Below are 57,671 nucleotides of genomic sequence, written 5' to 3'. Positions count from 1 at the left end.
CGTCGGCGGGTTCGGCGGTGTTCGCCGGCCAGTAGCGCTGTCGCTGGAAAGGATAGGTGGGCAGGTCGACATGAGGCCTGGGGGTATCGCCGAACGCCCTGGTCCAGTCGATACGGACGCCGGCGACATGGGCGTCGGCCAGCGAGATGAGCAGACGCCGCAGCCCGCCCTCGTCCCGGCGCAGCGAGCCCACGGCGGCGATCTCCACGCCCAGCGCGTGGGCGGTGTCCTGCATTCCGACGGTCAGCACGGGGTGCGCGCTCGACTCGACGAAGGCGGTGAACCCGTCGCCGATCAGTGTTCGGACCGCGGGCTCGAAGCGGACGACGTGCCGCAGGTTGCGGTACCAGTACTCCGCATCCAGCGCGGTCGTGTCCAGCCGGGCACCGTCCACCGTGGAGTAGAACGGGATGTCGCTCTCGCGGGGCGTGATGCCCGTGAGGCCGGCCTCGATCTCGGCGCGGATGTCGTCGACGTGCGCGGAGTGCGCGGCGAAGTCGACTCCGGCCAGTCGCCGGCGCATGAGGCCCCGGCGGGACAGTTCGCGTTCGAACTCGTCGAGGGCGTCGGCGTCGCCGGCGACCGCCACCGCGGTGGGACCGTTCACCGCCGCGACCCACAGCCGACCGTCCCACGGTTGCAACATGGCCGTCACATCGGGGGCCGGTGCGACCACCGAGAGCATCCCGCCCCGGCCGCACAGCCGCCGCAGCGCCCTGCTGCGCACCACGACCACCCGTGCCGCGTCGCTCAGCGACAGTGCTCCCGCCACGCAGGCGGCCGCGATCTCGCCCTGGGAGTGCCCGACGACAGCCTCGGGCACCACGCCGTAGGAGCGCCATACGTCCGCGAGCGACACCATGATCGAGAACAGCACCGGCTGGACGACGTCCACCCGGTCCGCTCCCGGCGCGCCTTCGGTGCCCCGCACCACGTCGAGGACCGACCAGTCGGCGTACCCGCCGACCGCTTCGGCGCACTCCGCCATCCGGGCTGCGAACACCGGTTCCGTCTCCAGCAGTTCACGGGCCATCCCGGTCCACTGCGTGCCCTGGCCGGGGAAGACGAGGGCGACCCGGCCGGTCGTCGTCGCGGCACCGCGCACCACGTGGGCGGCGGGCGTGCCCGTGGCCAGCGCGTCGAGCCCGCGCAGCAGTTCCGCGGGATCGTTCCCGACCACCACGGCACGGTGTTCGAGTACGGCACGGGTCGTGGCCAGGTTGTACGCGACATCCGCGACCGGTACGTCCGGCGTGGCGCGCAGAGACCGGGCCATCCGGACCGCCTGGTCGCGCAGGGCGTCCTGTGTCCTGCCGGACAGCACCCACGGCACCAGGTCGGGGGCGGCGGGCCGTGCCCCTGCCACTTCTGGCCCGGCCTCTTCAAGGATCACGTGGGCGTTCGTACCGCTGACTCCGAAGGACGAGACCGCGGCCCGCCTCGGGCGTCCGTCGTCCCGCGCCCACGGCACGTGCTCGGTGAGCAGCGCGAGGTTCCCAGACCAGTCCACGTGCGGCGACGGGTCGTCCGCGTGCAGCGTCCTGGGCAGGATCCCGTGCTTGAGGGCCATCACCATTTTGATCACGCCCGCCGCGCCCGCGGCGGCCTGGGCGTGCCCGATGTTCGACTTGACCGACCCCAGCCACAGCGGTCGCTCCCGCCCCTGACCGTAGGTGGCGAGGAGTGCCTGTGCCTCGATGGGGTCGCCGAGATGGGTACCGATGCCATGCGCCTCCACCGCGTCCACGTCGGACGCGGCCAGCCGGGCGTCGGTCAGCGCCTGTCGGATGACCCGTTCCTGGGCGGGTCCGCTCGGGGCGGTGAGTCCGTTGGAGGCGCCGTTCTGGTTGACCGCGGAGCCGCGGACCAGCGCGAGGACGGGGTGTCCGTTGCGGCGGGCGTCGGAGAGGCGTTCCAGCAGGAGCAGGCCCACCCCTTCGGCGGAGCCGAAACCATCCGCGTCCGCGGCGAAGGAACGGCACCGGCCGTCCCGCGACAGTCCGCGTCGCCGGCCGAACTCGACGAACATCTCGGGCGAGGACATCACCACCACCCCGCCGGCCAGGGCCAGTGAGCACTCGCGGGAGCGCAGTGCGTGTGCCGCCCAGTGCAGCGCCACGAGGGACGACGAGCAGGCGGTGTCCAGCGTGACCGCGGGGCCTTCCAGGCCGAAGGTGTACGCCACGCGACCGGACGCGGCACTGGCGTTGTTCCCCGTCACCAGATGGCCCCGGATCTCGTCGGGCGCCTGTCGCAGGCGTGACCGGTAGTCCTGGTGGGTGACGCCGGTGAACACCGCGGTGTCGCTGCCGCGCAAGGAGCCCGGGTCGATCCCGGCGCGCTCGAACGCCTCCCACGAGGTCTCCAGGAGCAGCCTCTGCTGCGGGTCCATGGCCAGGGCCTCGCGCGGGGACATGTCGAAGAACGCGGCGTCGAATTCGACGGCGTCGTGCAGGAATCCGCCTTCTCGGACGTAGGTGGTGCCGGGGTGGTCGGGATCCGGGTGGTACAGGGCGGACAGGTCCCAGCCGCGGTCGGCGGGGAACGGCGAGATGCCCTCGCGGCCCGCGTGGACCAGTTCCCAGAGGTCCTCCGGGGAGCGCACACCACCCGGGTACCGGCAGCTCATCGCGACGATCGCGATCGGCTCCCGGTCCCCTGGCTCCGATTCGAGCAGCCGTCGGCGGGTCCTGTGGAGATCCGCCGTGACCCTGCGGAGGCAGTCGCGGAGCTTTTCCTCGTTGCTGGTGCTCATCACACTCCCAGGTCCTTGTCGATGAACGAGAAAGGCTCGTCGTCCTCGGTCGTCCGCAGGGACTCGGCCGGGTCCGTGCCGTTCTCCCCGGAGTCACCCCATTTCACGAGCAGGGACCGCAGCCGCATGGTGAGGTGGGCTCGCTCGGCCGTGCCCGCCGACGAGAGCCTCGTCGTCAGCCGGTCGAACTCGTCGTCCGGTGCCTCGGCGCCGTCGGCGAACCGGCTCGCGAGGTAGCCGGCCGGCACGGTGGGTGCCGGGTGGTCGAACACCGTGGTGGCCGGGAGGGTCAGACCGGTCGCGGCGCCGAGCCGGTCGCGGAGCTCGGCTCCGGTGACGGAGTCGAGGCCGAGCAACTGGACGGTGCGGTCCGTCGCCATGCCTCCTCGTGCGTGGCCCAGTGCGGACGCGAGGTGCGCACCGACCAGGTCCAGCAGCCGACGGGCGCGGTCCTCCTCGGACAGCGCGGTGAGCCGCTCGGCAAGGGGCCGTTCCCCGGAGGCAGGTTCCACCGCGACCGTCGCCCGCGCCGTGATCTCGCGGACCTCGGGTACTTCACGCAACAGCGGGCTCGGGCGTAACGCGGTGAAGGCGACGTGGAGGCGCCACCGGTCGACGTCGGCGGGGGCCACGTTCGTCTCGTCGTCGGGGGCCACGTTCGTCTCGTCGTCGGCGAGCAGCCGGCCCGGGGCGGTGTCTGGTGCCGGTACCGTGCCCCTCCATCGTGTCGACGTCGTCCATGGACCGTCCGGCTGCGGCCACCGCCGCCTCGATGACCTGTTGTTGCGCTGTCCCGTTCGGAGCGGTGAGGGCATCGGAGGCGCCGTCGGAGTTGACCGAGAAGCCGCGCAGAACGGCCAGTGCCCGTTGTCCGTTGCGCCGCGTGTCCGAGATCCGCTCCACGAACAGCGCGCCGGCGCCCTCGCTCCAGCCGGTTCCGTCGGCCGCGGCGGCGTAGGACTTGCAGCGCCCGTCCGGTGCGAGGCCGCCGTGCTGGGCGAACGCGGAGAAGAGGGTCGGGGCGGACATCACCGACACCCCGCCGACCGGTGCCGGCGCGCACTGGCCCGATCGCAGGGAGTGTGCCGCCAGGTGCAGAGCGACCAGCGAGGAGGAACGGGCGGTGTCCACGGTCGTCGAGGGGCCGCGCAGACCGAAGGTGGAGGAGACACGCCCCGAGACGACACTGGCCGACGCCCCGGTGATGAGGTGCCCGGTGGGGTCGGTCGGTACGGGGATCCCGGACAAGGCGTGGTCCGAGCCCATCATTCCGGCGAACGTCCCGGTGCGACTGCCTCGCAGCGTATCGGGGTCGATGCCCGCCCGTTCGAGGCTCTCCCAGGCGATCTCCAGCAGTGGCCGCTGCTGCGGATCGGTGGCAAGTGCCTCGCGCGGTGCGATGCCGAATGAAGCGGCGTCGGCCGCGGGTTCACCGGGTACGGCGACGTTCCACGACACGAGCGGCCAGCCACGGTCGGCCGGGAAGTCAGACACGACGTCCCGGCCCTCGGTCACCAGTCGCCACAGGCCTTCCGACGACTCCACACCGCCGGGGAAACGGCACCCCATCCCGGTAATGGCGATCTGCTCGGGCCGGCTTTCCTTGCTCTCCCTAAGGCGCTCGACAGTCAGGGCGATTCCCACGGTGACCCACTTGAGGTAATCGAGGATTTTGCCGTTGCCCACCATTCGAGCCCTCCGCACACGAACAACGATGCCTTCTTAAAACCAGACAAAGCACAGCACATATATCAGCGAAAGAAGCATTGCCCCAGCCGATCTTTGCCCAGCAGGACAGCCGGGGCAGTACCAAAGGTGCAGCCAGAAGCCCTGAGCCGTCCATGGGCCATCCCGGGCGAACGACACAACTCCTGCCAGATCCAGGACAGATGCCACCCGCGGCGAAAGGGCCGTCAGGCGATCCACCGACGTACCGATCGACGAATCCGAGCTGGGGTCAAGCTATCGCGAACGGTTCGGCGCGAGCCATCCCACTCACTTTGATCCGCCCTTTTCCTCCAGTGGTATCGATATGGTTCACCGTCAGCATCAGGGGGTAATCGAGCGGGTTTCACTGAGGGCATATGGCGGCTGATCACCGGCGGCGACCATGTTGGGCAGTGAGCCCTTTCCAACCTCAGTGGGGCTGCTGACGCGGGTCGCCCCTGGTCGAGCCGGGCGGAAGCTCTGGGGCAGGATGTCTTCGTGCCCACCCTGGTTGTTGAGATCCACGTGCCGTTGCTGCCGACGCCCGGTCTGCCGGACGGCTCCTACCCGTTTCCCTGGATCGAGGAGGTCGAGAACTTCCTGTCCGATCTCGAAGACCAGGGTGACGTGGAAGTCTTCGATGAGGGAGAGGAGGACGAGGACGTCTATGTCTTCTTCGTCACCGGAGCCGGTGACAGGGATCTTTTGGCGGTGGCGTCCCGTGTGGCCACGCTGCCTGGGGTTCCTGCGGGAGCCATTGCGGTCGTCAGCAATGACGAGGCCGAGGAGTTCGGTCTGGGACGACGGGTCGCGCTTCCACTGCCTGCGCTCTGAGTGCCGGTGCGGAGCCCTTCGTCCCTCCCCTCAGGACGGTTCAGGTCGCTCGGCAGCGGGGCACCGCAGCTTGTCCACTGGCAGCCTTGCGTCGTGGACGCGGAACGCGGTGGCGCCGGCTCGGAACGGCACGGCAGGCCTGCTGGTCCTGGCCCACCTGCGATGCGGGCACACCTACACCTACCTGGCCGCCGGTTTCGGCATCAGCCTCAGGACCGTCCACCGGTACGTGAGCGAAGCCGTCGAACTGTCGGCTCCCCCCTCGCTCCCGACCTCGCCGAAGCGGTACGCGCCGCCTCCCGCAAAGCCTTCGTGTTCCTGGACGGAACCCTCCTGCCGATCGACCGCATCACGGCTGACCAGCCCTTCTGTTCCGGCAAACACAAGAGGCACGGCATGAACGTGCAAGTCCTGGCCGACCCCGCCGGCAGACTGCGTGGGCCTCACCCGCGCAGACCTCGTCCGACAGTTCGTCAGAATGCTCAGCCCGGGGCGCCGGCCTGCACGCCTAGTGGGCCACCTCGGGCCAGTCGACGACAGGGCAATGCGAGGCTCCCCTCCCCCGGGTGCGGCGGTCGGCACACCATCTCCGCATCGGCGATCAACCAGTGGATTTTCGCACGCACCCAGCACCGCCCGTGGTCGTACCATGACCGAGAGCCAACCCGAAGGCGGTGAACACCACGGCATCCCGCCCAAGGACGGTCGGCGTGCGAACTCCGCGACGGCCGACACCACCAACGCAACCTGCGTGCACACGGATCGGCGAAGACCACACCCTCCGGCTCGACCGCATCGCGGACGCACGGACCCTGCCCTGCTCGATCGCAGCGCCGCCCGCTCCGCGCCCCGCGCCCCGCGCCCCGCGCCCGTCAAGCCTGACCGCGGGGAACCACTGTCACGAGATGGCGCCGCCCTCGGACGTCAGCGCGCCGGTCCGGTCGCGCCGCGCACGACAAGGTGGGGGGGGTGAAGCTGAACTCCCTTGTCTCAGCGCCCGGTTCGCCGTCCAGCCGTTCGACGGCGGCCCGGACGGCGAACCGGGCCAGTTGCTCGGCATCCTGTCGCACGGTGGTGAGGTCGATGTGGCGAGGCGTGCGAGACGACTGTCGTCGTACCCGACGATCGAGACCCGACCGGGCACGTCGACCCCGGCGTGCCGCAGCTCGACGAGGAGGCCGATGGCGCACTGGTCGTTGCCCGCGACCACGGCGGTGGGGAGCGCACCGGCGGCCAGCAGTGACCGTGCCGCCTCCGAGCCGGACCGTTCGGTGCAGTCGCCGGGGACCACCCGCGCCCGGCCGCCCAGTCCGTGACGGCGCATGGCGTCCAGATAGCCCGCCCGGCGCTCGGCGGCACCCGGCTGCTCGCCGCCGTCGACGTGGACGATGTCCTGGTGGCCGAGCGAGACGAGATGGTCCACGGCGAGGCGGGCGCCCACGTCGTCGGCGGTGTGCATCGCGTCGAACACCGTCTCGTGCGGCGGTCGGCCGATCTCCACCACCGGGACCCCGAGGCCGGTGCCGCACGCCTCGCGCACCCCCGAGGAGCAAGCCTGGACCTTCCGCACGGTCGGCCACGGCACCGGCACCGGCACCGGCTTCTGGGCGCCGTTCATCGGCGCGCCGGCCGAGGTCGGCTACGACGACGTCGTGAGCGTCGAGAACGAGGACCCCGTGCGGGACGCCGTCGAGGGCGTCGCCGACGCCGCCCGTTTCATCAAGCCGCTCCTTCACTGACGAACCGTCAAGGTTGGATTGCCTTCGGGTCCTCCGGAAGGCGGGGGTGTTTCGGCTCCCCCGCCGACGGCGCCGTGACCGTCGCGAGGTCACTTCCAGGTGGTCAGGTGTTCCCTGATCTTCTCGCGCATGAGGACGGAGGACTCCTTCGCCTTCTCCTCCCAGGCGAACACGCAGGCGGTGAGGGTGCCGTCGAAGCCGTTCGCCTTCAGCTCCCGGAACAGCTCGTCGAAGTCGACCTCGCCCTCCCCCATGTTGAGGTGCTGGTGGATGCGGGCCGGGGTGCCGGGCGGGTTGAGGATGTAGCGGTTGCCGGAGGACGCGGTGTGGTCGAAGGCGTCGGCGAGGTGGACGTGGGTGAGGAGGTCGCCCGCGTACTCGATGATGCCGGGGGCGTCGTTGCCGATGTGGAAGGTGTGCGGGGCGCAGTAGAGGAAGGTGACGTCGGGGTGGTTGATGCCGCGGATGAGGTTGACCGCGTCGTAGCCGTTCTCGACGAAGTCGTCGGGGTGCGGCTCCAGGGCGAGCTTGATGCCTTCCTGCTCGAAGAGCGGGAGCAGTTCGTCCATCGACCTCCAGAACTGCGCCTCGCTGCGGTCGGCGTCCTCGGGACGGCCGTTGAACTCGGAGATCATGCTGGTGACGCCGAGGTCGGCGGCGATCTGGATGGACCGCTTCCAGTAGCGCACCGCTGCCTGACGGGCGTCCTCGTCCGGGCCCGACCAGCGGAACAGCGGCAGCATGGAGGAGATGCCGACGCCGGCCGCGCCCAGCTCCTTGCGGAACTTGCGCACGGTGGCGTCGTCGACGCGCGGATGGCGGAAGAAGGGGATGAAGTCCTCGCGGGGGGAGAGTTCGATCCACTCGTAGCCCAGCTCGGCCACCACCGCGGGGAGTTCGAGCAGTGGAACGTCACGGATCATGTACGGGTCGAGGGCGATCTTCATGGCTGGGTACTCCTTGGTGTCATAGAGGTCGGGGCGTGCCGCAGGAGGCGCTGGTGCCGCCGTCGACCGGGAGCACGGCTCCCGTGATGCACCGGCGTCGGGGCCGGCGAGGAACAGCACGGCACACGCGATGCCCTCCGCCTCGGCGACCCGGCCGAGCGCGACCCTGCCGAGGAGCCGTGCCCTGAACTCCGGTGCGTCGAGGCGCTGTTGTATGAGCCGGGAGATCGTGAAGGCGGGCGCGACCGCGGCCACCGCACGCTCCGGCGCGCCGGCGTCCGTCACGTCGGCGCGAAGGACCTGCACGTGCTCGGTGTCGAAGCCGGTCACCGCATCCCGCAGCGGTTCCGGGCGGCGGCCGAGCACCGCCACGCTCGCCCCCTGTTCCGGGAAGGCGCGCGCGGTCGCCCGGCCGATCCCGGTCCCCGCCCCGGTGACGCGGACGACCCGCCCCTGGTACGGACACCGGGCCCAGGCGATCACGACCGCAGGGACTCCTGGAGTGCCGCGTCGGCCGCCTTGAGCACCCCGGCGGCGACCTCGACGCCCTCGACGCGGCCGAGTTCGGTGTCCTCGTGCTCGATGTTGACGAGCATGCCGGGGTCGACCTCGTGCAGGGCGCGCAGGAACTCGGTCCAGTAGGCGGTGTCGTGGCCCTTGCCGAGGGCGACGAAGTCCCAGGCGGAGTTCTTCGGCCACTCGTTGGCCCACTCGTCGCCGCCGAGGTTGGTGCGCGGCTCGTCGGGGGACAGGCGGCGGAAGCTGTTGTCGAGGACTCCGTTGAGGGCCGCGTGCCCGGGGTTGATCCGGACGTCCTTGGCGGCGGCGTGGAAGACCAGCTCGCCGAGGTGGCGGACGACGGCGACCGGGTCCATCTGCTGCCAGAACAGGTGGGAGGCGTCCAGTTCGACGCCGACGTGGGTGGCGCCGGTGAGGTCGAGGAGCTTGTGGACGTCGGCGGAGTTGAAGACGAGGTTCTGCGGGTGGAGTTCCAGGGCGACCTTGACGTCGTGGTCGCGGGCGAGGCGGTCGGTCTCGCGCCAGAAGTCGGCGGCGATCCTCCACTGGTGGTCGAGGACGTCGAGGGCGGCGGAGTTCCACGCGTTGACGACCCAGTTCGGGCGGGAGGCACCCGGCTCGCCGCCGGGCAGCCCGGACATCGTCACGAGCCGGTGCTGGCCGAGGCGTTCGGCCAGGCGGATCGAGCGACGGATGTCCTCGGCGTGCTTCTCCCCGATGACCGGGTTGGGATGCAGCGGGTTGCCGTTGGCGTTGAGGCCGGCGATCGAGACGCCGGTGCCCTCGAACAGGCCGAGGAAGTCGTCCCGGGCGGTGTCGCTGACGAGGATGTCGTCGAACGTCGGGACGTGCACCGGCGGGAGGAAGCCGCCGGTGTTGATCTCCAGGCCGGTCAGGCCCAGGTCGGCCACGACCTTGATCGCCTCGGGCAGCGGCCGGTCGTGCAGGATCGCGTTGTAGAGGCCCAGCTTCATCGTGTGTTTCCTCGGTCCTTCTCGGGAGTGGAGGTGGGGCGAAAGGCTCGGGTCACGGGACGGCGACCGCCGCACCGCCGGCCGCGGCGGAGGCGACGATCGCGTCGATGACGCGCAGGTTGTGCAGCCCGTCGGCGAGGTTCGGGCAGGACGGCAGCCGGTCCAGGCCGGCGATCTGCTCCAGGAAGGCGCGGGCCTGCCAGACGAAGAACTCGTGCTGGCCGTGGCCGACACTGGGGAAGTCCATGGGCAGGCCGCCCGCGACGTAGGGGTGGCCGGGGCCGACCACCACGCGCCGGTAGCCGTCCACCGGGTCGGTGGCCGCCGCGTCGGCGATGGTGAACTCCGCGGGGCGGGAGAGCTCGAAGGTCGCGGCGCCGCCCTTCGTGAACACCTCGAAACCGAGGGAGTTGGCCAGCCCGCGGGCGATGCGCGAGACGGAGAAGGTGCCGACGGCGCCGGAGGCGAAGGCCGCGGTGAAGGTGGCGATGTCGTCGTTCTCGACCCGCGCGCGCTCCTGGCCGACCGCCACCCCGGCCGAGTGCCCCACCGCCGTGCCCAGTGGCACGGGCCGGTCGGCGACCTGGGTGGACAGCACGGCGCCCTGCACGCTGTGCACCGGCCCGCAGAAGTACTCGCCGAGGTCGATGAGGTGGCTGCCGATGTCGGACAGCGCGCCCGAACCGGGGCGGCCGAGGTAGCGCCAGCTCATGGGCGCGTCCGGGTTGTGCCCGTAGTCGCACCAGTAGTGCCCGTTGAAGTGCTGGACCGGACCGAGCGAGCCCTCCAGGACCTGCTGCCGTACGGCGTTGATCGCGGGCGACCGGCGGAAGGTGAACCCGGTCGCCGCCACCAGGCCGGTGCCCTCGGCGGCCTTCACCATCGCCTCGGCGTCGGCCACGGACGGCGCGAGCGGCTTCTCGCACAGCACGTGCTTGCCGGCCGCGAGCAGCGCCTCGACGATCTCGCGGTGCAGGTGGTTGGCGACCACCACGCTCACCGCGTCGACGTCGTCGGCCTCGACGACCGCCCGCCAGTCGGTCTCGGCCCGCTCGTAGCCGTAGCGGCGGGCGGCGTCCAGGGCGAAGGGCTCGTGGGCGTCGGCCACGGCGACCAGCCGGACCTCGGGCAGGCCCTCGGCGTACAGGGTCGCCGCCTGCCGGTAGCCGTTGAGATGGGCCCGGCCCGCCATGCCGGCTCCGATGACCGCGACCCCGATCGGCCTTGTGCTCATCGTGGTTCCTCTCCGACGCGACGCCGCGCCGTGGCTAAGAGCGTGGAGACCGGCAGTCGTGGATCCCGGGTGCGTTCCGGACGAAGCGGCCTAGGGTTCATTTAAAGCGTTTTAAGTCCTGGTACTATCGGTGGCGTCACAGGCAGATGTCAAGGGTGTTGCCCCGAAGCCGCTGGAGGTCGCGTGGACGAGTTCGGCTCCGACGTCCCCGAGCGCGGCAACGGTGCGGCACAGCGCCCCCGTCTGGAGGACGTCGCCGCGCGCGTCGGCCTGTCCACGGCATCGGTGTCACTGGTGCTTCGCGGCGTACCGGGACCCAGCCGGAACACCCGGCAGCGGGTCCTGAAGGCGGCGGCCGAGCTCGGCTACCGCCCGAACCGCACCGCCAGCGCCCTGGCCAGCAAGCGCAGCCGGCTGCTCGGGGTCATGATCGACATCCACAGCGCCTTCCAGGCCGAGCTGGTCGAGCACCTGCACACGGCCGCCGAGGAGGTCGGCTACGACCTCGTCCTGAGCACCCAGACCAGGACCCGTGACGAGAACACGGCGATCGACACGCTCCTGGCCTACAGCTGCGAAGCACTGGTCCTCATCGGACCGGTGGCCCCTGTCGCCACCCTCGCCGAGCTCGACCACAAGGCCCCCGTCGTCTCGGTGGGACGTCGCGTCGTCGGGGCGGGTCTCGACGTCGTGCGCAGCGCCGACGACGACGGCGTCGGCCAGATCGTCGACCATCTGGTGGGCCTCGGGCACCGGTCGATCGCGTACGTCGACGGCGGCAAGGGCGCCATCGCCACGGACCGCCGCCGCGGATACCGCAACGCGATGCGCCATCACGGTCTCGACGCGCAGATCAGGGTCCTCCACGGAGACGTCACCGAGGAAGCGGGCAACAAGGCAGGCCGGCTCCTGCTGCACGGCGGTGACCTGCCGACCGCCGTGGTGACCTTCAACGACCGGAGCGCCATCGGCGTGCTCACCGCCCTCTGGCAGGCGGGAGTCTCCGTCCCCGGCGACGTCTCCGTCGTGGGTTACGACGACAGCCCGCTGTCCCGGCTGACCTGCTTCGATCTGACCACGGTCAGCCAGGAGGCCGAGGAACAGGCCCGCCACGCCGTCCGAGCCGCCGTCGAGCGCCTCGACCACGGACGCACCGAGCCGCGCGAGATCGTCCTCGCCCCCTCGCTCGTCGTCCGCGGGACGACGGCGCAGCCCCGCTGACCTCGCCGGACCGCTCCACCCAAAACGGCATGCGGCAGGCCTCGCAGTCGTGCGCCGCGAGTACCCGGGGCGGAAATATGTGGCAAATACAGCTTTTCCCGGCCGGATCACGGGACAGCGCGCATGTGTGAGCAGAGCCTTGACACGTGCCTGAAACACCAGCATGCTCTGGCCACCGCTTAAAGCGATTTAAAGCATCGCGGATCCGTCACCCGTCCCGCGACGAGCCGTTTGCACTGACTGCCGGCGTGTCCGGCCCGACCAGGCAAAACACCAGGTACCGCGAACGTGCCGGTCTTCCCCGGGTCCGCGTGCGAGCCGCTTCGCACACCGGGACCCCTCCGAGCCCTGCCTTGCCCGGCCCCGCTCTCGCACCGCCCGGCACCACACGAAGGAGCACCCCCGCACATGGAACTCACGCAGACCAGGCGGCCCTCCGGCCGTCGTCTCTCCAGAAGTGGTCTGACCGCAGTGAGCCTGCTCGCCCTGGCGGCCACCGCGCTGACCGGGTGCGCCAGCGGCAAGGCCACCGGGAGCGACGCCGCCCAGGCGACGGCGGCCTCGGGCGGCGGTACGACGTCCACCGCCAAGAGCGGCAAGGTCTCTCTCGTCGTGATCGGCGGCAAGTCGGACGACCCGTTCTGGTCGACGGTCAAGCGCGGTGTCGACGACGCCGCGAAGCTGGTCAAGGCCCGCGGCGGCAGCGTCACCTACCTCGGCCCGGCCACCTACGACAACCTCGGCCCGGACGTCGCGAAGCTGACGCTCACGGCCGTCTCGCAGAACCCGAGCGCGATCCTCGTACCGGACTGGGTGCCCGAGAACCAGGACTCCGCGATCAAGCAGGCCATCGCCAGGGGCATCACGGTGTTCACCTACAACTCCGGCGGCGTCGCCGCGGCGAACAAGGTCGGTGCCGTGAAGTACGTCGGCTCGGACGACTACGAGGCGGGCAAGGCCGGCGGTGTGAAGTTCGCCGAGGAGGGCGCCAAGAACATCCTCTGCGTCAACACCGTGCCCGGCTCCGCCAACCAGGAGGCCCGCTGCAAGGGCATCAAGGACGGCGCGACCAGCAAGGGCTCCTCGTCGAAGCAACTGCCCCTGCCCTCCTCCAACTTCGGCAACCCGTCCGCCGTCACCCAGGCCATCAAGGGCGCGCTGCTGAAGGACGGCAGCATCGACGCGGTGGTCACGATCGGCGTCGGCGACGCCGACAGCGCGGCGTCCGCGATCAAGCAGGCCAACGTCGGCAGCAAGGTGCAGCTGGGCACCTTCGACCTCTCGCAGAGCCAGCTCGACCGGATCAAGGCCGGCACCCAGCTGTTCGCCATCGACCAACAGCCCTATCTCCAGGGCTTCTACGTCGTGTCGATGGCCAGCCAGTACCTGTCCTACGGCGTCCTCCCGCCCCAGAACCCGATCCTGACCGGCCCGCTGCTGGTCACCAAGGACAACGTGGACAAGGCGATCGCAGGCGCCGAGGCGGGTGTCCGCTGACCCACCCACTGGTGCCGGGCCTCTCCCCGGGCCCGGCACCCCGCCCCTCCCCCGAACCTGCCTCGCAGCACAACCGGATTCCCGAAGGTGACTTCTTCCGATGACAACCTCACTTCCTGACACGACGGCCGCGAAAGAGCCCGCCGTCGCCCCACCGAAGCAGTCCGAGAGCGTGCTGGGGCAGTTGCGGCACCGTCCCGAGGCGGGCGCGCTCATCGGAACGATCACCGTCTTCGTCTTCTTCGCGGTCTTCGGCGGGGAGAAGTTCCTCGCCCCCGCGGGCGCGGCCAGCTGGCTGAACATCGCCGCCGAACTCGGCATCATCGCCATCCCGGTCGGACTGCTGATGATCGCCGGCGAACTCGACGTGTCCGTCGGCTCGGTGCTCGCCGGCAGCTCGATGACGCTGGCCATCGTCTCCGGCCACTGGGGCGCCCCGATGATCGTGGGCATCCTCCTCGCGCTCGGACTCGGCGTGCTGGTCGGTCTCCTCAACGGAATCCTGGTCACCCGCACCAACGTGCCCTCCCTCGTCATCACGCTGGCCACGCTCTCGGGCATGGCGGGCCTGACTCTGGGCCTGTCCCGGGTGACGACCGGTACCACCAGCGTTCCGATCAACCCCGACCCGCTGTCGAAGGCGCTGTTCGGCACGCTCGTCGCCGGGCAGTTCGAGGTCGCGATCTTCTGGTGGCTGGGCATCGCCGCCGTGGTCACGGTGCTGCTCCAGCTGATGAAGTACGGCAACTGGATCTTCGCCATCGGCGGCGACAAGGAGTCCGCCCGCGCCACCGGCATCCCCGTCGACCGCGTCAAGATCGCCCTGTACATGGCGTCCGGCTTCGGCGCCGCACTCGTCGGCGTGATCCAGACCATCCTCTACAACGGCGCTCAGGTCGCCAACGGCCAGTCCTTCGTCTTCAACTCCATCATCGCCGTGGTGGTCGGGGGTGTGCTGTTGACCGGTGGATACGGCTCGGTGTTCGGCGTCGCGCTCGGCACGCTGACGTTCGCGATCGTCAACCAGGGCATCTACTACACCGGTTGGAACTCCGACTGGGCCAGCCTCATCCTCGGCATCCTCATCCTCGCCGCCGTCCTGATGAACAACACGTTCCGCCGCCTCGCCCTGTCCTACAAGCCCCGCGCCGCGAAGAAGGCCCGATCATGACGACCCCGCTTCTGCGCCTGACCGACGTCGACAAGTCGTTCCTCGGCACGCACGCGTTGCAGGACATCTCCCTCGAAGTCGAGGCCGGCAAAGTGCTGTGCCTGCTCGGCGACAACGGCGCCGGCAAGTCGACCCTCATCAAGATCCTCTCCGGCTTCCACAAGCCGACCTCCGGGACCATCGAGGTCGACGGCAGGCCCGTCGAGTTCGACAGCCCGCGCGACGCGAGCGCCCAGGGCATCGCCACGGTGCACCAGTTCGGCGGCACCTTCCCGCTGATGGGCGTGGGCCGCTGCTTCTTCGTCGGTGCCGAACCCACCAAGGGATTCGGCCCGTTCAAGCTGTTCGACAAGAAGCGGGCGGGCGAGATCGCCGTCCGCGAGATGCAGTCGCTGGGCATCACGCGGGTCACCGACGGCAACCGCCTGGTCGGCAGCCTGTCCGGCGGTGAGCGGCAGGCCCTGGCCATCGCCCGCGCCGTGTACTTCGGCGCGAACGTGCTGATCCTCGACGAGCCGACGGCCGCGCTGGGCGTGAAGGAGGCCGCGCACGTCCTGCGGATCGTCATGCAGGCGCGTGCCAAGGGCGTCGCGGTCATCCTCGTCACCCACAACGTCCGCCACGCCATGATGGTCGGCGACCACTTCGCCGTCCTCATCCGCGGCCAGAAGGCCGACGACTTCCGCAAGGGCGAGCGCACCCGCGAACAGATCACCGACCTCATGGCCGGCGGCGAGGCCATGGCGGAGCTCGAAGCCGAACTGGAGCAACTCCAGGCCGACGCCGAGGTCTGAGGGTGTGAGGCACGGTTCGAGAGCCGTGCCTCACACCACGTCCGTCCGCACGCGGCGAGCAGGGGTCGGCCCCCGCTCGCCGCGTCTCTGCGTGTGAACCCGCAAAACAGCACAGGGCAGAGCAGCACAAAGGCCGGCCGCCCGCTCTCACGAACGGGCGGCCGACCAGGGGGGCCGACCAGGGCGGCCGACCGGAGGTGGCCGGCCGAGGACCGGCCTTACTCGGTGCCGCCGTAGAAAGCGGGCCGGGGCTTCATGTCCGTGGTGACGATGCCGCCCGACCGCCGTGCCTCGACCGTCGCGTTGGAGATGACGGTGGCGGCGTAGCCGTCCCAGGCCGAGGGGCCGGTGGGCTCCTGGCCGGTGGCGATGTTCGCGACCCACTCGCGGAACTCCGCGTCGAAGGCGTCCACGAAGCGGCCCACCCAGTCCGTCAGCACCTCGGTGCTGTGCCGACCGGCGGTGCGCACGCCGACCGCGGCCGGGTCGGGCAGCCGTACGAGCCCCTCCTCGCCCACCGCCTCGCACTGGATGTCGTACCCGTACTGGCAGTTGACGAAGACCTCGAGGTCGATACGGACGCCCTTGGCGGTCTCGAAGAGCATGATCTGCGGATCCTTCAGATGCCCGAACCGCTTGCTCGTGGAACGCGGCAGGACCACCTGGGCCGAGACGATCTCGTCGTCGAGAAGCCAGCGCAGGACGTCGATCTCGTGGACCGCCGAATCGAGCGCGGCCATGTCGGTGTGGTACGACTCGGGCACGGTGGGATTGCGGTGCGCGCAGTGCACGACCAGCGGCTCGCCGATCCTCCCCGACTCGATGACCTGCTTCATCTGGCGGTAGCCGGCGTCGTAGCGGCGCATGAAGCCGACCTGGACCAGGCGGCGGCCGTGCGCCGTCTCCGCCTCGACGATGCGCAGACAGTCCTCGGCGGTGGTGGCGAGGGGCTTCTCGCAGAACACCGGCTTCCCGGCGGCGATCGCGTTCAGCACGTGCTCGGCATGGGTGGGCCCCCAGGACGTGACGAGTACGGCGTCCACGTCGTCCGCCGCGATCAGCTCGGCGCCACTCGCGAACGCCTGGGCACCGACCCGCGCCGCCGCTTCCCCGGCCCGTGCCGCGTCGATGTCGGTGACGGCGGTGACCTGGGCGCCGGTCACGGACTCGGTGAGCCGGCGGATGTGCTCCCGGCCGATCCAGCCGGCCCCGATCACTCCTACGCGCACAGTCATGGGTGTTCCTCACTGGTGGGACGAGTGCTTGCCGAACGACGTGCCCCCGTCGCGCCGAAGCCCCCGCCGTGGAGGCCGTCGCAGATGGCGGCGGTTGGATTTAGAGCGCTTTAAAGGCGTCCCTAAGTCGAGAACCATGCCGTCAGGTAAATGTCATGTCAATAGGTTGCGGCTAAGGGTTCGCGATCCGGACCTGCCGCCACCGGAGTCGGACCGTCTCCAGGCGGTCCTGCGCGACAGGCTGCGGCGCTCCCACGCCCGGCCGCTCATCCTGCCCACCCCCCAGGACCCCAGGCTGGTACGGGCCTGCAGCCTGGCCGTCGAGGATCTCGCCGAGCCCCGCACCGTGACCTGGCCGGCCCGGCGGTCCGGTGTGGGCGAGCGCACCCTGACACGGCTGTTCCGGGCCGAATTCGGCATGACGTACCCGCAGTGGCGGACCACCACCCGGGTGTTCCACGCCATGATCCAGCTCGCTGAAGGCGCAACCGTCACCGAGACCGGCCGCCGCTGCGGATGGGCGACGACGAGCGCCTTCATCGATACCTTCACCCGCACGGTCGGCCGGACTCCCGGGAGCTACCGAGCCGCGGTCCGCGGGACCACCCCCCGCTCCCCGGCCCGTGTGGGGCCGGCACGGCTTCGGGAGACCGCCGAGAGCACGACCAGGGGTGCAGCCGTCGAGGACATGGTCGTCGGACCGCGCACCTGACCCTCGTCCTGTGCATGTGTCAGCGGTCGGGCGACGGGGCCGTCGCGCCCCGCCAGTGCATGATCTCCAGGGCCATGGCCACGTTGACGCAGTCTTCGTGCAACGGGCGCGGCAGGAGTTCGTCGGCGCGCGCGACACGTCGCAGGACGGTGTTGCGGTGCGTGAACAGGCGGACGGCCGCGCGTGAGGCGTTGCACTGCTCGTGCAGGTAGGCGCGGACCGCTTCCCGCAGGGCCGGTGCGGCGGTTTCGAGCCGCCCGAGGGTGCGGGCCACGAAGCGGTTGGCCCGGCCGGGATCCGTGGTCAGCAGCAGCACGCCTTCGACGTCGGCGAAGGTGGCGACGCGCTGCGGGGTGTCGAGGCGGCCCATCATCTGCTGGGTGCTGACGGCGTCGAGATGCGAGACGCGGAAACCGTCCAGATCGGAACCGGTCGAGCCGATGGCCACCTGCACCCCTGACGCGGGGTCGAGCGTGTGGTCGAAGTCGCCCAGCAGCATGCTGTCGGCGGCGCCGAGCCACACCCATACGGTGCCGGCGCTCGCGACGACGTGGAGGCGGCTCCGCGCTCGGGCGTGCCGCGCCAGTGCCTCGGCGATGCCCTCGAGTTCGGCGATCCGCGGGGCCCGTGCCGTGGTCCACACGACTGCCGCGGTGTGCGTCTGGGTCAGCGAATAGCCGAGGGTGCGCTCGGCCCGCTGCCGGCTGATCGGAGCGCCGTTCAGCAGCAGCGCCGCGACCTCGCGCCGTTCGGATTCGAGGCCGCGGGTGAGCTGCTCGCGCTCCTTCTGGATCTGGGTGATCGTCGCGGCGATGGTGGCGTCGACGAACTCGGCGATCGATCGCGCGGTGACTTCGAGCATCTCGCGCAGCTCGTCCGGGTCCGAGGTCAGTTCGAACGCGATCTGCATCCAGCGCCGCCAGGCGATGTTCTGTCCGAGCCGGTAGGCGTCGAGGCCCGCCTCGCTGTAGCCGCGGCGGACCAGGTTCCGGGCTGTTTCGATCGGCTCCTCGGTGTTGGCCGGTACGGGGAGGCCCGGGTTGCGGACGTTGGCGGACGCCCAGTGGTGCAGGTTGGCGCGGGTGCCGCGGCTCGCGATGGCGCGCAGCTCCGGGTCGTCGGCGACCGGGCCCATCGCGGCGAGGGCGACGCCGTCGATCTCGTCGAGCCATTCCGGCGGCGCGTTGAGCGCGATCTCCGCTCCGCGACGGATCAGCTCCCGCACTCGGGGGGACGGTGTGGGCCATGGCACGAGGCACACCTTAGGACCGTCTGGTGCACTGTGCACCGGCTCCCGCCGGATATGGGATGCAGGCACCTCCCATAAGTGACGCGCGTGCAGACCATTGATGGCAGCCCGACCAGCAACGAACCCTGGAGCCGCGACATGAGCACCGCCCCTCCCCCACTCCCCGACGCCGATGTGGACGTGCTGATCGTCGGCGCCGGCATCTCCGGCCTCGGCGCGGCATACCACCTGGAGCACGACCTGCCGGGCAAGACGTACGCCGTCGTGGAAGCACGTGACGCCATCGGCGGCACCTGGGACCTGCACCGCTACCCCGGCATCCGGTCCGACTCGGATCTGTTCACCTTCGGCTACGGGTTCAAGCCCTGGAAGGGCGACGCGATCGCCACCGGCGACGCCATCCTCGCCTACCTGCGTGAGGTCGCGACCGAGAACGGCATCCACCGCCGCATCCGCTTCCGCACCAAGGTCGTGGCCGCCTCCTGGAGCACTGCCGACGCTCGGTGGACGGTCGACGTCGAGCACACCGAAACCGGGGAACGGAAGCGGATCCGGTGCGGCTGGATCTTCTCCGCCACCGGCTACTACCGCTACGACCAGGGCTACTCCCCGGAGTTCCCCGGCCGCGAGCAGTTCGAACAGGCCGGCGGGACGGTGATCCATCCCCAGCACTGGCCGGAGGAGCTCGACCACACCGGCAAGCGTGTCGTCGTCATCGGCAGTGGCGCGACCGCCGTCACGATCGTGCCTTCCCTCGCGGGCCGGGCGGAGCACGTGACGATGCTGCAGCGCTCGCCCAGCTACATCGTGCCGCTTCCGGCGAAGGACAGGCTCGCCGACGTCCTGCGCGCGATCCTCCCGGAACAGCGGGCCCACGCGCTCATCCGGCGGAAGAACGTATCGGTGCAGCGGGCCGTCTGGCGTCTGTGCCAGCGCTTCCCGAAGGCCGCGCGGAAGGTGATCCGCCGCATGAACGCCAAGCAGCTGCCGGCCGGCTACCCGGTCGACGAGCACTTCAACCCCCGCTACAACCCGTGGGACCAGCGGCTGTGCATGGTCCCGGACGGCGACCTGTTCAAGGCCATTTCCGCGGGTACGGCTTCGGTGGTGACCGACACGATCAGGACCTTCACGCCGAACGGCATCCTGCTCACCAGCGGAAAACACCTGGACGCCGACATCATCGTGACCGCGACCGGCCTGAACCTGCAACCGTTCGGCGGCATCGGCCTGACCGTCGACGGCGCGCCGGTCCAGCTGCCCGAGAAGGTCGCGTTCAAGGGCATGATGCTCACCGAGGTGCCGAACTTCGCGTTCTCCATCGGCTACACCAACTCGTCCTGGACGCTGAAGGTCGGCCTGCTCTGCGAGCACTTCGCCCGCCTGCTCGCGCACATGGACGCCCACGGATACGACACGTGCCGCCCCGCGCTGCCGCCGGGCCTGGAGACCCGGCCGTTGCTGGACTTCGAAGCCGGCTACGTCCTGCGCGCCCTGTCACGGCTGCCCAAGCAGGGTCCCGGCTTCCCGTGGCTGATGTCGCGGGACTACCTGAGCGACGTCAAGTTGCTCCGGCACGGTCCGGTCGACGACCCCAACCTCCGCTTCGCGTCGAACGCGGTGCGACCGGAGCGGGTGCCCGCATGAACGACACCGACCAGTACTGCCTGTTGTCGAACGACATCCAGCTCTGCTACCGCGTCGACGGCGCCGCCGGCGAACCGCTGCTGCTGGTGGGGGGCCTGGGATGGGACCTCGTCGCATGGCCGGACGCGTTGGTGTCCGGCCTGGTCCAACAGGGCTTCCGGGTCGTCCGGTTCGACAACCGTGACTGCGGTCGCTCCTCCACGGTCGACGCCCCCGCGCCGCACACCCTCCGCCTGATGACCGGACGGCTGCGCGACGCTCCGTACGACCTCGGAGACATGGCGGCCGACGCCGTCGGCCTGCTCAACCACCTGCGGATCGATCGCGCGCACCTCGTCGGCATGTCGATGGGCGGCATGATCGCCCAGACGGTGGCGGCCCGGCACCCGGACCGGGTCACGTCACTGACGTCGATCTTCTCCACCACCGGACACCCCAGGGTCGGGCAGCCGGCGCTGTCGACCATGCTGATGCTCGGCCGCCCGCCGGCCCGCACGCCCGAGGCCGCGTTGGAACGTGAGGTCGCGCTGCGCCGGCACATCGCCGCGCGGGGCTTCCCGTTCGACGCCGAGGACACGCGCCGGAGCGTGGCCGCCTCCCTGGCCCGCGTCGACGACCCCGATCCCCGCGCCCGGGTGGCGCGTCAGGTCGCCGCCATCCGGGTCAGCGGCGACCGGACGGCGGAACTGCGCGACGTGATCGCCCCGACCCTGGTCATCCACGGCGCCCACGACCGCATGGTCAACCCCAGCGGCGGCACCGCCACCCTGCACGCGATCACCGGGGCCCGTCTGCACGTCATCAGGGGAATGGGGCACGACTTCGCCGCCCCGGTGGTCCCGCGGATCGTCGACCTCGTCGCAGAGCACGCCAAAGCCGCCACCGTGTCCGCACGCCGATGAAGAACGGCGACTGCCTGGAGGCCCCCCGGCCGGCGCCCGGCCGAGTCCGGCGGCGTCGCCGACGTCGGTGTTCATGCCGTGCCCGCGGGACGCGCGCCTGCGGGTCAGTCAGCCGCCGGCGGTGTCTTCGGCGCACGCAGCAGGGCGCCGACCGCCGCGGCGAGAACGACGACGCACACCGCGACCAGGGATGCGGACAGGCCCTCCATGAACGCGGACCTGACGCCGTCGGCGAGGGCGGCGCCCTGGGTGCCGAGGCGGTCGGCGACGTAGAGGCCGGCCGCCGCGGAGTGACGTACGGACTCGGCGGCGTCGGACGGGAGCGCGTCGACCGGGGCGGCGGGGAGGGCGGAGCGGTAGTGGCTGCCGTAGATCGAGCCCATGAGGGCGATGCCGACCGCGGAGCCGACCTCCCGGGTGGTGTCGTTCATGGCGGAGGCGACGCCCTGCTGTCCCCGGCCGAGGGAGCCGGTGATGGCCGAGGTGCCGACGGCGCCGCTCAGGCCGATGCCGACGCCCGCCAGGACGAGGCCGCCGAGGAAGGGCAGGTAGCCCGAGTCGACGTCGAGCAGGGAGATGACGAACAGTCCGGCGCCCAGGAGGAGCAGGCCGGCACTCATCGCCGCCTTCATGCCGAACCGGTGCACCAGGCGCGGAGTGAGCGCCGAGACCGGCATGACCACCAGGGCCACCGGAAGCAGCGCGAGCGCCGCCTTCAACGGGCTGTAGTCCAGGATGAGTTGCAGGTACTGCAGACCGACGAAGAAGAACCCGAAGACGGCCATGAACTGCACCAGGACCGTGACGGCACCGGCCCGGAAGCCGCGGATGCCGAACAACGCGGGGTCGAGCAGCGGGTGTTCGGTGCGCCGGCCGAGGCAGGCGTAGGCCGCGAAGCACACGACGGTGACGGCGAAGGCGCCGATCACCACCGGCTCCGTCCATCCCTTCTCGTTGCCCTCGATGATCCCGAACACGAGGGTGCCGATGGCCAGGGCGGTGCTGACGGCTCCGGCGACGTCGGGCCGGTGCGGGTGGGAGTCCTTGGTGTCGGGGGCCAGCAGTACGGCGGCCAGGGCCGCGGCCAGCGCGACGGCGGCGCTGGTGACGAAGATCGAGCGCCAGGTGAACTTCTCCAGCAGCGCGCCTGCCGCGAGCATGCCGATGATGGCGCCGGCGGCTGCGAAGCCCGACCAGGTGGCGACCCCCTTGGACCGCTGTTCCGGCGGGAAGGCCGCGGTGATCGTCGACAGCGTGCCGGGCATGATCATCGCGGCGCCCAGGCCCATGACTGCGCGCCAGACGACGAGGGTGCCGGTGGAGTCGGCGAAGGAGGCCGCGAGCGAGGCGGCGCCGAAGACGACCGTACCGGCGACGAGGACGTTGCGGCGTCCGAGGCGGTCGCCGATCGCACCGAGCGGCAGGACCAGGGCGGCCAGGGCGACCGTGTAGGCGTCGGCGATCCAGGTCAGGGCGCTGTTGGAGGCCGACAGGTCGATGGCGAGGTCGGGCAGGGCGAGGTTGAGGGCGGAGACGGACGCGACGACCAGGACGAGCGACAGGCACATCGCGAACAGGACGCCGCGTGTTCCGCCGCGGCCGGTGGCGACGGGGGGTGTCGTCGCCGTCGCCACGTGGGGGGTGGTGGTCATGGGGGCCTCAGTGAGTACGGGGGGGACGGCGAGCCCGCTCGGACACGCTGAGGAAATTATCAAGTTTGACGTAATACACGTCAAGGTGGATGGCCGTCTGCTCTGTGGATGGCCGTGTGCTCTTACGCGAAGGCGGCGACCGCGGTCTCCGTGGCGTCGGCGTCGCTCAGCTCCGCCCAGACCGTCTTGCCGTGCCGGGCATGGCGGGTACCCCAGTGCTCTGCCAGCTGCGCGACGAGCAGCAGACCACGCCCGCCCTCGTCGAAGATCCGGGCGCGGCGCAGGTGGGGGGTGGTGTTGCTGTCGTCGGACACCTCGCACAGCAGGGTGCGGTCGTGGATGAGGCGCAGCCGGATGGGCGGCCGGCCGTAGCGGATCGCGTTGGTGACCAGTTCGCTGACGACCAGCTCCGCGGTGAAGTCCAGCTCGTCCAGTCCCCAGGTGCTCAGCTGCCGGGAGACGTCGGCCCGGGCGCGGGACACCGCGGCGGCCTCCGCCTCCAGGTCCCAGGTGGCGACGTGGAGGTCTGCCAGGGGCCGGGTTCGGGCCAGGAGCAGCGCGGCGTCGTCGTCGGGGCGGTCCGGCAGCAGGGCACGCAGCACCCTGTCGCACGCGGTCTCCAGGGAAGGAGCGGGTCGGCCCAGGGCCCGGCGCAGCCTGCCCAGGCCCGTGTCGATGTCGTGGTCACGGGATTCCACCAGGCCGTCGGTGTACAGGGCGAGGACACTGCCCTCGGGCAGCTCGACCTCCCTCGCCTCGAAAGGCAGTCCGCCCAGCCCCAGGGGCGGGCCGGGCGGCAGGTCGAGGACGTTCACGGAGCCGTCCCGGGCAACCACGGTGGGCAGCACGTGCCCGGCACGAGCAAGCGTGCAGAGCCCGGAGACGGGGTCGTACACGGCGTAGAGGCAGGTGGCGCCGACGTCTCCGTCGGCGTCGCTGTCCGGATCGGTGGACAGTCTCAGGACCACGTCGTCGAGGTGGGTGAGAAGTTCGTCGGGGGGCAGGTCGATGTCGGCGAGGGTGCGCACCGCGGTGCGCAGCCGGCCCATGGTGGCGGCGGCCTGGATGCCGTGGCCGACCACGTCCCCGATCACCAGCGCGACCCTGGCCCCGGACAACGGGATCACGTCGTACCAGTCGCCGCCCACGTCGGGGCCCGCGGCCAGGTACCGGCACGCCACCTCCACGGCGGAGTGCTCCGGCGTGCTGCGCGGGAGCAGGCTGCGCTGCAGCGCCAGGGCGGTGGCGCGAGCGTGTGTGTAGCGCCGGGCGTTGTCCACGGCCAGCGCGGCCCTGGCGGCGATCTCCTGGGCCAGGAGGAGATCGTCGTCGTCGAACGCATCCGGGTTGCGGTGCCGGAAGAACTGCGCGACGCCCAGCGTCGTACCACGGGCGCGCAACGGCACGACCAGCCACGAGTGGCCCTGGGGCCCGGGCGCCGCGGAACCGGCCGCGCCGGTGTGGTGCCGGGACGGCTGCCCGGTCACCAGGGCGCGGTCCGCCGGGGACCCGGCCGGGAAGGTGTGGAGCTGCTGCGTCGCGATCGCGGGTTCTCCGCCCGGGTCGTCCGCCCGGCGCTCGGCGAGCCGGCGCAGCACGAGCGGACCGCCGGCCGGGGCGTCGACTCCGCGGAGTGCGGTGTCGAGCAGGTCCACGGTGACCAGGTCGGCAAAGGTCTCGGTGGCCAGCTCCACCAGTTCCTCGGTGGTGTCGGCGATGTCCAGGGTGGTTCCGACGCGCATGCCCGCCTCGTTCACCATCGACAGCCGCCACTGCACCCTGCGGTCCCGCTCCTCCTGGAACGCCAGCACGCCCTGCTCCGACGTACGGTCCACGTAGTCGGTGCCGACCGCGATCAGTTTGCGGGTGGCCGCACCGATCAGGCCGGCGTCGGCCGTCGACCGCTGCATCTCCTCGATCAGCCGGTCGAGGAGCATGCCCTGCCCGAGCCGGAAGGCCCGCAGGAGCGAGGTGACCGGTTTCCCGCGGCGGGCGAGCCGCCGGGCACGCTCCACATCCGCGGGCGGCGGTTCGACCTGGCTCGGCTGGATCCCGTACTCGAGTCCGACCAGTCCGGCGACGACGTGCTCGGCGACGTTCTCCGACGTCATCCGAGCGATGTCCGGGTCTTCCCAGAGCTCGGGAAGCTCCCGCCGTAGGCAGGTCTCGACGTCCTCGATCAGCCGGTCCGCTCGCCGACCGAGTTCGTGTGCGGCACGGGACACCAGTGAGTCCACGGTGAACTCCACACCAAGGACGTTACGCCGCTCCGCTCCCGCCTCGCAGCCGCTCGCCGCCCGGACCGGCGGCCCGGCAGGCTGCCCGCTGTCAGCCGCGCCGCTGCCGGCGACGGTCGGCACCCAGGCGGGCGTAGAGGCCGATCAGGTCGGGGTGGTCCACGGTGGCCGGGTCGACGACCTGCTCGACGGGGGCGCCCTGGAGCAGGCGCTTGACCGGAACCTCCAGCTTCTTGCCGGTGCGGGTGTGCGGGATCGCCGGCACTTCGATGATCTCGTCGGGGACATGGCGGGGTGAGGCGCCGGTGCGGATCGCCCCGCGGATGCGCTCGCGCAGGGCGTCGTCCAGTTCCGTACCTGCCGCGAGGACCACGAACAGGGGCATCCAGTAGCCGCCGTCGGGCTCCTCCGCGCCGATGACCAGCGCCTCCGTGATCTCCGGAAGCCGCTCGACGACGTCGTGGACGTCGGCGCTGCCCAGGCGTACGCCGTTGCGGTTGAGGGTGGAGTCGGAGCGGCCGTGGACGATCACCGAGCCGTGGGAGGTGAGGGTGATCCAGTCGCCGTGCCGCCATACGCCGTCGTAGGCGGAGAAGTAGGCGTCGCGGTAGCGGCTGCCGTCGGGGTCGTTCCAGAAGTGCAGCGGCATCGACGGCATGGGACGGGTGACCACCAGTTCGCCGACCTGGTCCACCACCGGCATGCCCTCCTCGTCGTAGGCGGCGAGCGCGACGCCCAGGCAGGGCGCGGACAGCTCGCCCGCCCATACCGGCAGCGTGGGGGCGCCGCCGGCGAAGCCGGAGACGACGTCCGTGCCGCCGCTGATGGACACCAGCTGGACCCGCTCGCCGACGTGGTCGCGGACCCATGGGTGGGCGGAGGCCGGCAGCGCGGAGCCGGTGCAGCCGACGGCCCGGATCGCCGACAGGTCGTGGGTGGCGGGGTCGATGCCGAACTTGGCCATGCCCAGCAGGTATTGAGGGCTGGTGCCGAAGAGGGTGACGCGGTGGCGGGCTGCCAGTTCCCAGAGGATGTCGGGCTGGGTGAGCAGGGCCGGGCTGCCGTCGTAGGTGCAGGTCGTGGCGCCCGTCAGGAGGGTGGAGACGACGAGGTTCCACATCATCCAGTGGGTGGTGGTGTACCACAGGAGGCGGTCACCGGGGCCGAGGTCGGACTGGAGGGCGAGGGTCTTGAGGTGTTCGACCAGGACGCCGCCGTGGCCGTGCACGATGCCCTTGGGCAGGCCGGTGGTGCCGGAGGAGAAGACGACCCACAGGGGGTGGTCGAACGGCACCGGCGTACAGGCGAGTTCCTCGGTACGGGTGGCCGCCTCCTCCCAGGAGAGGACCAGCGACGGGTAGTTCGACGAGAGGCCGGGCAGGCCGACGTGGTCGACGAGCACCGTCGCCTTCAACGTCGGCAGGGCGCGGGCGAGTTCGAGGGTGGCCTCGCGCCGGTCGTGGGTCGCGGCGCTGAAGAGGTAGCCGTCGGCGGCGATCAGGACGGTGGGTTCCAGCTGGCCGAAACGGTCGGCGGCGGCCTTGGGGGCGTAGTCCTGCCCGCACACCGACCACACGGCGCCCAGGCTCGCGGCGGCCAGGAACGCGATGACGGCGTGCGGGGTGTTGGGCAGGTAGCCGACCACGCGGTCGCCCTGTCCCACTCCGAGGTCGCGCAGGGTGGCGGCGACGGACGCGACCTGGGCACGCAGCCGCTCGCCCGTCACCCCGTATCCGGAGCCGGTCTCGTCGAGGGCGATGATCGCCGGGCCGTCGTCGGCGAGGTTGCGCAGGGCGTGGTGGGCGTAGTTGAGGGTGGCGCCGGGGAACCAGCGGGCGCCGGGCATGGTCTCCCCGGCCAGGACCCGCTCGTACGGGGTGTCGGCGTCGATGTCGAAGTAGTCCCACACCGCTCCCCAGAAGCCCTCCAGGTCGGTGACCGACCAGCGGTGCAGGGCGGTGTAGGAGGAGAGGTCGGCCTCGACGCCCCGGTGCCCGGCGGCCCAGCGTGCGAAGTCCGCGATCCGGCTGCGTTCGGCGGACTCCGGGTCCGGGGTCCAGAACGGGGTGGCGTACGGCGTGGTCATGGAGCGGCTCTCCTCGACAAAGAGTTGGGGACGGGCTGGTCGGCCGACCCGGAGGTGGTGCGGAGCAGGGGCGCCCAGGCGCCGGTCGACTTGAAGCCGGCGGCTCTGGCGGGGACCACGTCCAGGACGACGCGGTCGGGCCGCAGCAGGACGGCGTCGGCGTGCCCCGCGTGCAGCCAGGCGGCGAGGGTGCCGTCGTCGCCGACGGCGTGGACGTCGAGGACCCGCGCGCCGAGGGCGTCGGTGAGCGCGCGCACACCGGGCGCCGGTGGTACGGCGGTCAGCACGGTGAAGGAGTCACCGAGCAGGTCGTCGAAACGGACCCGCTGTCCGTCCCCGGTCGTCACCAGGGGTTGCGGGCAGTGGGTACCACCGAGCCGGCTGCGGCGTACGAGCGGGCCGACGTGCAGCGGGCGGCCGAGATCCTGGCCGGCCCGGGCCGTCACTCCGGGTATGCGGCAGATGGTGGCGACGGCGGCGCGGCGCAGGGCGGCGGCGCCGTCCTGACCGCCGGTCATGGCCCAGCCGGTGGCGACCGCGAGGCGTATGACGTGCCGGGCGTGCGGCTTGCGTTCCTGCTCGTAGGTGTCCAGCAGGCGCTCGTCGCCGCCTTGCCGCAGTACCCGCGCGAGCTTCCAGCTCAGGTTGTGGGCGTCCCGCAGCCCCGAGCACAGGCCCTGCCCGACGAACGGCGGGGTGAGGTGCGCGGCGTCGCCGAGCAGGAAGACGCGACCGCGGCGCCAGCGGTCCGCGATCCGGGCGCGGAAGGTGTACTGGGCCTGCCGGACGACGTGGAAGTCGTCGACGCGGGAGATGTCGACCCACGGCAGGACCAGTTCCCGCAGCAGCGCGTCGTCGAGAACCTCTCCTTCTTCCAGCCGGAACTCCCAGCGGTAGCGGTCCTCGCCGATCCGCATGAAGGTGGCCGGGCGGTGCGGGTCGCAGACCTGGTCGACGCCTTCCCAGCTGCGGACGGCGGCTCTCGTCGTCACGTCGATGACGGTCCACTCCTCCTCGAAGTGCAGGTCCTCCCAGGTGGCGCCGATGGCGTCGCGGGTGAGCCCGTTGGCACCGTCGCAGCCGAGGACCGCCTCGGCCCGCACCTGGTGCTCGCCCTCGTCGTCGCGGTAGGTGACCCGGACCGGACCGTCGCCGGTCTGCTCGACGCCTGTCACCTCCACGCCGCCGCGCAGCTCGGACTCGGGGCGGCGGGCCAGTTCCTCGCGCAGCAGCCGCTCCAGCTCGGGCTGGTCGAACATGCTGGTCTGCGGGAAACCGTGGTGGCCCCGCGGGGACCGGCGGAACTCGGCGATCACGCGGTGCCGGGCGTCCAGCAGCCGGAGGCCGCGCGCCGGACGGGCGACGGCGGTGAACTCGTCGGCGACACCTGCGGCCTGGAGGATGCGGCGCACCTCGTCGTCGGTGGCGACGGCACGGGGCAGCGGATAGACGTCGTGGTGACGGTCGAGGACGACGGTTCGCACCCCGCGCCGGGCCAGCAGGAGGGCGGCGGTCACCCCCACCGGCCCGGCTCCGACGATCACCACGGGTACGTCTGGCGAGTGGGACTCGACGCTCATGTGCGGCTCGCTTCGCGTCTCAGTGCGCGTCGGCCACGGGCGTGCGCTGCTCGCCCAGGTCGATCCGGGCGTCCGGGGTGGCGATGGTCGCGGTGACGACGTCACCGGCGTGCAGATAGCGCGGGTTCTTCGCCTGGGTCCTGAAGAACGCCTTCCACTTCACGGCGGGCGGCAACAGCGCGCCGATCTTCTCGACCGGCTTCGGCGGGGCCTTGAGCGCGGTGCCGCCGGGGGTACCGGTCAGCAGCAGGTCGCCGGGGTCGAGGGCCTGGAAGCGGGCCAGCAGGGTCAGTGCCCGCGCCGGACGGACGATCATGTCCGCCAGGGTGCGGTCCTGCCGCAGTTCGCCGTTGACGGACAGCTTCAGCCGCAGGTCGAGGAGGCGGGCGAACTCCGCCGGCTCCAGCAGGGTCAGGTAGGGCCCGGTCGGTGTGAAGGTCGGGTACGACTTGCTCTCGTAGAACTGGGTCTTGGTCAGCTGTACGTCCCGCGCGCTGACGTCGTTGGTGATCACGAGTCCGGCCACGTACGACGGCAGGTCCCGCTCCTCGACGACGGTGCCCAGCGGCAGCGGCGCACCCATGACGAGGCCCAGCTCGATCTCGTAGTCGAGGAAGTTCACGTGCCCCGGCCGCACTACGGCCTCGGCCGGACCGCTCACCGAGCTGGACGCCTTGCGGAAGAAGGCGGGCGGGATGTCGCCGGTGAAGCCCGAATCGCGGGCGTGGCTGCGGTAGTTGACCATCTGGCACACCACACGGCAGGGGGTGGTGACCGGAGCGAGCGCGGCCAGGTCGGCGACGGGGGTGCCCGGCTCGCCGGAGGCGGCGGCCTCCGCGACGGCTGCGCGGTCGGCGAGCAGCTCGGCGGTGGTCGTCGCCTTGGTGTCGACGGGTACGGCGCGCTCACCGCGCACCACCCACCAACGGTCGGTGGTGCGCAGGACGTTGGTGCTCATGAGTTCACGGCTTTCAGCAGGCCCAGCAGGCGGGCGGGGTCGAGTTCGTTGTCGCCGCGGAGGGCGTGCAGCACCTCGCGCAGCTTGGCGGGCGACGGCGTGGCGCCGAGGAAGTCCCGGGTGGCCGGCGGCCCCCACTGGGCGAGGCCGCTCGTGGACATGGGCGCCCAGCCGGGTTCGACGTCGCAGGAGAACAGGTCGCCGTCGGCGAAGTGCTCCAGCATGAAGTGGTCCGGGTCGCGCCAGTAGTCGAAGAGCTGGCTGCCCTGGATGTGCCGGCCGATGCCCCAACTGCGCCGGTAACCGCGTTCGTCGAGATATTCACCGCCGGCCGCGATCGAGTCCAGGTCCGTGACCTGGTACGCGGAGTGCACATAGCCGGTTCCGGGACCCAGGTGCATGGCGAGGGTGTGGTGGTCGGCCGGCACGCTGCCCAGGTCGCAGCGGACGAACGCCATCGTCGGGCCGCGCCCGCGCTGCCCGTCCAGGAACAGGAAGTCGGACACGATCATCCCGAGGGTGTCCAGGTACCAGTCCAGGGCCCGGGCGAACACCCTTGTCTCCAGCACCACATGGCCCAGCCGCTGGATCCGGGACGGCTCGCGGGGCGGGCGCTGGGTGGCGTTCGTACGGCGGTGCTCGGTGCCGAAGTTGAGCAGCAGCGGCTGCTGGCCCGGGAGTTCGGGCAGCCGCTCGGCGCAGTGCACGACCCGTACGGGGAGGCCGGACGGGTCGAGCAGATCGACCACCCTGCCGCCGCCCGGCACGTCGGCGTCCCGCACGGACGTGCCCGTCGCCCGGGCCAGGCGGTCCAGGTCGGCCCGCTCGGCCGCGCGGAACGCCGGGCCGATGAACTGCGAGGTCCGGCCGTGCCGGATCACCATGCACGGCGAACCGGCGAAGGTGCCCCGCAGCCACAGCTCCCGTTCCGTGCGGGCGGCGACCTGGAAGCCGAAGTCGCGGGCGAAGACCTCCGCCCGGTCCAGGTCGGGCTTCTCGAACTCCAGCCAGGCCAGGTCGGCGACCTTGATCACGGGGTTCCGGGACCGGCCGGGGTGCTCGCCGCGCAGGGCACCCTGCTCGCTGTGCAGGTCCTGGTGGGGTGTCGCGACGGCAGCTGCGGCCACGCGTGTTCCAGACATGGTGCCCTCCGAGCAACATCGCCGTAATGAGGAAATCATCATCTTTGACGGAAGCATCGTCAAGAGAAGGACCGAAGGAAGAATGAGGAATCCATCAGAACTGTGGTGGGTCAGGACGCGGCGGCTAGACTTCGGCACATGCCCACGTCAGCCCCGCCCAGCAACCGGTTCGAGCGACGCCGCGCCGAGACCCGCAAGGCACTCGTCCGCGCCGCCCGCCAGATCCTCGCCGAGACCGGGGACACCAGCGCCAGCATCCAGATGATCGCCGAGCGCGCGGACGTCGGCTTCGGCTCCTTCTACAACCACTTCGAGTCCAAGACGGAGCTGTTCGAAGTGGCGATCGTGGACGCCCTGGAGGAGTTCGGCCAGGCCTTCGACGAGCACCTGACGGGGATCGACGACCCGGCGGAACTCGTCGCCGCCGGCTTCAGGCTCAGCGCCCGCATGGCCGCCTCCCACCCGGAACTCATGCAGGTGGTGCGCCGTCGCGGCCTCGGATATCTCCATTCCGACAACGGCCTGTCCAGGCGGGCCCTGCGCGACCTCCAGGTCGGCATCGCCTCCCGCCGCTTCACCGCCGTGGAACCGGTCGTGGCTCTGACCGCGGTGGGCGGGACCCTGCTGTCCCTCCTGGAGCTGAGGTTCACCCGCCCGGAACTCGACGGCGACGAGGCCGCCTCGAACCTGGCCGAGATGGTCCTGCGCATGCTGGGCGTCCCCCCGGACGACGCCCATGACGTCGCCCGGCGCCCCCTGCCCGAACTGGGCTGACAGACCGGCACCACACGTCTCGAAACGCATCAGGCCTTCCCGCTCGTGGTCCCGGACCGCGAGGCGCCGTCCTGCGACGTGCCCTCGGCCCGGAAGGTGACCGAACTGCCCGAGAAGCCGGCGGTGAGTCCGTCGGCCGTGCTGGTGAGCGAACGCAGCTTCAGACCGCTGGGGATGTTCCGCAACCGGATCGGCTGCGCGAGGACCTTGTCGAGCAGCCGGCTGCCGACGTCGGGCAGCGCGCCGCCCGTGACCTTGAAGTCCCGGAAGACGATGCTGTTGCCGGTGGCCGCGGTGACGCTCGTCGTCACGGTGACCTGGTCCCCGAAGGGCAGGGGCACCACCGCGCTCACCCGACCGGGGCGGTCCCCCTGGGAGACCTCAAGGCCCAGGCTGTCCGACAGGTCCGGGTAGGACAGGCGGGCGGTCGCCTCGGCGCTCTTCGCCCGCGCCTCGCTGTCGTCGTCGGACTTGGTCAACCCGTCCAGACGCAGGGAGAGTTCGGTCACCGGGAGCGGGCGGTCGCTGCCGTCGGCCGGTATGTCGTGGGCCGTGATGTCGACGCGCCGCAGAGTGCCGGAGGCGGCCTGGGTCAGGACGGGAAAGCCGCGGACGTGGACCTCCGGCGGCAGGGGCGTGCGCATGCCCTCCTGGAACGCCTTGGCCGTGCGGGACTCGATGCGCACCGCGACGAACCGGTCGGCCGCGAGGGGGACGAGCGCCAGCGCGACGAGGGCACCGACCGCGAAGCCGAGCCGTCGTCGCCGGGGAGGGCGAGGTCCGTGGTCCTCCGTCGATCCGGGCACGGCACCCGGGGCGACGGAGCCGTCGCCCCAGGCGTCGTACGGGGGGTAGTACGGCTCGTACGACGAGCCGTCGTCGTACCGGTACTGCGAACCGTCGTCGTACCCGTTCCGGGAAGCGGACATGGGCGGTTCCTCCTTCAGTGGGGGCGATGTGCGGTGGGGAGCGGTGTGGTGCCGCGCAGTCGGCGGACCGTGGCCGCGGCGGTGACGCGGTCGACTCCGGCGGCGATCAGGGCGGCGACGGCCGCACCGGTGCCGTCGTCCGCCCAGATCCCGCGGTTCACCGCGCCGAGGAGCGCCAGCAGGTGGGCCTCGATGGCGTTGCTGAGCGGGCCGGGCGGGACCGCCGCCTGGAAGACGCCGTGGCGCTGCCCCTCGGCGAGGATGTCGGCGACCGTCTCGCGGGCCGGGGCGAGGACCTCGCGGACCTCGTCGGGACCGAGATCCTGTCCGGCGAGACCGATCAGCGTGCGGTAGCAGTCACCGACCGGCCAGAGGGTGAGGACGAAGCGGGCCAGGGCGGCCTCGGGGCCGGGACCGGAGTCCGGCGCGGTGACGGCGATCGCGAGGCGTACCGCCTCCGTGGCCTCCTCGGCGAGTCCGGCCACCAGCGCCGCCCGGCCGGCGAAGTGCGTGTAGACCGTGCGCCGGGCCACCCCGGCGGCCTCGGCGATCTCACCCAGGCTGCTGTCGGGATTGCGGCCCAGTTCCCGCCGGGCGGCTTCCAGGATGCGGGCGCGGGTGAGGCGCGTGGTCCGGCGTCGCCGCGGGGGCGGCGGGGCCGTCGCCGGCGTCGGGCTGCTCATGTCGGCACCTCGGTACGGAGCGGAATTGGGGGGGCACCCCGATATTTGCACATGGACGAGCAGGAAACTAGTCTGCTCATCGATGTGCAAAAAACTCGTCGCCTGGGAGACCCCCGTGCCCTTTGTTGCCACCACACCCGTCGAGAAGATGACCGGCCCGTACGCACGGCGCTGGTGGGCACTGATCGTGCTCTGCCTGAGCCTGCTGATCGTCGTCATGGCGAACACGTCGCTGATCGTGGCGGCGCCGGGCATGACGAGGGACCTGGACCTGAGCAGCAGTGACCTGCAGTGGGTCATCGACGGCTACACCGTCCCGTACGCCGCGCTGATGCTGGTCCTCGGCGCCATAGGCGACAAGTACAGCCGCCGCGGCGCCCTGGTCACCGGCCTGCTGGTCTTCGCGGTCGGCGCCGTGACGGGCAGCCTGGTCGACGAGACCGGCCTGGTCGTCACCGCCCGCGCGATCATGGGCGTCGGTGCCGCCGTGGTCATGCCGGCCACCCTGTCCCTGCTGGTCGCCATGTTCCCGCGCGGCGAGCGCGTCAAGGCCATCACGGCCTGGTCCGCGACGTCCGGCCTCGCCATCGCCGTCGGCCCGCTGATCGCCGGCTGGCTGCTGGAGAGCCATGCCTGGGGCTCCACGTTCCTGATCAACGTGCCCATCGCCGTCGTCGCCGTCGTCGGCGCGCTGGTGCTGGTCCCCCCGTCCAGGGCGCGGGACATGGGCCGCATCGACTACGTCGGCGGGCTGCTGTCGATCGTCTCCATCGGCTCCCTGGTCTACGCCACCATCGAGGGCCCGCACTTCGGCTGGGGCACCGGCCCGATCACCGCGGCCGTCGTCGCCGGAGTCGGTCTGCTTGCCTTCGTCGCCTGGGAGCTGCGCCACCCGAGCCCCATGCTGGACGTCCGCAAGTTCGCCGAGCGGCCGTTCAGCGGCTCGATGATCGCGGTGCTGTTCTTCTTCTTCGGCACCTTCGGCGCGATCTACTACTCCACCCAGTACCTGCAGTTCGTCCTGGACTACGGGCCGCTGGAGACCGGCGTACGACTGCTGCCGCTGGCCGGTGCCGTCGTCGTGGGCGCCGCGCTCACGGGGCGCCTGACGCCGAGGCTCGGTGTGAAGGCCATGGTGGTGACGGGCATGGTCATCGGCACGGCCGGCGTCTTCCTGCTCACGCAGATCGACAAGGGCTCGACCTACCCGGCCTTCCTGGCCCCGATGATGATGCTGGGCTTCGCCATCGGCCTCAGCGTCTCCCCCGCCACCGACACCATCATGGCCTCCTTCCCCGAGTCCGAACTGGGCGTCGGCGGCGGCGCCAACGACACCTCGGTGGAACTGGGCGGCTCCCTCGGTATCGCCCTGCTCGGCTCCCTGCTCGGGACCGCCTACCGGGACAGGCTGACCGACCTGGTCGGCGGCCACCTCCCGGACACGGCGCTGGAGACGGCCAAGGACTCGGTGGGAGGCGGCCTGGCGGTGGCCCAGGAAGTCGCGAAGAACCCGGCCGGCGGCGCCCAGCAGGCTCAGGCGCTGGTCGACGCCGTCCACGAAGCCTTCGCGCACAGCATCGCCCGGACCAGCCTGGTCGGCGGAATCATCATGGCCGCCGGGACGATGATCGTCCTGGCGGTGCTGCCCGGCCGTGAGCGCGGGGCGAAGCCCGGCTCCCCGGACGCGGCGAACACGCCCGCCGAGCACGCCGAGACCGTGGGCTCCGTCTGAGCCCACGCGCGGAGACGGGTCGTGCCTGAGCGGCGCACGGCCCCGGGACGGTGCCGGTCGAGGACCCGGCACCGTCCTTCTGCTGTCCGGGACACGCACCTGCCGTCCGGCCGCACATCCCACGGCCAGGGCTTCGCCGAAGACCACCGTCACCGTTCGTGCCGCCACCGGGCCGCGTCCGAGGGCATGGCCGGCCGGCCACCTCGCCCGGTCGGACACGGCCGTCCGGGCGTCACCCCGGGAACGGGAGAGCCGGCAGCAGTTGGGACGTCGGCGTCTGCGTACCGCCGTCCGTGGAGGTGTCGTCGCCCGATGTCCCGGTACCGGCGGCCTGGGTGACCACGACCACGGTGCTGCCCGCCGTCACCTCGCTGCCGGCCGCCGGCGTACTCGACGTCACCACCGCGTCGGACGCCTGGGCGTAGCCGGTGGCGACACTGGTCTGGAGGCCGAGGGCACTCAGCTCGCTCTGGACCTCCGCGAGGGTCTTGCCGACGATGTCGGACGGAATCCGCACGGTCTGCACGGCCTTGGCGACCTTGATGTCGATCGCCGTGCCCGGATCGACCTCCTGGCCCGCGGCGGAGCTCTGACCGATCACGGTCCCGGCCGTGGCGTCGCTCTCCACCTCGGTCGTGCTGCCCAGCTTCAGGTTCTGTGCCGCCAGCAGCCTGCGGGCCTCGCTCACGGTCACGCCGCCGAGATCCGGAACGGTCGACTTCGCCGCCTCCTCGGCCACCGTGAGAGTGACCTCGGTGCCCTTCTCGACCTTCTCGCCGCCGTCCGGGTTCTGTCTGAGGACGGTCCCGGCGTCCTCGGTCTCCGACTCCACCTGCCGGACCTTCACCTTGAAGCCCTTGTCCTCCAGAATCCGGGACGCGTCGTCCTGGTTCTTGTCCGTCACGTCCGGCACCTCGACCTTGGGCGCCCCGGTGGAGACGGTGACCGAGACCGCCTCGCCCTTGGTGAGCCTCCCGTCCGTGGGACTCTGCTCGCAGACGTGCCCCTCGGGCTGGTCGGCGCAGGGCTCCCGCTTCGCGACGGTGACCGTCAGACCGACGTTGTCCGCCGAGCGCTTGGCCTCCGTCAGGGTCTGCCCGACCAAGGCCGGAACGTCGGCCCTGCCGTCGTCGGCCTTGCCTCCGCCGAACATCAGCCAGCCCACGACACCCGCCAGCGCAAGGACGACGACGCCTGCCACGGCCAGCGCCACGGTCGCCCTGCGGCGCCGGGGCGGCTCCTCCGGGTCGTCGTACACGACGTCGTGCACCGATGTCGGCCGGGCGCCGGCCGCCCCGGGGCCTCCCACCCCGAGGCACGCTTCGATGTCGGCGAGCATCTCCTCGGCGGACCGGTAGCGGTACGCGGGGTCCTTCTCCAGGGCGCGCAGCACGATCGCGTCGGCCTGCGGGCCGATCTCGGGGTTGTACAGGCTCGGCGGGCGCGGGGGCTCCTGGGTGTGCTGGTACATCACCGCCATCGGCGAATCGCCGGTGAACGGCGTGCGGAAGGTGAGCAGTTCGTACAGCAGGCAGCCGGTCGAGTACAGGTCGGACCGCGCGTCGATGTCCCGTCCCGTCGCCTGTTCCGGGGAGAGGTACTGGGCTGTCCCCATGACCACGGACGTCTGTGTCATGCCGACGTCCCGCGCGTCACGAGCGATCCCGAAGTCCATCACCTTGACGTCGCCGGCCCAGGTCAGCATGACGTTGGCGGGCTTGATGTCCCGGTGCACGATGCCCTGCCGGTGCGAGTGCGAGAGCGCCCGCAGGATCCCGGCCGTCACCTCCAGGGCACGCTCGACCGTCAGCGGCGGCCCGGCGTGCAGGGCCTCGCGCAGGGTCGTCCCCTCGACGTACTCCATCACCAGGTACGGCAGTGTCCCCCCGTACGCCGTCTCCTCGCCCGTGTCGTAGACGGCGGCGATGGCAGGGTGGTTGAGCGAGGCCGTGGACTGGGCCTCCCGCCGGAACCGCTCCTGGAGCGCGGGCTCGTGGGCGAGGTCGGTCCGCAGGGACTTCACAGCGACGACGCGGTCGAGCCGGAGGTCGTGCGCGAGGTGGACCTCGGCCATGCCGCCGGAGCCGAGCAGGTGGCGCAGCTCGTACCGGCCGCCGAGGAGCGCCACGGTGTGACCCTGGTGAGGGAGGGTCAGGTCGTCTGATCCGCCGAGATTCACTGCGCTTCTCCACAGGTGGTCGGATGTCTGGGCCGGAGGCATGGCGCACCAGCGCGCCGCCTGCGAAGCCAGGAACACGAAAGATAATTGCACGACATCGAGCAATTATCTCGTCCGCCTGGAAGCCGACGCCTGAGAGGCTCGTCACGGTCGACCGCCGGACGACTCCGCCCCCGCACGGAATGCGGGGGCGGACGGGATTCCTCAGGCATCGGGGAGGGGGCTCAGCCGCCGTCCAACGTCTCCGCCGCCTCCGCCGTCTCCGACGTCTCCACGGCCACCGTCGACGCGACGTCCTCGACCACGGCGCACGCTCGCTCCTCGGGCACGCCGGCCGCGATGAGCGTGGTGATGGCGACCCGGGTCCCGCCGTCGTCCTCCAGCGCCCCGGTGTTGACCGCCTCCAGCAGCGCGACCGTCATCGCCTCCAGGCCGGCGCTCAGCACAGCGGCCGGAAGATGCGCGTGGATCACGCCGTCCCGCTGCCCACGCTCCAGAACGGCCGTGGTCACCGCGCGGGCCGGGGCCAGCACCTCGGCCACCCGCTCCGCTCCGAGATCCCGCCTGGCCAGCGCCAGGAGCAGACGGTACCGATCGCCCACCGGCCACATCGACAGCACGAGGTGCGCCAGCACGCGCTCGACCGACTCCCCCTGCGCGCCCTCGACACCCGTGACCACCGCGGACCTGAGCGTTTCGGAGGCTTCGTCGGCGAGGGCCTCCAGCAGGGCGGCGCGCCCGGGGAAGTGCCCGAACAGAGTGCGCCGTACGACACCCGCGGCGCGCGCCAGCTCCTCCAGAGTGAGGTCCGGGTTCCGCCCCAGCTCCCGACGGGCCGTGACCAGGATGCGCGCCCGGTTCGCCCGCGAATTGCGGCGCAACGGCTCACGGGCGACGGGCTTGGACACGGAGACCTCGATGGATCAGCGCGGTGCGGAACGCGGCGAACGGGGCAGGGAACACCGGCATTCTCGCACGGAGGCCCGTACCCCGATCCAGCGCCAGAGCCCGCCCGGTCCGGTCCCCCGGTGCAGGTGTGGGGGCGGTCGTACGGGGGACTTGGCGGGCAGGGCGGGTTCAGCAGCGTTCCCCCGGGGACTGGCCCGGCCCAGGCTTCTCCGGTTCAGCAGAAGTGCCGGGGGAGCCGTTCACCCGGGCTCACGACAGGGTGCCCTCCTCGCAGACCCTGCGGGCGACCTCGCGGAGCTTGATGTTGTTCGCCTGGGAGTAACGGCGCAGCACGTTGAACGCCTCCTCCTCGGAGAGACGGTGGCTGCCCATGATGATGCCCATGGCCTCGCCGATGGAGTGACGGGTGGCGAGGGCCCTTTCCAGCTGGGCGTGGGTACGGGCGGCGGAGAAGGCGACCGCCGCATGGGAGGCCAGCAGCCATCCGGCCAGCTCACTGGCCTGGGTGAACGCGCCGGGCTCACGGGAGTAGAGGTTCAGCGCGCCGAGATCTTCCTCTTCGGTGAACAACAGGAAGCCCATCATGCTGCCGACGCCGAGCCGGCACGCCTGGGGCGCGTAGGCGGGCCAGCGCTGATGCTCGGTGGTGAGGTCGGCGATACGGAAGACCCGGTCACCCTGCGAGGTCCGGGCGGCGTCGTAGCACGGCCCTTCCCCCAGCGCCTGCTGCAACCGGTCGCTGTCGATGACCAGTTGGTGAGTGGGGGCGAGTGTCTCCACCTGCGCGTCGTGCAGCACGAGGATGCCCGCCGCGTCACAGCCCTCGACCAGTTCGGTGGCCGACGCGGTGATCCGACGCAGTGTGGCGTCGACCGAGTCCTGTGCCAGCAGATCCCGCGCCATCGACGCCATCTGCTCCGCGAACCGACCCCATTCCACCCGTCGTCCTCCGCCACTCGTCACGCCTGGACAAGTCTCCTACCCAGCTTTCCACGCGAGGCCCGCGACCACCTCGCCGGCGGATGAACGACATCGCCTACACGCTGTGCGTCTCGACCGGAACCCGGGACATCGACGCCGCCCTCGTCGCCGCCCGCCACCGGCTGCCCGGCGCCCGCCCGCACGACGACTCCGACGATCACGATCGACCCCGCCGTCGAGCCGGCGGCGGCCAGTTGCTCAAGGGTCCTGTCCATCGGCGCCGGGTATCCGGGGCGCCGCGTCGCATCCCCGGAAGCCACGGCGTGGCGGACGCGGCATTCGCCGGGTCGGTTCCACCCGGACGCACCGGGCCCCGGACGCTTTCTGCCATGGGTGAAGGCCGCGAGCTCGACGCCGTGCTCGCCCTGCGGGGTTCCGGCGGTCAGAGGGCGTCCGGCGGACGCGACGCGGGGGACTGCGGTTTCACCAGTCCGCTCTGGTAGGCGATGACCACGAGCTGGGCGCGGTCGCGGGCGTCGAGCTTGGTCATGGCCCGTTGGATGTGGCTGCGTACGGTCAGCGGGCTCAGCACGAGCCGGTCGGCGATCTGGGCGTTGGACCTGCCGTGCGCGGCCAGCGTCACGACCTCGCGTTCACGGTCGGTCAGCGCCTTGACGGCGTCGGGGAGGGCGAGGAGGTCGTCGGTGTCCGGGGTGGTCAGGAAGCGGGTGATGAGGGCGCGGGTGGCGGTGGGTGAGAGGAGGGCTTCGCCGGCCGCGACGACGCGGATGCTCGACAACAGGACGTCGGGGCTGACGCCCTTGCCGAGGAAGCCGCTCGCGCCGGCACGCAGGGCCTTGGCGACGTTCTCGTCGTTCTCGAAGGTGGTGAGGACGAGGATGTGGGTGCCCGTCAGCTCCGGCCGGGAGCAGATCGCGGCGGTGGCCGCCACTCCGTCGAGGTTCGGCATCCGGATGTCCATGACGACCACGTCGGGCCGGTGCGTCTCGGTGAGCTCGACGGCCTCCCGCCCGTCGGCTGCCTCGGCGACCACCGTCAGGTCGTCGGCCGAGTCGATGAGGATGCGGAAGGTGGCCCGGAGCAGGGCCTGGTCGTCGGCGAGCAGGACACGGATGGTCATGGGGCGGGGCTTTCGTGGTCGCTGTCGGTGGCGCTGCCGGGCAGGGTGTCCAGCGGCAGGGTGCAGACGACTTCGAAGCCGCCCTGGGTGCGGTGGCCCGCGTGGAAGGTGCCGCCCGCCGATGTGGCGCGTTCGCGCATGCTGATCAGGCCGAAACCGCCGTCCGGGCCGGGCGGCGCGGGGGTGCGGCCGGGGGCGGTGGCGTTGGTGACGGTCAGGGTCAGACGCCGGGGCGCGTAGGCGAGCCGTACCTCGGCGGTGCGGCCGGCGCCGTGCTTGGTGACGTTGGTGAGTGCTTCCTGGAGGATCCGGTAGGCCGTCAGATCGCGTACGTGGCCGAGCGGGCACCGTTGCCCCTCGACGGTGACGGTGACCTGGAGTCCGGCCGCCGCACAGGATTCGACCAGGTCGGGCAGCCGGTCGAGTCCCGGCGCGGGGGCCAGGTCGTCGGCGGGGTCGGTGTCCTCCCGCAACAGCCCGACCGTGGCCTTGAGTTCGCGCAGGGCCGCGGCCGTCGTCTCCGGGAGCCTGTCGATGATCTCCTGGGCCTTGTCGGGCCGGGTCCGCACGAGGTGTTTCACGGCTCCGGCCTGGGCGTCGGCCAGGGTCAGGTGGTGGGCGACCACGTCGTGCAGTTCGCGCGCGATACGCATGCGTTCCTGGACGACCCGGTGGCGTGCCTCTTCCTCACGCTGCCGGTCGCTGTACTCGGCGCGGGCCACGGCGTACTCGCGGCGCACCCGCCGGTAGCTGCCGAGAGCGGCGCAGAGCAGGATCCACGCGGCGGGGTTGACCACGGAGAAGACCAGGGAGTCGAGGAAGGAGGGGAAGACCAGGCCACTGGCCACCACGCAGCCGGTGACGATCAGGGCGCTGTTCCATCCGGTGCGCCGGGGCGTGCGCAGGCTCGTGGCGTACTGCGCGACCAGGAGCGGGCCCATCAGCAGCGGGGTCAGGAGGTAGTCCAGCGCGCCCACGGCCATCGTGCACAGCGCGGTGCCGGCGAGCACGGTCAGAGGGTGGCTGCGGCGCCAGTGCAGCGCGGCGCAGGCGAGCGCGGACAGGGCGATGCCGGGCCACAGGGCCAGTGGACCGGAGGCCAGTGCCCGGGTGAGCAGGAGGCCGGTGAAGGTGACGGCGAACAGCAGGACGAGGACCGAGAGGTCCAGGGCTTTCCGGTGGGTCGCCGCCCGGTGCCGCCAGCTGGTACTCATCACGCTCCGAAACACTCCAGGGAACAGCCATGCTCACATATCGCGGGCCGCGGCGCCCTGCTGCTCGGCGCCGCGACCACGGGTGCGGCCGTCAGACCCGGACCGGCTCCTGCGGTGCGGCCTCGCCGCCCGCCACCGGCGGCGCTGTCGCGAGCCCCGCCCCCTCCACGTCGACGCGGGGCAGCAGCCGGTCCAGCCAGCCCGGCAGCCACCACGCCCGGTCGCCGAGCAGTGCCAGGACCGCGGGCACCAGCGCCAGCCGTACCACGAACGCGTCGAACAGCACCGCCACCGCGAGCCCGAACCCGATCGTCTTGACCATCGACTCGCCGGAACCGACGAACCCGGAGAACACCGCGATCATGATGACCGCCGCGGCGACGACCACCCGGGCACTGTGCCGGAACCCGGAGACGACCGCGTCGGGGGCCCGGTCACCGTGGACGTACGCCTCCCGCATCCGGGCGACGAGGAACACCTCGTAGTCCATGGCCAGGCCGAACACGATGCCCACCAGGAAGATCGGCATCAGGCTCATGATCGGACCGGCCTGCTCCACGCCCAGCAGCCCCGCGCCCCAGCCCCACTGGAAGACCGCCACGACCGAACCGAGGGCGGCCAGCACCGACAGCAGGAAGCCGAAGGCGGCCTTGACCGGTACGAGCACCGACCGGAAGACCACCAGCAGCAGAAGCAGGGCCAGTACGACGATGACGGCCAGGTAAGGCACGAGCGCGGCCTGGAGGGCCTCGGCGATGTCGATGTTCATCGCGGTGCTGCCGGTGACCTCGAAGGTCGCTCCCGTCGCGCGCTCCAGGGCGGCGCGTTCCGAGCGGATGGTGCGGACGAGGTCCTTGGTGTGCTCGTCGTTCGGGCCGGTGGCCGGAACCGCGGAGAACAGCGCGGTGTCACCGGCCGGGTTGAACCGTGCCGAGGAGACGGACACGACCCCGTCGGTGGCGCCGATCTCCTCGGCGATCTCCTTCACGGCCGCCTTGGCCGCCCTGGTCGCATTGGCCGTCTTGGTGCCGGCCGCGCCCCTGGCGTCGACGACGATCGTCAGCGGCCCGTTGAATCCCGCGCCGAAGCCGTCCGCGAGGGCGTCGTAGGCACGCCGTTCCGTCGACGAGACCGGCTTGGACTCGGCACCCGGCATGCCCATCTCCAGGCTCGCGGCGGGCACGGCCAGGACGCCCAGGCCCGCGACGCACGCCACCAGCACGGCCACCGGGCGGCGCATCACGAACCGCGCCCACCGGGAGCCGCCGTTGTCGGTCGCCCGCCGGGCCGGGCCGCCCTTGCGGGTACGGCGGGACAGCACCGCGTCCGGCCACATGCCCAGCAGCGCCGGCACCAGGGTGAGGGCCACCAAGACGGCGACGACCACCGCGCCCGCCGCGCACAGACCCATCTTGGTCAGCATCGGAACGCCGACCACGGTCAGGCCCGCCAGCGCGATGACGACCGTCAGCCCGGCGAAGACCACCGCGGAGCCGGCGGTGCCGACCGCGAGTCCGGCCGCCTCGCCCGGGGCATGCCCGTTCGCGCGCTCCTCCCGGTAGCGGGAGACCACGAACAGGGCGTAGTCGATACCGACCGCGAGTCCGAGCATCGAGGCGAGCGTGCCCGTGGTCAGGGAGAGTCCGAAGACGCTGCCGAGAGCCATGATCGCGGCCATGCTGGTGCCGACGCCGATCACGGCGGTGAGCAGCGGGAGACCCGCCGCCGCGAGGGAGCCGAACGTGATCAGCAGGATCACCGCGGCGAGACCGATGCCGATGGCCTCGGCGCTGCCGCCCGCCGCGGGCTGCTCGGCGAGGGCGGTGCCGCCGACCTCGACCGTGAGACCGGACGTGCGCGCCTCGCCGATGGCCTTCTCCAGGGCGGCCTTGTCGGCGTCGGTGAGGTCGTCGGCCGTCACCTTGAAGTTCACGGTGGCGTAGGCGGTGGAGCCGTCCTCGCTCACCGCGCCCGCCTTGAACGGGCTCACGGCGTTCAGGACCTTCGGCTCGTCGGCCGCCTCCGTCACGAGGGCGTCGATGGCGGCCCGGTTACCGGCGGCCGTCACCTTCCCGCCGTCGGGCGCCACGAACACGATCCGCGCGTCGGCGCCGTTGGCGTCCGTGCCGGGGAAGCGGTCCCCGATCAGGTCGAACGCCTTCTGCGCCTCGATGCCGGGCATGAACGACGTGCCGTCGTCGGAGGAGGCGGGCGCCGTGACGGCGCCGGCCCCGGCGCCGCCGAGGATCACCGCCCACAACAGCACCACGAGCCAGCGGCGCCGGAAGGCGGTCCGGCCCAGACGGTAGAGCAAGGTAGCCACGGGAAACGGGTCTCCAGGTCAGGTTTCGGGTGGACGGCCAGCCTGACGGGACAGGGGGTGCCGGGGCATCGTGCGGCTGCCCGCAATCGCGCCTGGTGCCCCTGCACGAGCCCCCTTGGTGTCCCTGCACGAGCCGACGCGGTCCTGTCCTCCTCCGGGAGGAGCGGTGGATACGGCCCCGGAATGATTCCGGGTCCGGTCGGGCTCTTCGCTCTTGTCCACCCACAGTCACCCGGTTAAGGTCCACGGACGCGCGCCACTGACGCGCGTCAGTGAGCGATGAGCCGCCGCCACGATCCCGAAGGACACCCACATGCCCGACATCGACCCGTCCCGTCTGTCCCTGGAGCAGAAAGCCGCACTGCTGTCGGGACAGGACTTCTGGTCCACCCGCCCGGTACAGGACTCCGGCCTCCCCTCGGTCGTCCTGACCGACGGCCCGCACGGGGTCCGCCGCCAGGTCGGGGAGTTCGACCACATGGGGATCTACCAGAGCCTGCCCTCCACCTGCTTCCCGCCCGCGGTGGCCGTCGGCAGCAGCTGGGACCCCGAGGTCGCCGCGCGCGTCGGAGTGGCGGTGGGACGCGAGGCCCGCGCCCTCGGTGTGCACGTCGTCCTCGGCCCCGGCGTGAACATCAAGCGCTCGCCGCTGTGCGGGCGCAACTTCGAGTACTACTCCGAGGACCCGCTGCTGTCCGGTCACCTCGGCGCGGCACACGTGCGCGGCCAGCAGGAACAGGGCGTGGGCGCCTCGCTGAAGCACTTCGCGGTCAACAACCAGGAGACCGACCGGATGCGGGTCAGCGCCGACGTCGACGAGCGCACCCTGCGCGAGATCTACCTGCCCGCCTTCGAGCACATCGTGACCGAGGCCGCCCCGGCCACGGTGATGGCCGCCTACAACAAGGTCAACGGCGTGCACGCCGCGCAGAACCGGTGGCTGCTGACCGAGGTCCTGCGCGACGAATGGGGGTTCACCGGAGCGGTGGTGTCCGACTGGGGCGCGGTCCACGACCCGGTGGCGTCCGTGCGCGCGGGGCTGGACCTGGAGATGCCCGGCCCCTCCCCCGAGAACGCCCGGCGCATCGTGGACGCGGTGCGCGACGGCGAGTTGGACGAACACGTGGTCGACATCGCCGTACGACGGATTGCGGCCCTGGCCGGTCTCGCGGCCGAGCGGTCGGACGAAACCGACGGGTCCCCCGGGTCCTACGGGTTCGACGCCGACGCCCACCACCGGCTGGCCCGCGAGCTGGCGGCCGAGTGCGCCGTCCTGCTGAGGAACGAGGACAGCGCCCTCCCCCTGGCATCCGCCCAACGCATCGCCGTCATCGGGGAGTTCGCTGCCACCCCCCGTTACCAGGCGGGGGGCAGCTCGCACCTCAACCCGACCCGGCTCGACAACGCCCTGGACGCGATCCGGGAGTCGGCCGCCGCGCACGGCAGCACGGTGGAGTTCGCGCCCGGCTTCACGCCGGACGGTTCCGGTGACGCCGTGGTGCTGCGGGAGGCCGCGGTGGCCGCCGCCCGTTCCTCGGACGTGGCCGTCGTCTTCGCCGGGCTCGCGGAGAGCGCGGAGTCCGAGGGGTTCGACCGGGACGACCTGTGCCTCCCGGCCGTACAGGTCGACCTGATCCGTGCCGTCGCCGCCGAGGCGGCCCGTACGGTCGTGGTGCTGTCCAACGGCGGGATCGTCTCGCTGGAGGGCTGGCACGACGAGGTCGACGCGATCCTGGAAGGGTTTCTGCTGGGGCAGGGCGGCGGGCACGCGATCGCCGACCTGCTGTTCGGCGCGGCCAACCCGTCGGGCCGCCTCGCGGAGACGATTCCGCTGCGCCTGGAGGACAACCCGAGCTTCGTGAACTTCCCCGGCGAGCAGGGCCATGTCCGTTACGGGGAGGGCGTCATGGTGGGCTACCGCTGGTACGGGACGACGGGCGCACCCGTGCGCTACCCGTTCGGGCACGGCCTGTCCTACACCACCTTCGCGGTCGGCGACCTGGCCGTGGAGAGCACCGGCGCCGACTCGGCCCGCGTCTCGCTCACCGTCACCAACACCGGCGCCCGCGCGGGCAAGCACGTCGTCCAGGTCTACGTGGCCACCGAGGCGGGACCGGTCCGGCGGCCCGCGCGCGAGCTGCGCGCCTTCGCCAAGGTCCGCCTCGCGCCCGGCGAATCGCGGACGATCGGCTTCGACCTCGGCCGCCGCGCCTTCGCCCACTACGACGTCCGCGACGACGTCCGTTACGACGTCCAGGACGGCGGCTGGGCGGTCGCGCCGGGCGAGTACCTCGTCCAGATCGGCGAGAACGCGGCCACAGTGATCGCGGAGGCGGCCGTCTCCCTCGCCGGAGACGCCGTGGCCCAGGAGCTGACCCTGGAGTCCACCTTCGGTGAGTGGATCGCCCACCCCGTCGTCGGCTCCACCCTCCTCCAGGAGCTGACCGCCGCTCTTCCCGAGGACCAGGGTTCCCAGTTGGGCGACCGGCCGGAGCTGCTCCAGGCGGTGCGGGACGTGCCGATGAAGAGGGTCGTGGGCCTGGTCGAGGGCGACGCCCTGGACGAGACGCTGGAGCGCCTGATGGAGCGCACCCGTGTCGTCTGCCGCCCGTGAGCCGCATGGACTGATGCGCGTCAGTGACGGAGTCGCGGGACGCGTATCATCGGGGTGCCTGCCGACACCTCGACAGGTGGCGGGCCGGGCGCGAGGGGCGGGACACGCGCGCCGGTGTGCCGACGGTTCGGACGGATCAGAGGGTCATGACACGCCCCGCGAAACGGATCACCAGCGCCGATGTCGCCGAGGCGGCCGGTGTCTCGCGCACGACCGTCAGCTACGTGCTCAACAACCGGCCCGGGCAGACGATCCCGGAGGAGACCAGGAAACGGGTGCTGGCCGCAGCCGAACGTCTCCGGTACCGGCCGCACGCCTCCGCCCGCGCGCTGGCCGCCGGCCGCAGCGACATCGTGCTGCTGTCCATTCCCGATCTGCCCATCGGCCCGAGCATCAGCCGCTTCGTGGAGGAGCTGACCGTCGCCCTCGCGGAGCACGGCCTGACCCTGGTCACCCACCTGGAGGCCGAGCGCGGCCGGCCCCTGCCGGACGTGTGCGCCACGGTGGGCGCCTCGGCGGTGCTCGGGTTCGAGGGGTTCGACGAGGCGACCGTCGAGGCCCTGCACGGACTCGGGGTGCGGGTCGTGCTGCCGCCGACCGACGCCCACCTGTCCGCCATGCCCCCGCTGGGCCGCATGCAGGCCGAGCATCTGATCGGCCGTGGTCACCGCCGGATCGGCTATCTGCTGCCCTCGCCCGCGCGGTTCCGCCGCATGGGCGAGGAACGCCTCCAGGGGGTGGCCGAGGCGTGCGCGGACGCGGGCATCGCGCCCCCGCTCGCGCTCGGCGCCGCCGACCTGGAGATCGCCCCGCTGGCCCGTGTGGTGAGGCGGTGGCAGGACGAGGAGGTCACCGGGGTGTGCGCGTTCAACGACGAGCACGCCATCGCCCTGCTCGCCGCCATGCGCCGACTGGAGCTGACCGCGCCGGACGACCTCGCGATCGTCGGGGCCGACGACATCCCCATGGCCCGCTTCGCGGCGCCCCCGCTCTCCACGGTCTACTTCGACCTCCGGGAGGCGGGTACCCAGCGGGCCGAGGCCGTGGCGGCCGGTCTGACCGGCCGGCGCATGGTCCTGGGCGGACCGGGTGCCAGTCTGCGGCTGGTCCAGCGCCTGTCCTCCTGACACCGATCTGACACCGATCCGACAGCGATCGGCGTTACCAGCTCGTTACCTTCCGGCATCTTGCCGCCGCGGATGGACTGATGTTTTCTACTTTCGCGCGTCACTGACGCGCATCACTAACCCAAAGTGATCGAGTGCCGCACCCCCTCCCCCCACCCCCCATGGACAGCGAGTCGTCACGACCCGACTGAAACGTTTCACAGAGCCGCGAAAGGCACCCCATGTCCCCCACCGAGACCGCCCTCGGCAGCGCACAGGCCGAGAAGCCAGGCTTCTCCTCCCGGCATCTCCTCGCACTCCTCGCCCTGTTGTGGACCGTCGCGCTGAACCCCGTCGCGGGCCTGCTCGCCGGCAACTCGCAGGCCGAGGTGGCCGTCCACTTCCGTACGACCCAGATCGCCTGGTTCACCCTCGGGGGCGCCCTGCTCGGCACCTTCCTGACGCCGTTCGCGATGAAGGCCGCCGCGATGTACGGCAAGAAGCGCGTCCTGGTCGTCGCCACCGCCGTCGGCCTGCTCGGCGACGCGATCGCCGCCTTCGCCACCGACTACTCGACGCTGATCGCCGGACGCGTCCTCGCCGGCGCCTACGGGGCCACGGTGTTCATCGCCTACGCCCTGGCCCGCGACATCTTCCCGCGGCGCCTGGTCGGCACGGCCAGCGGCGTCCTGGCCGCCAGCATCGGCCTGGTAGGCCTCGGCGGACCGTTCCTGTCGGCCTGGCTGATCGACCACCACGGCTTCCACGGCGCCCTGTGGTTCCTCGTCGTCTCCACCGCCGTGTGCCTGCTGCTCCAGCTGCTGTGCGTGCCCGAGAGCCCGGTCCGGGAAGCGGCGCGCCGGATGGACTGGATCGGCGGACTGCTGCTCGGCGGCGGGCTCAGCGCGATCGTCTACGGCATCGGCGAGGGCTCCACCTGGGGCTGGACCAGCGGAAAGACCCTGACCTGGATCGGCCTCGGCATCCTCGCGGTGCTGCTGTTCCTCCCCTACGAGTCCCGTGCCGCCGACCCGCTGCTCCCGCTGCCGCTGATCAAGCGCCGCCGGGTCTGGACCGTCTTCCTGGCCACCTCGGTGGGCGCGGGCGCCACCTTCGCCGTCGGCACCGTCACCATGCTCCTGACCCTCATGCCCGCCATCCCGACGGTCTCCGACGGCCTGGGATGGTCCGTCACCAAGAGCGCCGCGGTCCAGTCGCCCATCAGCGTCCTGGTGATCGTGACCGCGGTCCTCGCCGGACGGCTCACCCGTCGCGTCGACACCCGCGTACTGTTCGCCGTCGGCGGCGTCCTGACCACCGCCGGATACGCCGTCGCCTCCCAACTCCACACGGAGATCTGGCACTTCGTCCTCCTGGGCGTGATCTCCGGACCGGGCATGGGCCTCGTGGTCTCCGTGCTGCCGATCATGGTCATCGAGTCGGTGGCACCCGAGGAGCAGGCCCTCGCCAACGGCTCCCAGTGGCTGGTCCAGAGCGTGATCCAGGTGATCGTCAGCCAGCTGGTCTTCACGGTGATGGCCCAGGACGGCGCGGTCCTGAAGGGCACCCAGTTCTACCTGGACGGCGGCTTCACCAACGGCTTCCTGCTGGTCGCCGGAGCGTGTGCCCTCGGTGCCGTACTGGTGGCACTCATCCCCAAGGCCCGTCGCATCGACGCGGCCGAAGAAGGCCACGCGGTCGAAGCGGGCCAGGCGGCCTGAACCTCCCCTCACCCGAACACACCAAAGGCAGGCAATGATCCGCACCTCCTTCAACGACGACTGGCAGACCCGGCGCAAGGTCAACCCCTTCGCCGAACTGTCCGGCCCCGTGGCCCCGTTCGAACCGGTCACGCTCCCGCACGACGCGATGATCGGCCAGGACCGCCTCGCCCCGGACGGCGAGGTGACCATGGAGGGAGGTGCGGGCGCCTACTTCCCCGGTGGCGTCTTCGAGTACCGCAAGACGTTCTTCGTCCCGGAGGAGCTGCGCGGCAAGCGCGTCCAGTTCGAGTTCGAGGGCGTCTACCGGGATGCCACCGTCCACGTCAACGGCGACTACGCCGGTCAACGCCCCTACGGCTACTCGCACTTCGTCGTCGACGCGGACCCCTATCTGCGCTACGGCGCCGACAACGAGATCCGCGTCGAGGCCCGCGCCCACCAGGACTCCCGCTGGTACACCGGCGCCGGCATCTACCGCCCCGTCCGGATGCTCACCGGCGACCTGGTGCGCATCGTCCCGGACGGGATCCGCGTCACGACGCTCGACGTCGAGAGCGAGAGCGAGGGCAAGGGCGAGGGCGAGCGGGCGGTGGTCGAGGTCGCCACCCGGGTGCGCAACGACTCGATCGCGATCCGCACCCTCGACGTCGCGGTGAACCTGCGGGACGCCTCGGGGAACACGGTGACCGGCGACGTCACCAAGGTCACCGTGCTGCCCGGCGAGGACGCCGTCGTCCGTTCCCGTCTGTACGTGCGCGAGGCGCGCCTGTGGGACGTGGAGAGCCCCCATCTGTACGGCTGCCAGGTCGCGTTGAGCGCCGAGGGCGATCCGGTGGACAGCGACAGCGTGCGGTTCGGTATCCGCTCGCTCCGGCTCGACCCCGAGCAGGGGCTGCGCCTCAACGGCCGTACGGTGAAACTGCGCGGGGCGTGCGTCCACCACGACAACGGCCCGCTCGGCGCGGCCACTCACGCCCGCGCGGAGGAGCGCCGGGTGGAGCTGCTCAAGGACGCCGGCTTCAACGCGATCCGCATGTCCCACCACCCGATGAGCCGGGCCATGCTCGACGCCTGCGACCGCCTCGGCATGCTCGTGGTCGACGAGACCTTCGACGTGTGGACCTCGGCCAAGAACGGCTTCGACTACAGCCTGCACTTCCCCGAGTGGTGGGAGCGCGACGTCGAGGCGATGGTCGCCAAGGACTACAACCACCCCAGCGTCATCATGTACTCGATCGGCAACGAGATCCCCGAGACCGGGTCGGCGGTCGGCGCCGCCTGGGGACGCAGGCTCGCCGAGAAGGTCCGTTCCCTCGACTCCACCCGCTATGTCACCAACGCCGTCAACGGCTTCCTCGCCGTGATGTCCGAACTGGCCGCCCTGCGCGCACAGCAGACCCAGGACTCCGCGGCGGGCGGGGGAATCAACTCCCAGATGGCCGACGCCGGCGAAATGATCAACTACGTCAGCGCCTCCGACCTGGTCACCCGGCGCACCGCCGAGTCCTTCGCCGTCCTGGACGTCGCCGGCATGAACTACGCCGAGGCCCGCTACGCCCTCGACCGCGAACTCTTCCCGAACCGCATCATCCTCGGCACCGAGACCTTCCCCACCCGCATCGACGGCAACTGGAAGCTGGTGCGGGAACACGGGCACGTCATCGGCGACTTCACCTGGACCGGCTGGGACTACCTCGGCGAAGTGGGCATCGGCCGCCCGCAGTTCGCGACGCCGGAGAACCCCCGTCCCGAGCACACCGCCCCCTTCCCGCACCTCCTCGCGGGCTGCGGCGACATCGACATCACCGGCCACCGGCGCCCCGCCTCCTACTACCGCGAGATCGTCTTCGGCCTGCGCACCGAGCCCTACATCGCCGTCCGGCGACCCGAGCACCACGGCCTGACCCCCATCGGCGGCCCCTGGGCGTGGAGCGACTCCCTCGCGAGCTGGACCTGGCCCGGCTGGGAGGGCAAGCCGATCACCGTCGAGGTGTACTCCGACGCCGACGAGGTCGAACTCCTCGGCAACGGCAACTCGTTCGGGCGCCGGCCCGTGGGCGCGGAGCACCGCTTCCGCACCGAGTTCGAGGTCGTGTACGTCCCCGGGGAACTGGTCGCCGTCGCCTACCGGGACGGCGTCGAGACCGGCCGTACCAGCCTCCAGTGGGCCAACGGTCCGGTGCGGCTGACCGCCGGGGCCGACCGCCCGGTCGTCCGGGCGACCGGCGGCGATCTCGCCTACGTCACCTTCACCCTCACCGACGCGGCCGGAACCCTCCACCCCGCCGCCGATCGCCCCGTCTCCGTCGAGGTGTCCGGCGCCGGGGAGCTGGTCGGCTTCGGCAGCGCCGCGCCCTCGTCCGAGGAACGCTTCGACGCGGCCGAACGGCACACCTACGAAGGCCGCGCTCTGGCCGTCGTACGGCCCACCGGCACCGGGAAGATCCGCGTCCTGGCGACCGCCCCGGACTGCGATCCGGTCGAAGCCGTCATCACCGTCGAATGAAGCCCTCATCACCGTCGCACAAGGAACACGCGTTGATGGAACACCCGTTGAAGGAACACCCGCTGATGGAACACCCGCTGATCGACAGGAAGTCGCTGGTCCGCCGGCACACCGTCCGGCTGACCGAGCCGGACCCCGCCCACGTCCTCACCGTCGGCAACGGCGACTTCGCCTACTCGTGCGACATCACCGGCATGCAGTCGTTCCCGGCGTACCACGACCAGGGCGCCGCGATGGCGGAACGCCGGCTCGCCGTGCACACCGCGACCATGAGCGCCTGGGGCTGGCACGCCATGCCGAACCCCGAGGGCCACACCCTCCCGGACGCCATGTCCGAGCACAACACGGCCCGGGGGACGGTGAGTTACCCCGACAGGTTCGGGATCGCCGCCATGATGGGCGGCGACCTGCCCGAGGAGATGCGCCCCGGAGCCTGGCTCAGCGCCAACCCGCAACGCCTCGACCTCGGCCGTATCGGCCTCCTGCTGCGCCCCGCCCCCGACGCCGAGCCCGAGACCGGCCCGGAGGCCCTGCGGGACACCGAACAGTGCCTGGACCTGTGGACCGGGACGGTCAGCAGCCGCTTCACCTACGCCGGCCACGAGACGGCGGTCACCACCGTCGCCGACCCGCACCGGGCCCGCGTCGCCTTCCGGATCGAGTCCGAACTGCTCGCCGACGGTCTGGCCGGCATCGTGATCCGCTTCCCCTACGCGAGCGACGGCTTCTTCCAGACGAGCGACTGGACCTCGCCGGAGCGCCACCGCACCGACCTCGACCAGGTCACCGAGACGGGGTGCGTGCTGCGCCGGACCCTCGACGACACCACGTACACCGTCCGGCTCACCTGGCCGGCCGGTGTCGTACGACCGACGGCGAACCCGCACGAATACCTGCTGACCACGGGCTCGGACACGCTCGAACTCGTCGCGTCCTTCTCCCCCGACGGCGAAGTCCCGTCCGTTGAAGGCGACTTCACCGCCCTCGCGGCGGCCTCGGCCGCGTGGTGGGAGGACTTCTGGACCTCCGGCGCCGCGATCGACCTCACCGGCAGCACCGATCCGCGGGCCGCCGAGCTGGAGCGACGGGTGGTGCTCTCGCAGTACCTCACGGCGGTCAACTGCTCCGGCACCCTGCCGCCTCAGGAGACCGGGCTGATCACCAACTCCTGGCACGGCAAGCACCACCTGGAGATGCACTGGTGGCACGCGGCCCACTTCGCCGCCTGGGGCCGCCCCGAACTCCTCGAACGCAGCCTCGACTGGTACCTGTCCATCCTCCCCGAGGCCCGCGCCACCGCCCGCCGCCAGCGCTACGAAGGGGCCCGCTGGCCCAAGCAGACCGGCCCCGACGGCCGCGAAAGCCCCTCGGACATCGGGGTGTTCCTGCTCTGGCAGCAGCCCCACCCCCTCTACCTCCTCGAACTGCTGCACCGCGCCCGCCCCGGGAGCGGCCTGGTGCCGCGTTTCGCCGAACTCGTCGAGGAAACCGCCGCGTTCATGGCCTCCTTCGTCGAGGAGCGCGACGGCACCTACCACCTGCCGGCGCCGCTGGTCCCCGCCCAGGAGTTCTACGACGCGGCGACCACCGAGGACCCGACCTTCGAACTCGCCTACTGGTGGTGGGGGCTGGAGATCGCCCAGCGCTGGCGCGAGCGCGCCGGACGCGAGCGGGACAAGCAGTGGCAGCGTGTCCAGGACGGACTGGCCCTGCCCCATCGGCGCGACGGCGTGTACACGGCCGTCGCCACCGAGCCGTATCTGCGCCGCGACGACCACCCCGCGCTGCTGTGCGCCCTCGGCTTCGTCCCGGAGACCCCGCTCGTCGACCCGGCGGTCATGGCCGCGACGCTCCAGGACGTCCTGGACGACTGGGAGTGGAACAGTGCCTGGGGCTGGGACTTCCCCGTGATGGCGATGACCGCGACCCGCGTCGGCCGCCCCGACCTCGCCGTGGACGCGCTGCTCGTGCAGACCCCGAAGAACCACTACCTCCCTACCGGCCACACGCCGCAGATCGGCAGCCTCCTGCCGGTCTACCTCCCCTCCAACGGCGCCCTCCTCACGGCCGTCTCCCTCATGGCGGCCGGCTGGGACGGAGCGGACGGCGCGTGTCCGGGATTCCCGGCGGAGGGCTGGACGGTACGGCACGAGGGCTTCGTCCCGTGGCCGTGAGCCGGACGCATCCCCCACTCCCAGACGAGGAACGACGCGTGAGCACAGCACTGACCGGCCGGAGCACCCTGGGCGACTGGCTGGAGGACCCCACCGGCGGCCCCCTGATCCGGGAACTGCTCACCCGGCTGGGCCAGGACGTCTCCCAGCTCGGGCCGGCCCGGGTGTTCTCCCTGGACCGGCTCGTCGAACTCAGCCAGGGCAAGATCTCGCAGCCCCTGGTGGACGGCCTGGTCCGCTCGGTGAACGGCGGGCGGCTCGTGACCGGGCAGGAGCGGGCCACGGCCGTCCCGGAACCCGTGCGACAGGGCCTGACACTCGACCGGATCCAGATCCGCGACCCGTTCGTCCTGCACGACCGGGCCACCTCCACTTACCACCTCTACGGCAGCACGGACCCGAACATCTGGGACGGCCCCGGCATCGGCTTCGACACCTACCGCAGCACCGACCTTCTGCACTGGGAAGGCCCGTTCGCCGCCTTCCGCCCGCCCACGGGGTTCTGGAGCGAGGGCTCCTTCTGGGCGCCCGAGGTGCACGAGTACCTCGGCCGCTGGTACATGTTCGCCACCTTCACCGCTCCGGACGGCTACCGCGGCACGCAGATCCTCGTCGGCGACACGCCCCAGGGCCCGTTCGGTCCCTGGAGCGAGGGAGCCGTCACCCCACGCAAGTGGCAGTGCCTCGACGGCACCCTGCACGTCGACGCGTCGGGGACGCCCTGGATCGTGTACTGCCACGAGTGGACCCAGATCCACGACGGGGCGATCCTCGCGCAGCGCCTCAGCGAGGACCTGCGGCACACCACCGGAACACCCGTCTTCCTCTTCAACGCCTCCGACGCCCCCTGGACCCGCCCCCTGCCCGGAGTGTCCGTGAAGTTCCCCGCCTACGTCACGGACGGGCCGTTCCTCTTCCGCCTCGGCAGCGGCCACCTCGTCATGCTCTGGTCCAGCCACGGCGAGCAGGGCTACGCGATGGGCCTCGCCCACTCCGCCTCCGGGCGGATCACCGGGCCCTGGACGCAGGACGAGCACGCCCTGTGGCCGGCGGACGGCGGTCACGGGATGGTCTTCCGGCTCGCCGACGGAGCCTTGGCCCTCACCCTGCACCAGCCCAACAACACCCCCGACGAACGGGCCGTCGTACGCCGCCTCGTGGAACACGACACCACGATCACGATGGAGGACCCCCCGGCCTCCCGGTGACCTCCCCGTCCCCGGGCCGATCCCCGTCCCCCGCCCGGCACCGCCGGACGGGTGGGGCCGCCGGGATCCACGATGGTGCACCCACCTGCTCGACACCACCGGCCGGCTGCCCCCTGATTTATCATCCTTTTAGGTCATGGTGTCGAGCTGTCCGCCCGGTCCGAACGGACGGCATTGACGAGGACGGTGTCAGTGCCTGGTGTGATCTCGGAAGCGGGAAACCTGCCCGCCGCGTTCACCACCTTCGTGGGGCGCCGACGGGACATCGTCGAGATCCGCCGCCTCCTCGGCTCCGCGCGGCTGCTGACGCTCACCGGAATGGGCGGGGTGGGGAAGACGCGGCTGGCGCTGGCGGTGGCCGCGACGTGCGGCAAGGCCTTCGCGGACGGGTGCTGGCTGGTGGACCTGGCCCCGGTACGGGAACCGTCGGCGGTCGCGGGTGCGGCGGCGACCGCGCTGGGGGTGCCGGACCTGGGCGCCAGACCCGTCCTGGACGACCTCGCGAGGCATCTGGCCGGACGCCGGGCACTGATCGTGCTGGACAACTGCGAGTATCTGGTGGACGCCTGCGCCGAGCTGGCCGACAGGCTGCTGTCGGCCTCCGCCGAACTGCGGATCCTGGCGACGAGCCGCAAGACGCTGGGCCTCACGGGCGAGCACGTCGTCACCGTACCGCCGCTGTCCGTGCCGGACGAGGCGGTCGAGCTGCTGCGGGACCGGGCCACCGCCGTCCGGCCTGACTTCCGGATCACCGACGCGAACTGGGCCGGGGTCCGCCGGCTCTGCGCCGACCTGGAGGGGTTGCCGCTGGCGATCGAGCTGGCGGCGTCCAGGTTGCGCACCCTCACCGTCGACCAGGCGGTGGACCGACTGGAGGAGGACCGGTTCAAGCTGCTCACGGGCGGCAGCCAGGCCGCCCGTCCGCAGCAGCGCACGCTGCGCGCGCTGATCGACTGGAGCTACGACCTGTGCCGTCCCGCCGAGCGGCTGCTGTGGAACCGGCTGTCGGTCTTCGCCTCCGGTTTCGGCCTGGACGCCGCCGAAGGCGTCTGCTCGGGAGAGGGCATCGACCGGGACGAGGTGCTGGATCTGCTGGACCGGCTGGTCGCCCAGTCCGTCGTCCTGGCCACCGAGCACGAGGGCCAGCCGCGCTACCGGCTGCTGGAGACCATCCGCCGGTACGGCAGACAGCGGCTCGCCGCATCCGGCGAGGAACAGCGGTTGCTGCTGCGGCACCGCGACTTCTTCCTTGCCCTGGCCGAGCGGCTCGCCGACGGCTGGTACGGCCCCGGCCAGGAGGCGGCGCTGGCCCGGCTCCGCGCCGAGCAGGGCAACATGCGGGCCGCGCTGGACTGCGGCGGCGACCCGCAGGCGACCCTCGCGCTGGTCGCCGCGCTGCGCTTCCACTGGTGCGCCGACGCGTTCCTCGGCGAGGGTCGGCGACGGCTCGACCGGGCTCTCGCCGCCGCGCCCGAGCCCACCCCGGCCCGGGCCACGGCGCTGTGGGTCGCCGCCTGGGTGGCGCTGCTGCAGGGCGACCACCCGGCGGCCGAGCGGTGGCTGGACGAGGCGGAGGAGCTCGGCGAGCAGTCGAACGACGTGGTGGTGCGTGCGAACGTCCTGTGCTTCCGGGCCACGCTGGCCATGTTCAGGGGGCGGCGGAAGGAGGCCGAGTCGCTGTTCGAGGACGCGCTCGCCACCCGGGCGACGCTGGGCGAGGGACCCGAGGCGGTTTTCCTGCTGTTCCAACTGGCCGCCGCCCAGACGCATCCGAAGGACCAGCGCGCGGCCGAGACCGGCCGGCGCGCGGTCGCGATCTCCCAGGCGCACGGTGAGCGGTGGGCCCGTGCGCACGCGCTGTGGGCGCTGAGCCTGGACTCCTGGCTGCACGACGACCTGGAGACGGCCACGGCCCTGGTCCGGGACGCCCTGGAGATCGAGAGGGGCTTCGGTGACTACGTCGGGACGGCGCTGATGATCGACCTGCTCGCCTGGATCACCGCCTCCCGCGGCGACCACGAGCGGGCGGCGCGGCTGCTGGGCGCGGCGCGCCCCTTGTGGCGGGACACCGGCACCACCATCCTGGCCTTCGGCCCGCTTCTGGGCGTACTGCACAGCCGGTGCGAGGAGGCGGTCGTACGGGCCCTGGGTCCGGCGGCGTACGAGAAGGCGCTCGCGGAGAGCGGCCGTCGCCACGACGGCCCCGCCCGGGCGGTCGCGTATGCCCTGGGCGGCGACCACAGCGAGCACGGCGACGACGGCGGACACGGCGGTACGGGCGAGAGCGGTGCCGACACGGCCACCCCGGCCGGCGCCGCCCCGCTGACCCGCCGGGAGCGGGAAGTGGCCGCGCTGGTGGCCCAGGGCATGAACAACCGGGTGATCGCCGCGATGCTCGTGCTGTCGCCCCGCACCGTCGAGGGGCACGTCGAGAACATCCGGGCCAAGCTCGGCTTCGGCGGCCGTGCCCAGATCGCGGCCTGGTGGGCGGCGAACCAGACGCCCGCCCCGTAGCGGGACCGGGGCGCCCGCTTTCATGAGAAACGCATGAGAACCCCGTAGAAATACCCATGGCCCGGGGTCTGCCCCCGGGCCTTTCATGTTCGTGACAGCCATACCGAGGCGGTCGGCACCGGCCGGGTGCCCTTCCCTCCCGATACGGCGACCATCCCCCACCGGCGTGCGCCGCGGTCCGTCTCCCGGATCCCGGCGATCTCACGCACGCCCGGTTCGGCGACCGGC

At 71.6% G+C, this 57,671-nt stretch carries 41 protein-coding genes and 3 pseudogenes (1 of these 44 running past the window's edge); 20 read left to right on the top strand and 24 right to left on the bottom strand.

What is annotated here, in order from left to right:
* The 3 genes in view from AB0D74_RS43830 to AB0D74_RS43820 are tightly spaced (each overlapping or abutting the next) and all read right to left on the bottom strand, a layout consistent with a single transcriptional unit that may run on beyond the window.
* On the bottom strand, positions 1-2,755 hold the beginning of the coding sequence (locus tag AB0D74_RS43830) for an SDR family NAD(P)-dependent oxidoreductase (protein WP_362599931.1). Its footprint begins 3,728 nt before the window's first position; the window shows 2,755 of its 6,483 coding nt (coding positions 1-2,755); it begins with the start codon at positions 2,753-2,755; its stop codon lies off the left edge, out of view.
* Positions 2,755-3,318, bottom strand: coding sequence for a phosphopantetheine-binding protein (locus AB0D74_RS43825; protein WP_362599929.1), 564 nt, complete (start codon positions 3,316-3,318; stop codon positions 2,755-2,757). Before AB0D74_RS43825 ends, AB0D74_RS43830 begins: the two co-directional genes overlap by 1 nt.
* The gene (locus AB0D74_RS43820; protein WP_362599927.1) at positions 3,311-4,444 is read right to left on the bottom strand and encodes a polyketide synthase; all 1,134 of its coding nucleotides are present in this window, start codon (positions 4,442-4,444) and stop codon (positions 3,311-3,313) included. The genes AB0D74_RS43825 and AB0D74_RS43820 overlap by 8 nt, the downstream gene beginning before the upstream one ends.
* A gap of 516 nt (positions 4,445-4,960) precedes the next feature.
* On the opposite strand from AB0D74_RS43820, the gene AB0D74_RS43815 reads away from it, so the two are divergent.
* On the top strand, positions 4,961-5,296 hold the full coding sequence (locus AB0D74_RS43815) for a hypothetical protein (protein ID WP_362599925.1): 336 nt from the start codon (positions 4,961-4,963) through the stop codon (positions 5,294-5,296).
* Between the two features lie 89 nt (positions 5,297-5,385).
* A pseudogene (locus tag AB0D74_RS43810) lies at positions 5,386-5,731 on the top strand (transposase family protein); the annotation flags it as partial.
* Between the two features lie 463 nt (positions 5,732-6,194).
* Here the strand turns inward: AB0D74_RS43810 and AB0D74_RS43805 are convergent.
* Positions 6,195-6,797 (bottom strand): substrate-binding domain-containing protein, encoded by a 603-nt coding sequence (locus tag AB0D74_RS43805; protein ID WP_362599923.1) that lies wholly within the window; start codon positions 6,795-6,797, stop codon positions 6,195-6,197.
* Between the two features lie 19 nt (positions 6,798-6,816).
* Here AB0D74_RS43805 and AB0D74_RS43800 point away from each other — a divergent pair, with 19 nt between their 5' ends.
* Entirely contained in the window at positions 6,817-7,035 is a 219-nt protein-coding gene (locus AB0D74_RS43800; protein WP_362599921.1) for a hypothetical protein, read from the top strand.
* A gap of 89 nt (positions 7,036-7,124) precedes the next feature.
* On the opposite strand, the gene AB0D74_RS43795 is transcribed toward AB0D74_RS43800, so the two are convergent.
* The 4 genes and pseudogenes from AB0D74_RS43795 to AB0D74_RS43780 all read right to left on the bottom strand — a co-directional run bounded on the left by AB0D74_RS43795 (position 7,125) and on the right by AB0D74_RS43780 (position 10,709).
* Complete coding sequence (locus tag AB0D74_RS43795) at positions 7,125-7,982, bottom strand: sugar phosphate isomerase/epimerase (RefSeq protein ID WP_362599969.1); 858 nt, start codon at positions 7,980-7,982, stop codon at positions 7,125-7,127.
* A gap of 252 nt (positions 7,983-8,234) precedes the next feature.
* Positions 8,235-8,465, bottom strand: a pseudogene (locus AB0D74_RS43790) (SDR family NAD(P)-dependent oxidoreductase); the annotation flags it as partial.
* Positions 8,462-9,475: a sugar phosphate isomerase/epimerase gene (locus AB0D74_RS43785; protein ID WP_362599919.1), complete on the bottom strand. Its 1,014-nt coding sequence runs from the start codon at positions 9,473-9,475 to the stop codon at positions 8,462-8,464. The gene AB0D74_RS43785 and the pseudogene AB0D74_RS43790, both read right to left, overlap by 4 nt.
* A 52-nt stretch (positions 9,476-9,527) precedes the next feature.
* Positions 9,528-10,709 (bottom strand): Gfo/Idh/MocA family oxidoreductase, encoded by a 1,182-nt coding sequence (locus AB0D74_RS43780; RefSeq protein ID WP_362599917.1) that lies wholly within the window; start codon positions 10,707-10,709, stop codon positions 9,528-9,530.
* A 183-nt stretch (positions 10,710-10,892) separates the two neighbouring features.
* On the opposite strand from AB0D74_RS43780, the gene AB0D74_RS43775 reads away from it, so the two are divergent.
* From AB0D74_RS43775 to AB0D74_RS43760, 4 genes are all read left to right on the top strand, one after another.
* Positions 10,893-11,930 carry a LacI family DNA-binding transcriptional regulator gene (locus AB0D74_RS43775; RefSeq protein ID WP_362599915.1) on the top strand — a complete coding sequence of 346 codons (1,038 nt, stop codon included), beginning with the start codon at positions 10,893-10,895 and terminating at the stop codon, positions 11,928-11,930.
* 408 nt (positions 11,931-12,338) lie between these two features.
* On the top strand, positions 12,339-13,427 hold the full coding sequence (locus tag AB0D74_RS43770; RefSeq protein WP_362599913.1) for a sugar ABC transporter substrate-binding protein: 1,089 nt from the start codon (positions 12,339-12,341) through the stop codon (positions 13,425-13,427).
* A 100-nt stretch (positions 13,428-13,527) separates the two neighbouring features.
* Entirely contained in the window at positions 13,528-14,598 is a 1,071-nt protein-coding gene (locus tag AB0D74_RS43765) for an ABC transporter permease (protein WP_362599911.1), read from the top strand.
* Complete coding sequence (locus tag AB0D74_RS43760) at positions 14,595-15,392, top strand: ATP-binding cassette domain-containing protein (protein ID WP_362599909.1); 798 nt, start codon at positions 14,595-14,597, stop codon at positions 15,390-15,392. The genes AB0D74_RS43765 and AB0D74_RS43760 overlap by 4 nt, the downstream gene beginning before the upstream one ends.
* Positions 15,393-15,610: 218 nt before the next feature.
* Here the strand turns inward: AB0D74_RS43760 and AB0D74_RS43755 are convergent, their stop codons facing one another.
* Complete coding sequence (locus tag AB0D74_RS43755; RefSeq protein WP_362599907.1) at positions 15,611-16,627, bottom strand: Gfo/Idh/MocA family oxidoreductase; 1,017 nt, start codon at positions 16,625-16,627, stop codon at positions 15,611-15,613.
* Positions 16,628-16,793: 166 nt separating this feature from the next.
* Between AB0D74_RS43755 and AB0D74_RS43750 the strand changes: the two genes are divergently transcribed.
* The gene (locus tag AB0D74_RS43750; protein WP_362599905.1) at positions 16,794-17,339 is read left to right on the top strand and encodes an AraC family transcriptional regulator; all 546 of its coding nucleotides are present in this window, start codon (positions 16,794-16,796) and stop codon (positions 17,337-17,339) included.
* 19 nt (positions 17,340-17,358) lie between these two features.
* Here AB0D74_RS43750 and AB0D74_RS43745 read toward each other — a convergent pair whose 3' ends face one another.
* On the bottom strand, positions 17,359-18,591 hold the full coding sequence (locus AB0D74_RS43745) for a PucR family transcriptional regulator (protein WP_362599903.1): 1,233 nt from the start codon (positions 18,589-18,591) through the stop codon (positions 17,359-17,361).
* Between the two features lie 135 nt (positions 18,592-18,726).
* On the opposite strand from AB0D74_RS43745, the gene AB0D74_RS43740 reads away from it, so the two are divergent.
* Positions 18,727-20,235 (top strand): NAD(P)/FAD-dependent oxidoreductase, encoded by a 1,509-nt coding sequence (locus AB0D74_RS43740; protein ID WP_362599901.1) that lies wholly within the window; start codon positions 18,727-18,729, stop codon positions 20,233-20,235.
* Complete coding sequence (locus AB0D74_RS43735; protein WP_362599899.1) at positions 20,232-21,137, top strand: alpha/beta hydrolase; 906 nt, start codon at positions 20,232-20,234, stop codon at positions 21,135-21,137. Before AB0D74_RS43740 ends, AB0D74_RS43735 begins: the two co-directional genes overlap by 4 nt.
* A gap of 104 nt (positions 21,138-21,241) precedes the next feature.
* Here AB0D74_RS43735 and AB0D74_RS43730 read toward each other — a convergent pair whose 3' ends face one another.
* The 6 genes from AB0D74_RS43730 to AB0D74_RS43705 all read right to left on the bottom strand — a co-directional run bounded on the left by AB0D74_RS43730 (position 21,242) and on the right by AB0D74_RS43705 (position 30,792).
* The gene (locus AB0D74_RS43730; protein WP_362599897.1) at positions 21,242-22,789 is read right to left on the bottom strand and encodes an MFS transporter; all 1,548 of its coding nucleotides are present in this window, start codon (positions 22,787-22,789) and stop codon (positions 21,242-21,244) included.
* A gap of 122 nt (positions 22,790-22,911) precedes the next feature.
* Positions 22,912-25,038, bottom strand: coding sequence for a SpoIIE family protein phosphatase (locus AB0D74_RS43725; protein WP_362599895.1), 2,127 nt, complete (start codon positions 25,036-25,038; stop codon positions 22,912-22,914).
* 79 nt (positions 25,039-25,117) lie between these two features.
* Complete coding sequence (locus AB0D74_RS43720; RefSeq protein WP_362599893.1) at positions 25,118-27,112, bottom strand: acetoacetate--CoA ligase; 1,995 nt, start codon at positions 27,110-27,112, stop codon at positions 25,118-25,120.
* Positions 27,109-28,692: a bifunctional 3-(3-hydroxy-phenyl)propionate/3-hydroxycinnamic acid hydroxylase gene (locus tag AB0D74_RS43715; RefSeq protein WP_362599891.1), complete on the bottom strand. Its 1,584-nt coding sequence runs from the start codon at positions 28,690-28,692 to the stop codon at positions 27,109-27,111. Before AB0D74_RS43715 ends, AB0D74_RS43720 begins: the two co-directional genes overlap by 4 nt.
* Before the next feature lie 19 nt (positions 28,693-28,711).
* Complete coding sequence (locus tag AB0D74_RS43710) at positions 28,712-29,650, bottom strand: fumarylacetoacetate hydrolase family protein (RefSeq protein ID WP_362599889.1); 939 nt, start codon at positions 29,648-29,650, stop codon at positions 28,712-28,714.
* Positions 29,647-30,792, bottom strand: a complete 1,146-nt coding sequence (locus AB0D74_RS43705) for a VOC family protein (RefSeq protein WP_362599887.1) — start codon at positions 30,790-30,792, stop codon at positions 29,647-29,649. The genes AB0D74_RS43710 and AB0D74_RS43705 overlap by 4 nt, the downstream gene beginning before the upstream one ends.
* 138 nt (positions 30,793-30,930) lie before the next feature.
* On the opposite strand from AB0D74_RS43705, the gene AB0D74_RS43700 reads away from it, so the two are divergent.
* Complete coding sequence (locus tag AB0D74_RS43700; protein ID WP_362599885.1) at positions 30,931-31,566, top strand: TetR/AcrR family transcriptional regulator; 636 nt, start codon at positions 30,931-30,933, stop codon at positions 31,564-31,566.
* 29 nt (positions 31,567-31,595) lie between these two features.
* Here the strand turns inward: AB0D74_RS43700 and AB0D74_RS43695 are convergent, their stop codons facing one another.
* Both AB0D74_RS43695 and AB0D74_RS43690 read right to left on the bottom strand, forming a co-directional pair.
* Positions 31,596-32,495, bottom strand: coding sequence for a DUF2993 domain-containing protein (locus tag AB0D74_RS43695; protein ID WP_362599883.1), 900 nt, complete (start codon positions 32,493-32,495; stop codon positions 31,596-31,598).
* A 14-nt stretch (positions 32,496-32,509) separates the two neighbouring features.
* On the bottom strand, positions 32,510-33,178 hold the full coding sequence (locus AB0D74_RS43690) for a TetR/AcrR family transcriptional regulator (protein WP_362599881.1): 669 nt from the start codon (positions 33,176-33,178) through the stop codon (positions 32,510-32,512).
* Positions 33,179-33,293: 115 nt separating this feature from the next.
* Between AB0D74_RS43690 and AB0D74_RS43685 the strand changes: the two genes are divergently transcribed.
* On the top strand, positions 33,294-34,910 hold the full coding sequence (locus AB0D74_RS43685) for an MFS transporter (protein WP_362599879.1): 1,617 nt from the start codon (positions 33,294-33,296) through the stop codon (positions 34,908-34,910).
* Positions 34,911-35,142: 232 nt separating this feature from the next.
* Here the strand turns inward: AB0D74_RS43685 and AB0D74_RS43680 are convergent, their stop codons facing one another.
* The 3 genes from AB0D74_RS43680 to AB0D74_RS43670 all read right to left on the bottom strand — a co-directional run bounded on the left by AB0D74_RS43680 (position 35,143) and on the right by AB0D74_RS43670 (position 38,937).
* Entirely contained in the window at positions 35,143-37,038 is a 1,896-nt protein-coding gene (locus AB0D74_RS43680) for a PASTA domain-containing protein (protein WP_362599877.1), read from the bottom strand.
* Positions 37,039-37,313: 275 nt separating this feature from the next.
* On the bottom strand, positions 37,314-37,997 hold the full coding sequence (locus tag AB0D74_RS43675) for a TetR/AcrR family transcriptional regulator (protein WP_362599875.1): 684 nt from the start codon (positions 37,995-37,997) through the stop codon (positions 37,314-37,316).
* Positions 37,998-38,247: 250 nt separating this feature from the next.
* Positions 38,248-38,937 (bottom strand): GAF and ANTAR domain-containing protein, encoded by a 690-nt coding sequence (locus AB0D74_RS43670; RefSeq protein WP_362599873.1) that lies wholly within the window; start codon positions 38,935-38,937, stop codon positions 38,248-38,250.
* Positions 38,938-38,963: 26 nt separating this feature from the next.
* On the opposite strand from AB0D74_RS43670, the pseudogene AB0D74_RS43665 reads away from it, so the two are divergent.
* Positions 38,964-39,131 (top strand): annotated as a pseudogene (locus AB0D74_RS43665) (DUF5133 domain-containing protein); the annotation flags it as partial.
* 230 nt (positions 39,132-39,361) lie between these two features.
* Here the strand turns inward: AB0D74_RS43665 and AB0D74_RS43660 are convergent.
* From AB0D74_RS43660 to AB0D74_RS43650, 3 genes are all read right to left on the bottom strand, one after another.
* Entirely contained in the window at positions 39,362-40,060 is a 699-nt protein-coding gene (locus tag AB0D74_RS43660) for a response regulator transcription factor (RefSeq protein WP_362599871.1), read from the bottom strand.
* The gene (locus AB0D74_RS43655; protein WP_362599869.1) at positions 40,057-41,274 is read right to left on the bottom strand and encodes a sensor histidine kinase; all 1,218 of its coding nucleotides are present in this window, start codon (positions 41,272-41,274) and stop codon (positions 40,057-40,059) included. Before AB0D74_RS43655 ends, AB0D74_RS43660 begins: the two co-directional genes overlap by 4 nt.
* Before the next feature lie 91 nt (positions 41,275-41,365).
* Complete coding sequence (locus AB0D74_RS43650) at positions 41,366-43,597, bottom strand: MMPL family transporter (protein WP_362599867.1); 2,232 nt, start codon at positions 43,595-43,597, stop codon at positions 41,366-41,368.
* A gap of 313 nt (positions 43,598-43,910) precedes the next feature.
* On the opposite strand from AB0D74_RS43650, the gene AB0D74_RS43645 reads away from it, so the two are divergent.
* The 7 genes from AB0D74_RS43645 (at position 43,911) to AB0D74_RS43615 (ending at position 57,443) form a co-directional block, all read left to right on the top strand.
* Positions 43,911-46,211 carry a glycoside hydrolase family 3 C-terminal domain-containing protein gene (locus AB0D74_RS43645; protein WP_362599865.1) on the top strand — a complete coding sequence of 767 codons (2,301 nt, stop codon included), beginning with the start codon at positions 43,911-43,913 and terminating at the stop codon, positions 46,209-46,211.
* A gap of 146 nt (positions 46,212-46,357) precedes the next feature.
* Complete coding sequence (locus AB0D74_RS43640; RefSeq protein WP_362599863.1) at positions 46,358-47,338, top strand: LacI family DNA-binding transcriptional regulator; 981 nt, start codon at positions 46,358-46,360, stop codon at positions 47,336-47,338.
* Between the two features lie 221 nt (positions 47,339-47,559).
* Positions 47,560-49,038, top strand: coding sequence for an MFS transporter (locus tag AB0D74_RS43635; RefSeq protein ID WP_362599861.1), 1,479 nt, complete (start codon positions 47,560-47,562; stop codon positions 49,036-49,038).
* 34 nt (positions 49,039-49,072) lie between these two features.
* Positions 49,073-51,547, top strand: coding sequence for a glycoside hydrolase family 2 TIM barrel-domain containing protein (locus tag AB0D74_RS43630; protein WP_362599859.1), 2,475 nt, complete (start codon positions 49,073-49,075; stop codon positions 51,545-51,547).
* 35 nt (positions 51,548-51,582) lie between these two features.
* Entirely contained in the window at positions 51,583-53,721 is a 2,139-nt protein-coding gene (locus tag AB0D74_RS43625) for a hypothetical protein (RefSeq protein WP_362599857.1), read from the top strand.
* Between the two features lie 38 nt (positions 53,722-53,759).
* A complete protein-coding gene (locus AB0D74_RS43620; protein ID WP_362599855.1) occupies positions 53,760-54,929 on the top strand; it encodes a glycoside hydrolase family 43 protein in 1,170 nt (389 codons plus the stop codon).
* A gap of 192 nt (positions 54,930-55,121) precedes the next feature.
* Entirely contained in the window at positions 55,122-57,443 is a 2,322-nt protein-coding gene (locus AB0D74_RS43615; RefSeq protein ID WP_362599853.1) for a LuxR C-terminal-related transcriptional regulator, read from the top strand.
* Positions 57,444-57,671 lie beyond the last annotated feature (228 nt).

Origin of the sequence: Streptomyces sp. NPDC048278 (assembly GCF_040652195.1) — a bacterium.
Classification (GTDB): Bacteria; Actinomycetota; Actinomycetes; order Streptomycetales; family Streptomycetaceae; genus Streptomyces.
Note: the sequence above shows the minus strand (reverse complement) of the source record. Positions and strands in the feature narration are given on the sequence as shown.

Coding starts and splice junctions, on each gene's coding strand:
- AB0D74_RS43820 (WP_362599927.1), bottom strand. CDS start 4,444: ATGGTGGGCAACGGCAAAATCCTCGATTACCTCAAGTGGGTCACCGTG.
- AB0D74_RS43795 (WP_362599969.1), bottom strand. CDS start 7,982: ATGAAGATCGCCCTCGACCCGTACATGATCCGTGACGTTCCACTGCTC.
- AB0D74_RS43785 (WP_362599919.1), bottom strand. CDS start 9,475: ATGAAGCTGGGCCTCTACAACGCGATCCTGCACGACCGGCCGCTGCCC.
- AB0D74_RS43780 (WP_362599917.1), bottom strand. CDS start 10,709: ATGAGCACAAGGCCGATCGGGGTCGCGGTCATCGGAGCCGGCATGGCG.
- AB0D74_RS43770 (WP_362599913.1), top strand. CDS start 12,339: ATGGAACTCACGCAGACCAGGCGGCCCTCCGGCCGTCGTCTCTCCAGA.
- AB0D74_RS43765 (WP_362599911.1), top strand. CDS start 13,528: ATGACAACCTCACTTCCTGACACGACGGCCGCGAAAGAGCCCGCCGTC.
- AB0D74_RS43760 (WP_362599909.1), top strand. CDS start 14,595: ATGACGACCCCGCTTCTGCGCCTGACCGACGTCGACAAGTCGTTCCTC.
- AB0D74_RS43755 (WP_362599907.1), bottom strand. CDS start 16,627: ATGACTGTGCGCGTAGGAGTGATCGGGGCCGGCTGGATCGGCCGGGAG.
- AB0D74_RS43740 (WP_362599901.1), top strand. CDS start 18,727: ATGAGCACCGCCCCTCCCCCACTCCCCGACGCCGATGTGGACGTGCTG.
- AB0D74_RS43735 (WP_362599899.1), top strand. CDS start 20,232: ATGAACGACACCGACCAGTACTGCCTGTTGTCGAACGACATCCAGCTC.
- AB0D74_RS43730 (WP_362599897.1), bottom strand. CDS start 22,789: ATGACCACCACCCCCCACGTGGCGACGGCGACGACACCCCCCGTCGCC.
- AB0D74_RS43720 (WP_362599893.1), bottom strand. CDS start 27,112: ATGACCACGCCGTACGCCACCCCGTTCTGGACCCCGGACCCGGAGTCC.
- AB0D74_RS43715 (WP_362599891.1), bottom strand. CDS start 28,692: ATGAGCGTCGAGTCCCACTCGCCAGACGTACCCGTGGTGATCGTCGGA.
- AB0D74_RS43710 (WP_362599889.1), bottom strand. CDS start 29,650: ATGAGCACCAACGTCCTGCGCACCACCGACCGTTGGTGGGTGGTGCGC.
- AB0D74_RS43705 (WP_362599887.1), bottom strand. CDS start 30,792: ATGTCTGGAACACGCGTGGCCGCAGCTGCCGTCGCGACACCCCACCAG.
- AB0D74_RS43700 (WP_362599885.1), top strand. CDS start 30,931: ATGCCCACGTCAGCCCCGCCCAGCAACCGGTTCGAGCGACGCCGCGCC.
- AB0D74_RS43695 (WP_362599883.1), bottom strand. CDS start 32,495: ATGTCCGCTTCCCGGAACGGGTACGACGACGGTTCGCAGTACCGGTAC.
- AB0D74_RS43690 (WP_362599881.1), bottom strand. CDS start 33,178: ATGAGCAGCCCGACGCCGGCGACGGCCCCGCCGCCCCCGCGGCGACGC.
- AB0D74_RS43660 (WP_362599871.1), bottom strand. CDS start 40,060: ATGACCATCCGTGTCCTGCTCGCCGACGACCAGGCCCTGCTCCGGGCC.
- AB0D74_RS43655 (WP_362599869.1), bottom strand. CDS start 41,274: ATGAGTACCAGCTGGCGGCACCGGGCGGCGACCCACCGGAAAGCCCTG.
- AB0D74_RS43645 (WP_362599865.1), top strand. CDS start 43,911: ATGCCCGACATCGACCCGTCCCGTCTGTCCCTGGAGCAGAAAGCCGCA.
- AB0D74_RS43640 (WP_362599863.1), top strand. CDS start 46,358: ATGACACGCCCCGCGAAACGGATCACCAGCGCCGATGTCGCCGAGGCG.
- AB0D74_RS43635 (WP_362599861.1), top strand. CDS start 47,560: ATGTCCCCCACCGAGACCGCCCTCGGCAGCGCACAGGCCGAGAAGCCA.
- AB0D74_RS43630 (WP_362599859.1), top strand. CDS start 49,073: ATGATCCGCACCTCCTTCAACGACGACTGGCAGACCCGGCGCAAGGTC.
- AB0D74_RS43625 (WP_362599857.1), top strand. CDS start 51,583: ATGGAACACCCGTTGAAGGAACACCCGCTGATGGAACACCCGCTGATC.